Raw genomic sequence first — 47,962 nt, 5'->3', positions numbered from 1 at the left:
CACTCACGATTCGGTCAACACGCTAATTTCAAAAAAACTTCATATTCGAACCAAACCGCGCATTGCTGCCGTTTTTAGCGCCATTCCGGCCGTAACTGTGCGCGCCTGCGCCCTGTCGCCGGGAGAATCGCTTCGATCCGATCCGCCGCCCCCTCTCTCGATTGTAGAAGGCATGTTCCTTCCATGCCGAAAGGCGATAAGGCTCTCCCGAAGCAGGAGGTAGCGCCATGGATATGGAAGGTGAGGACATCAGTGGAGAGGATATCCTGCCCTTGCTCCATAAGCCCGGCGGACAGCAGCTTCACGACGGGTTGATCGGCGCGAGCTTCTACAGGGACGATCCCGATGACCTGGCGAAGATCGCCACCCTCGATCTTCGCAGCCGCGCCGTGCGTCTTCAATTCGTCGACGGGCGATCGCGGAGCGTGCCCTTTACCTCGGGATATGTGCTGCTCACGCCCCTTCTGGTTTCCCTCATATCATCGCTGCACACTCCTGAAGACGAAACCCGCGACAGGATGCGGCAGAGGATCGCGGCATTCGGTTTCCGCTCGAAGATCGAGGATGACGATCTACCGGGCCTGCTCGCTGCCGTCGAAGCGGCGCAGGCCTATCGTCTTCCATGGCGGGAGGAGCGGTTCGAAGGCCTGCGCCTTACCCGCAAATACGGCACGCAGCGTGAGGAAGCGAAACTGCTGACTGCCTGGCTGGAGGGAGCTGGCGATCCGCCGCCCGGCGATCTCATGATTGCACTCGTTTCCGCGCTGCGGGAATCCGGGCGCCCGGTCGAGGCGCTTGCCCTCACCGACCTCGTCACGCGCAAGGCCAATGGTCTCGACCGCAAGGAAACGCGCATCCTGTTGACGCAACGCGGTTCGCTCTGGCTCGATCGTTATGAGCTGGATCACAATCCCGAATGCCTTGATCGCGCCCGCCAATGCGCAAAGCGAAGCTGGGCGATTCAGCCGAGCGAGGAATGCAGCATGGTCTACAGGCGCATCGACAAGCTCGAAAACTGAGAGCCGCGTTGCTCAGATCGGCAGTTCCGTCGTCGCCTTGATTTCGGAGAGAGCGACGATCGAGTTGAGTTCCTGCACGCCGGGAAGCTGCGAGAGCTTCTCGAAGAAGAACTTCTCGTAAGCCTCGATATCGGCGGCGACCACGCGGATCAGGAAGTCGATCGAACCCATCAGCACGTAGCAGTCGAGCACCTCCGGGAACTCCCGGATCTTGGCGGAGAACTCGTCGAGATTGGCGCGGCCGTGGGCATTGAGCTTCACTTGCGCGAAGACATGGGCGTCGAGGCCCACTTTCTTGCGATCGACCAGCGCCACCCGCCGCTTGATGAAACCCTCCCTCTCCAGTCGGTCGATGCGCCGCCAGCAAGGGGAGGAAGACAGCCCGACCCGCTCCGCGATCTGTGCCGTGGTCTGGCTCGCGTCGCGCTGAAGTTCGCGAAGAATCTTCCGCTCGTAGGGATCAAGATCGGTCATTTTATCCTCATATCAGCGTTTATGAGACCAGTCTTCTTGAAAAGGACGCGAGAAAACGGAAAATGAGGTGAGAATGCCCTCTCCGGACCTGCCATAAGGCCGGCGGCAATCTCGCCACCCAGACTGGGAGTTCAAGAATGGTCGCCCGCGCCAGCCGCATGACGCCGCCGATGGAATATGTCCGTCTCTACGACGAAGCAGCCGGCCTAGACGGCGTGATCGCCATTCACTCGACCGCACGCGGCCCCGCCGCCGGCGGCTGCCGCTTCTGGACTTACGCGGACGAAAGCGCCGCCATGGCCGATGCCGTGCGCCTGGCCGAAGGCATGAGCTACAAGAACGCCATGGCCGAACTGCCCTTCGGCGGCGGCAAGGCCGTGCTGCGCCGCCCGGCCGGTGCGTTCGACCGCGCCGCTCTGTTCGAAGCCTTCGGTGAGGCCGTCGAACGCCTCGCAGGTCGCTACGTCACCGCCGAGGACGTGGGCACCACCGTTGCCGACATGGAAGCGATCGCCCGCCGGACCAGCCATGTCGCCGGGCGCACCGCTCTGCCCGGCCGCGCCGGTGGCGACCCCTCGCCCTGGACCGCGCTCGGCGTGTTCGAGGCGATGCGCGCCGCCGTCGCCTTCCAGTCCGGCAGCACGCTGTCCGGCAAGGTCGTCTCGGTGCTCGGCGTCGGCAATGTCGGCGCGCACTTGTGCGAATTGCTGGCCGAAGCAGGCGCCGAACTCGTCGTGGCCGACATCGATCCGACCCGCTGTGCGCAGATGGCCGAGCGCCATGCCGCCCGCGTGGTCTCCATCGACGAAATCGCCGGTGTCGCCGCCGACGTCTTCGCGCCCTGTGCGCTGGGCGGCGCGCTCGATGCCGCCACTGTCTCCGCGCTCCAGGCCCGCCTGGTCTGCGGCGCCGCCAATAACCAGCTCGCCAGCGAAGACATGGCCGACGTACTGCTCGCTCGCGGCGTGACGTACGTGCCCGACTATGTCGCCAATGCCGGCGGCATCATCAACGTCGCCGCCGAATATCTGCGCGAAAGCGCCGACGAAGTGCGCCAGCGCGTTGTCCGCATCGGCCCGCGCGTCGCCGCCGTTCTGGAAGAGGCTGCGCGCGATGGTCTCGCACCCTCTACGGTTGCCGACCGCACGGCTGAGCGCCTGATGCAGGAATGCGTCGCCGAACCGGCCTGACTCGCGCAACGAGCATGAATGAGGCCGTCCCGGACTTCGATCCGGGGCGGCCTCTTTTATTTCAGACGACGCAGTTGGCCTCGAATTCGGTCGCGACGATCCGGTCGCGACCGCCGACCTTGCTCAGGTAGAGCTGCTTGTCGGCCTCGGCAATCCAGCGTTCCGGCGCGGTCTCGCCGGTGCAGCGCGCGCTGGCCACGCCGATGCTGACGGTGACGCACGGCCCCGCGCCCGAAGTCTCGTGCGGAATCTGGAGTGCATTGACCTGACGGCGGATTTCCTCAGCCACGATCCGCGCGGTAGCCGGATCGGCGCCCGGCAGGATGCAGACGAACTCCTCCCCGCCGTAGCGCGCCGTCACCGCCGTCATCCGCCGCAGCGCCCGATTGAGCGAGGCGGCGATCATGACGATGCAGCGATCGCCCGCGACATGGCCGTACGTGTCGTTGAACTGCTTGAAGAAATCGATGTCGAGCATGACCACCGAGAGCCAGTCTCCGGTCCGGCACAGGCGCACCCATTCGCCTTCCAGCGTGCGTTCCAGCTGGCGGCGGTTGCTGAGCCCGGTCAGGGCATCGGTCACCGCCAGTTCGGCCAGCTTGTCGCGCAGGCGCTTGAGTTCGACATGGTTGCCTACCCGCGCGCGCAGGATCGCGGGCTGGATCGGCTTGGCGACATAGTCGATCGCGCCGAGCGACAGCCCGCGCATCTCGTCCTCGGTATCACCCAGTCCGGTCATGAAGATCACCGGCACATCGGCCAGGACCGGATCGACCTTGAGCTGGCGGCAGACCTCGAAACCGTCGACCCCCGGCAACATCACGTCGAGCAGGATCAGGTCGGGATCGACGCTACGCGCCGTATCCATCGCCTCTTCGCCGGACATCGCAAAGCAGACGTCGTAATCGTCCTCCAGAACGGCATTCATGATCTCGATATTGGCCACATCGTCATCGACGACGAGGATGGTCGCTTTGGTCACGAAGGGATTCCTTGCGGGAGGGATTGTCTTGTGGAACTGCCCGGCAGCTCGTCGAGCAGCACGAGCGCACGCGCGTAATCGAGCCTTTGCAGAGCCTCATAAAGCGGATGCGCGGCATGTTCGGACTCGGTGAGGCCCATGCTCCGCGCCATCCGGTCAAAAGCGCCGCGCGCGCCGAGACTCCGCCGCAGGAGCAAGCCCCGCAGCGCTTCCCGCGCCTCCTCGACGCTCGCCCCGCCATCGGCATCCGCCCTCGGCATTTCCGGCTCGATCTCCGGCACTTCGGCAAGGCTCCGCGCGGCCGCGGCGGCGGCAGCCAGCGCCAATTCGAGCGCGGAAAGTCCTGCCTCCAACTGGCCCGTATCTTCCTGTGCCAGGCACGCTTCGACCTCACCGGCACTGGCCTGCAACTCGTGAAGCTCCAGAGAACCCGCCACGCCCTTGAGGCTGTGTGCCAGCCGCCGGGCCTCGGCGATCTCCCCGGCGGCGAGGCGCACGCGGATATCCTGCGCGGCAGAGGCATAAGTGCGGGCAAAGCTGATGATGAGCTTGCGCAGCAGCGGCGCCTTGCCGTTCACTCGCCTAAGCGCGGCGGCGACATCGAAGGGGCCGAGGCGATCCGGCAGTTGGCCATCCGGCAGCACCGGCTCGATGGCGGATGGAGAGGTCGCTTCACGATCCGCCATGATGCCCTCCCGCCCCGGTTTGAGCCAGCGATTGAGCGTCCGGATCAACTGCTCCGGATCGACCGGCTTGGAAACGTGGTCGTTCATTCCGACTTCGAGGCATCGCTGCTGCTCCGCCGCGAAGGCATGCGCGGTGATCGCGATCACCGGCAGCTCCTCGGCAGGCCAGGTCCGGCGGATGATCGCGGTCGCCTCGATCCCGTCCATCTCCGGCATCTGGACGTCCATGAGGACGGCGGCATAGCCACGCCCGTTCAAGGCCACCTTGTCGCAGGCGACCCGCCCGTTCTCCGCACAATCGACGACGAGTCCGGCGTGGGTGAGCAGTTCCGTGGCGATCTCGCGGTTGATCTCGTTGTCCTCGACCAGCAGGACGTGCAATCCACGCAGTGCCGGATCGACGCGGCCTTCCTCCGTGGGCAGGGGCGCGGACGGGGGCAGAGACGGCGTGGCATCCGCCTGCGCCTCGGCGAACAGGGAGGTGATCGTTTCCAGCAGGACGTGCGGCTCGATCGGCTTGGTGAGGAAAGCAGATACGCCCGCCGCACCGGCCTCCGCCGCCATTTCATCGACCGCATAGGCGGTGACGATCAGCGTCACCGGCGAGGGTGCGCCGTGCTGCATGCGGCGCAGTTCGCGCACCGCCTCCATGCCATCCATTCCCGGCATCTTCCAGTCGAGCAGGACGAGATCGTAAGTCTCGTCACGCCCCGCCGCGCCGCCGAATGCCGACACGGCCTCGTCACCCGAGGAGACCAGGTCCACCGCCATGTTCCAGCCTGCGAAGATTTCCTCGACGAGCTGGCGCGCTGCCGCGTTGTCGTCGGCGGCGAGAACCCGCAGCGCCTGGATATGCGGCGCGGGCATCGCTTCCGGTCCGCCCTCCCGGATCGCGGTGAAATGCATACCGCATGTGAAAGTGCTGCCCTTGCCCCTAGCGCTTTCCACGCGGATTTCCCCACCCATCTGCTCGACGATCTGACGGCAGATCGCCAGCCCCAGGCCGGTGCCGCCGAAGCGGCGGGTGGTGGAATTGTCCCCTTGCGTGAAAGAGCGGAACAGCCCGGCCTGTTGCTCGGCGGTCATGCCGATGCCGTGGTCGCGTACCGCAATCGCGATCTCCACCATGCCGTCCCCGGCGACGACAAGGTCCACGGCAACCGTCACCGCCCCGCGATCGGAGAACTTCACCGCATTGCTGAGCAGGTTGAGCACGACTTGCGAAAACCGCAGTTCGTCCCCGACCACGGCGGCGGGAAGCGCATGGTCGATATGCGAGACGATCCGGACGCCCTTGGCCGCCGCTTCGACCGAAAGCAGCTGGACCTGCCCGGCCACCGCCGCGCGCAGATCGAATGGCCGTGCTTCGAGCGTGAGCTTGCCCGCCTCGTTCTTCGAATAGTCGAGAATGTCGTTGATGAGGCGCAGCAGCGAAGTGCCCGCACTGCCGATCCGCTCGACATAACCGCGCTGGCGCTCATCGAGATCGGTGCGCGAGACGAGGTGACAGAACCCCAGGATCGCGTTCATCGGCGTGCGGATCTCGTGGCTCATATTGGCCAGGAACATGCTCTTCGCCCGCGTCGCCTCCTCAGCTTCGCGCGTGCGTTGCTCCAGCGCGGCGTTCTTGGCGACGATCTCCTCGCTCATCCGCGCGCTGCGCTCGAAACTGGCCAGCAGCATATTGCTCAGCCAGACCAGCACCCCGGTCTGGAAAGCGACGATCGTGGCATGGAGCAGCACCCGCTCCAGATTGCCCGCGCCGGGAAACACCGCGTAAGGCAGCAGGTACAGCAACAGCAGGTGATGCGCGGCGATGGCGGTGGCGGCGACGAGGATCGCGGTCCGGTCCAGCCAGGCGATCGTCAGCGCCAGCATCGCGAAGAAGTACATGTGCATGTCCATCTGCCACGGATGCCCGCGCAGCAGGAACAGCAGCATGGCAGGCTCCGCCATCAGCGCCACTGCCGACAGATAGCGCGTGGCCGGGGCCGTGCCGAAGCGTCGCCAGGTCAGATGATAGGCCCCGGCCACGGCGGCCGCGGCCAGCCCCGCCTTCAGCGCCGAAAGCCCCATGGCCTGGGCCGCCACCGCCTGGATCAGGACATGCCCCCAGAGCAGCGGGACCAGAAGATGGCCGAACTGCTTGCGCAATCTGTCGAGCACGACGTTCACTGTTCAGAATCTTTCGAAGCGGAGCAACCCGGCGCCAGCGGCACGGATTCGACCAGCCAGGCACCGGCGGCGCGCAAGTGGGCCGCGAAATGCGGATCGCTGGAGGATGCGAAGACGACGTTGGCGAAGTTTCCGGTGCGAACCAGGCGGCCATCCCCGGAACGGACGAGAGCGATGGTGCGGCCCAGCGACCAGCCCGGCGGTGCCACCACCACGAACTTGTCCTCGTTTGCTTCGCTCCAGAGCGAAGCGACCGAAAGCGCTATGAGTCCGCAAGCGAGCAGGAGGGCCGCAGGCACGAGATCGCGCAGCCGAAAAACCTGGCTTTTCGCGCCGAACGGCTTTGCCGTGTCCTGGAATTCCCGACTTCGCAATTCACGGTAGCTCGATCGCAAGTTTGTCCCCCCCGGTCCAAAGCGATAGCCTATGTCGTTCAGGTATTGTTTTCGTAAACTTTTCTCAAGCGACCTTTGCGTATTCGCGTTCAATCGAGAGGCCGTTTCGACATAGGCGCGACTGCAATCGAATGAATTGGCAGCAGGGGGCTTAACGCCCCGGTATCGCCTCGCGTGTCTTTTCTCCATCCGCCCCTGCGGATACCAACGGAAAGACCGCGCAGGACGGCGATTCTGCCTCTTGCTGCGGAGGCAGATTCAAAGCCTCGCGCCCGACTTCACGATGACTCGACCGATTGCGCCCCTGCCGTTTGGCGTCATAGAGCGCGCGATCGGCTACGGCAGCCAGGACTTCGAGATCGATCGGTCCCGCCGCATGAGTCGCGCAACCGATGCTCAAGGTTCCGCCATTGCCGCGGCCGCCGCCGACGCGTGCGAAGCCCCGGCACAGGGCCTTGGCCAGAGTCAGCGCCGCAAAGGCATCGGTATCGGGCAGGAAGATGGCGAATTCGTCCCCGCCCAGCCGCGCCGAAATGGCCCGTGCCGGCAGGGTCGAGTTCAGGAAGACGCCGAGGGCCACCAGCAGCCGATCGCCTTCGGGATGGCCATAGCCGTCATTGATCGACTTGAAATGGTCGATATCCAGCAGAAGCAGCGCCACCGCTCCGCGCTCGTCGGCCGCCACGACGTCCGCACGCGCATCGAAGCCCCGGCGGTTGAGCAGGCCCGTCAGCGGATCCTGCTCGGCCAGCCGGACGATACTGCGCTCTCGTCGCCGCCGCAGCGCCCCGACGATGGACAGCGCCAGGGCCACTTCCATCATGATCCCCTCGAACAGCGAAACCGAGATCATGATGCCGGTATAGTGCGAAAGATTGACGAAGGCGCCGGGCAGGAAGGCGGTAAGCGTCTTGATCAGATAGAAGCCGCCATGTGCGGCAAAGGCGAAAGCCAGCAGCGCCGAATCGGGATTGCGACGCTGCCGGAACCCGCCCAGCAAATGGGCGGATTTCAGGGACAGCACCGCGACCAGCAGCGCGTTCATCATCGAGAGAATCTGCGTGCGCGATCCACCATCCGGCACGGCCAGCATCAGTGTCCAGGCCGCCAGGGCCGCGCTCCATGCGGGAGAAACCTTGCGGCCTACAAAACAGGCGGTACCGAACAGGAAAGCGATATGCGCCGTGACCAGCAAACCGTTGGCCATCCACACGCCGACGATGAAGTATCCCTCCTCGCGCAGCGGCGTGATCGCGCAACCCAGCACGATCGCGGAAAATCCCGCGCTCCAATAGGCCAGCGACCGTTCGCGCAGCAGGTGCCATTCGAACAGCAGGAATGCCGAAGCCACGAAGGCGACGGCATTCGTCATGAACAGCATTGTGCGGGGATCTATGGTCATCGTCGGTTCACGTCGGGAAGGATGACGCTTGGTTAACCGCCGTATGTAAACAAAGCGTTCAATCGAAGCGCGGGGCGCTCACTTTCCGCCCGGTTTTCCGCCTGAATTCCCGCCCTGCCGCAATTGCTCGGTCAGATAATCGAGCAAGGGTCCTTCGAACTTCGGATTGATGACCAGGAAGTGACGCCGCCGGTCATGCTCGTCCGGAAGACGGCACAGGACATTCTCGCCCACGAGTCGCCGTACCAGCCGCAACGCCGTGCTCATCGGCGCGCCGGAGGCGATGCAGGCACTGGATACCGAAACCCGCCGCCCTTCGATCTTGGCGAGCAGGAGATCGAGCAGCATCTCCCAGGCCGGATCGCCGAACAGTTCCCCGCCGCCGATCTCCCGCCGCTTCATCTCCTTGCGCAGGAGTTCGCGGATATAGCAGGTCAGTTGCCCAGCCTCGGGAATTGCGGGAATTTCGGACAACGGCGCCCGAACGATCGCTTCAGGTTCGGCATCGAGATCGCCCGCGCGGAACTTTGGCTGTGCGGCGGGATCGTCCATCAACATGGCAAGGCGCTGCAGTTCGCTGCTGAGGCTGGACATCTTTCCGAGGAGGGATTCGCGCGCGTCGGGCGTCTGCCGCAACCCCTTGATGCGCTGCAGGGCCTGCCGGAGATCGGACTGCCCAATCGGCTTTTCAAGGAAATCCACGGCCGAAGCCCGCATCGCGTCGATGGCCACGTCCTTGCTGGCATAGCCGGTGGCCATGATGAACTGGAGCCGCAGCCCGCGCGCCTCGGCGCTCTGGCCCAGCGTGTGGATCAGCGTGATCCCGTCCTGGCCGGGCATGTTGTAATCGACGATGGCGATCGAGATCTCGTTGACCTCGAACAGCGCCATGGCTTCCTCGACGCTCGTCGCCACGAGCGGTTCGTAGCCCATGAGGTTCAGGCTGAAGGCGCATTCGCTGGCGAAGTCCTCATCATCATCGACGATGAGGACCGGTTCGGGCGGCGTAGTGTCGTCCATGGCCGCATCGCAGCCTGCATCGCCATGAGGCTGGCCCGGGTTCACGCCGGTGTTCAGGATCGCGCCGAGACGCGAACGCCAACTGGGGTTCATCACATTCATCAGCAATCGACCTCGTCTCTTCCGGAGGTTTCCTCAGATTCTCGACTTACGCGCTAGTTTCCGGGCAGGACCTGTTGCAGCCCCACGCAAAAGATGGCGACGGCCACGATCGCCCCCGAATCAGGGCGGCGTGCGATCGGGCGGAACTGTCGGACCGTTGCCACGAGAAGCAGGGTCAGGGCCGTGATCGAGATCATGGCCAGCGCACCGAACGGTCCGAGCCATGTCGCCCCGGAGACCATAAGCTTTATCTGGCTGCCGGTCAGGAGTTGCAGGCCGGTAACCGTGCGCAGGCCCGTGACCCCACCGGCGACGAGGGCCAGGCACCCCAGCCCGGCCGCAACCGACCAGCCGAGCGCAACGATCCCGCCGCCCAAGGCCGCAAAAGCCAGACCGCCGACAGCGATCGCGACATAGAGAAGGTCGGGTGGACGACGTCCTTCCCACGGCAATATGACCGCCGGAAGGAGAAGAACGATCATCATGGCCAAGTTGAAATAACTCAGACCAGCCATTCAGTATCCCCCATTGGTTACGACCACACTTGCTTCCAAGTCCGGCGACGGCAGGGGAACGAATTTCCCATATTTCATTATTGGACTGCCGCCCATGTCATAACTGACTTTTACCTTGAACACACCCACGCCATCGGACGAAGCGGTTACTACCGGGGTTGTACCGCCGCCAAGGATGCCGCCATAGCCCGCGACAACCTCTTTCGCCCGCGTTTCCGCCAGTTCGATCCGCTCGCTGGTGGAAAGCCCGGCGACGGCGGCCCGCGCGCCTTCGGCCGCCGCCTGCCGCACGCCGATCAGCGCGCTGAAATAGATCGAGTAGATGATGATCCCGAAGGCCAGGGCCAGCAGCGCCGGAGCCAGAATGACAAACTCCAGCGCCGCCAAACCGCGCTTGCATTTCAACAGAGATAATTTGTTGAGTGCGTTACGCATCATCTCTTCCATCTGAAGATCAAGGCGTCTTAATCAAGCTATTGAAAGCACCTTGGAGATCTTCGCCGAATGTGCTCCCAACACCACCAATGGCTCCTACAACAATTGCTCCCAACACCGCGTATTCTACAGCCGTAAGACCACGCTTATCGCCAAGAAGACGCGTAAAAAGCTTACGAATGGTAATCATGACTCAATACTCCCCATTTCCTCCGATTAAATTTCCGTAACCGGTTGGAGGTCCCCGGAGACGGTCTTCACAAAAACTAAATCAGGACAGGCACCCCGCACCGCGCGCCGGTCGTCAGCACTGTGGCGCTGCCAACCTGGACGCCGAGCGCCGCCAGCAGATTCGTCACCAATGGATCGACCGTGTTGGCGAGTACATTCGTGACCGGCCCCACGACGGCGGGCAGCACCGTGCCGGTCACGGTTGCCAGTCCGGTGGACTTGAGAAGGTCGCAGGCGATCAGACAGGTCCCGAGGAGCTTCACCTCCACGTCGAGGCCGTTGGACCCAAGCAGGCTTGCAGTAACACTGCTCAAAGTCTGGCCGAGCTGCACGGAATTGCCGATCGTCTGCGGGGTCGCCGGCGTGGTCGCGCCCTCCGCTCCCGTACCGAACGTCATGGCCTCTTCGCTGGCGCCGGTTCCCGTGACCGGCTGAACGACGGCCTTGCCTTTCACATCGGCCGAAACCAAGCCGCCCAGCAGTTGCACACTCGCGATTTTCGCCTGTTGAATGTCGCTCGCCCCCATCACCGGCAGCGATTTCGCCATAGGGTCAAGGCCGGGTGTGTCGCCGATATAGGCATTGACGGTGCCCGATTTCACACGAACGGCAACGGTCGTATCGCGTGCCTGCTCGGTAGAGCCAGTACAGTTTATCGCGCTGACTTCGGCCTGTGCGGCGCCTACATCGACAATCACCGGCAGGTGTACATTCACCGAAGCTATGCCGATCACATTGACGGGCAGATCAATCAGGATTCCGATCCGCAAGGCCGACGTGCCGACCTTGGCTTCCCCGACCGGCCCGAAGGCGAAGCGCGGTCGGTCGCCCAGACCGCTGGAAACCAGACCGATCTTGACCGTACTGCCGGTCGCCAGCAGCCCCACCGCCTTGGACAAATCGATGGCGGTCGGCCCCGACTGGACCGCGTAGGTAACGAGTGAGTAGGCGTTCATGCCCGCCCGCAGCCCCGGCTTCTCGTCAGCCTCGCCCACCGGCATGTTCTGCCAGACGCCCAGGCTGTAGAGGCCCTTGAACGGCACGCTGTAACCGCTGGTGCCGAGTTGCCGCGAGAACTCGCGCAGGGCGGCGGCGGTTTCGGGTGTCTCGGCAGCGTCTGCGGCGGCCTCGGCCACATCCTTCAGCTTGTGCGACTGGCTCACCAGTTCGCCGTAAGTCCCCTTGAAGCCTTCCCTGTCGGCCAGATTGTCGAAGAAATCGCCCGCATCGACATTGCCCTTCATCAGGTTGCGGACATCGTTCCGGCCGAGCGCGATCGGAATGCCCAAGAGCGAACCCAGCAGATTGTTCACCACGCTGACCAGCGGCTCGGTGACCGGATCGAGCAGCGGCGAAACGACCTTGGTCAGGACATCGGAAGTCACGCTGACGCCCGCCTCGTCGATCCGCGCCGCGGAAGCCGTGGCGCCGAGATCGGGGATCAGGCTGGCATCGCCGAGAATGCCGGTCAGGAAACGGCGGCTGGGCTTGTCGGTGGTCAGGCGCACGGCGTTGCGCAGGCCGTTGCCGGGGCAGCGCGCCATTGTCGGGTCGAAGCGCTGGCCTGCGGCGGTGTTGACGTCGGCGCAGTAGCGGCCGGTCTCTACCGTCTTTAGTACGGCGGCGTCATAGCCGTTGCGCTTCAGGTAGTCCTCGGCGCGGGTTTTCGCGTTGTAGGGATCCATCGCCGCGGCCAGTGCCGCCGCTTCGGTCGCCGCGCGCAGATCGCGGTTGCCCTGATAGTAGAGGCCCACGTCGAGCGCGAGTCCGGCGGCACCAAGCAGCGAGACGCCGAGCACGGCCACCATCGGCGCGATGACCCCGCTCTCGTCGCCGCCCAGTTGCCGGAGCGGACGCAGTTTCAAGCGATTGCGACGCCGCGCCATATCAGTTCTCCCGAGAGGCGGTTGCAGGCGGCGCGAGGAGCTGGGCGGCCTGGTCGGCGACTTGCGCGCGCAGCGCCGCCCTGGCCGAGGCGTCGCGGACACTCGCCAGCAAGGCGTCAGCCTCGCCGCGCCGTCCGGCGATGGTCAGCGCCAGCGCGAGGTTGTTGCGCACGACTTCGTTGCCCGGCGCCAGATCGCGTGCGGCCTTGAGCGCTTCCACCGCCTGTGCCGTTTCGCCGCCGCGCAGCAGCGCATAGCCGAGCGCATTGCTGGCCAGCGCATCGGCCGGACTGACGCGCTGGGCCGCTCGGTACTGCTCCGATGCCGCCAGCCAGTTTCCCTGCGCCGCAAGGACATGGCCGCGCACCGAGAAAGCCTCCGCGCTGCGGTCCGAGGCGGAAACCTGCGCCAGAGCGGCCTCGGCCCGGTCGGTCTGGCCGAGATCGAGCAGGCAGTTGATCCTCAGGAACCGCGATTCCCGGTCTCCGGGATATTGCCGGTCGAAATCGTCGAGGAAGGCGAGCGCGGCGCGCTGGCGGCCGTCCTTGCGCGCCTGCTGGATCAGCACGAGATAGAGCTGGCGGGTCGAACCGGAGCTTTCCGCGCCGGAGGCTTCCGCAGCGATGGCCCGGCCCGCCAGCGGGGGCGACACTGCGACGCCCCCGACCAGTGCGAAAGCGGCGAGAAAAGCGGGAAACAGGCGGCGATCGGTCATCCCTTGACGCTCCCCAAAGTGTCGAGAATGGCGGCGACCGGCGGGCCTGCGAGCACGATGAACAGCGCCGGCATGAAGAACACGAGCATCAGGATCACCATGCGCACGGTGATCGCGCCGATCGCCTCCCGGGCGCGGGCGACGCGGCGCTGGGAGAACTCCCGCACGAATTCGCGCAGGGCCGGAACCAGCTCCATCCCGTGGAACAGCGATTGGCGGAACACCGTGGCCAGTTCCCGCGAACCGGTGACCGCGACGCGCGAGGCCCAGCGGTCGAAGGCGAGTTGGTAGTCCTGTCCGCGATCGAGATCCTCGACCAGCATGGCCACCAGCCGGGCGTGGTTCGGCACGGCCACGCGCTCCTCGCGGGCGATACCCCGGAAGCACTGATCGAGCGAGACGCCGCTTTCCAGCATCATCAGCATGAGATCGAGCAGGAACGGGAATTCGGCCGTCAGGATCCGCTCGCGCGAGGCGGCGCGCATGCGCAAGGCGTATTTGGCGCCGATGTAGGTCAGGCCGGAGAGCGCCAGCGTCGGGAACATCGGGCGCAGCGGATTGCCATTCAGCGCGAAGCAGGTCAGCATCGAGGCGAGTGCCACAAGAACGGTCGCGGCGAGGCGCAGCCAGGCGAAAGCCTCCAGCGCGCCGGGTTCGAAGTAACCGGCCTTGCGCAGCTTCTGTTCGACTTCCTCGCGGTCGCGACCACGCACCACGAACAGACGCGGCAAGGGGAAACGCAGCGCGGCGGAGGCGCCGCCGGGCAGCCCCGCGCGTCCGTCCACCCGCTGGCGCAGGCGGGCGTCGGCATCGAGCATCCGCACGCCGTAGACGACGACGACCAGACTGCCCGCCGCCAGCGCGAAGAGCAGGAAAGGCGCGAGCGCGGGCATCAGAAGTCCAGCCTCAGCATGCGGCGGATGATGAGGATGCCGATCGCCTCCAGCCCTAGCGCCAGCATCGACAGCCACTGCCCGCGCGGGTCCTTGATGAAGAAATCGAGGTAGGCCGGGTTCATCATGACGAGGCCGATCATCGCCAGCAGCGGCATCGCGATCAGCACGCGGGAACTGACTTTGGCCTCGGAAGTCGCCGCCACGAGTTCGCGGCGGATGCGCAGGCGCTCGCGCAGGATATGGGCGAGATTGGTGAAGACCGCGCCGATCGAGCCGCCGTAGCGCAAGTTGGTGCGAATGGCGGCGGCGATCATCGATACTTCGGGAACCTGGATGCGATCGGCCAGCTGCTGCATCGTCTCGGCCACGGGCGCGCCCATCTCCAGCCGCCGCGCGGCGGTATCGAAGTAGGAGCGCACCACCGGCGAGGCGTCGGCGAGCGCCCGGGCCAGCGCCTGCGAGAGCGAATTGCCCACCGCCTGAAGTTGTCGCACCCCGTCGAGATAGAGCGGCAGCGCCTCGGTCAGGGCATCGATACGCTTGCGGGCACGGCTGCGCAGCCACGACAGCGCCGCCATCGGCAGCCCCAGCAGCACGGCGAGCGCAAAAGCCGGTCCGGCTACGAGCAGGACGACGCCGACCAGCCCCAGCCCGGCAACAGCCGGGGTACGGACGGTCTGCACGGTCACTTCGAGTTGAGCCTGCGCCAGCAGCGGCGCGATCCGCTCCGGCACCGAGATCACCGCCGAGGCGCGCACCGGCGTGGTACCGGCCGAGGCCAGGCCCGCCAGCCGCCGGTCGATCGCCGCAAGGCCGCGCGCCCGCTCGCTCACGAGAGCGAAGAGCACCGCGCCCAGGATCAGCAGGGCCAGGACCAGATAGGCGCCGCCTCTCACCATCCGGCTGCGCCTCCCCTGTTTCCGGCCAGATTTCCGGCAAGACCGCCGCCCTGCCCGATCGCCTGCCCGATCGGCTGTACAACGCCGGACACCCCTCCGGGCATCGGATAGTCCTTCAGCCGCGCGGCATGGTAGGGCCGCGGCGAAAGCGTCTGGAACGTGCCTTCACCGGACATCGGCGGCTGCTCGTCGAAGCGGAACAGTTCGTTCAGCGTGAAGGCATCGCCCTCGGTGCCGGTCACTTCACTGATCGAGGTGACACGGCGCACGCCGCTGGAAAGCCGCTGGATATTGACGATGACGTGGACGCTGTTCGCCACGAAGCGCCGCACCGCCCGCACGTCGTTCTGCTGCCCCGCGAAACCGAGCAGCATTTCGAGGCGGGCCAGCGCATCGCGCGGCGAATTGCCATGGAGCGTCGCCATCGAGCCGTCGTGGCCGGTGGACATGGCCTGGAGCATCTCCACCGCCTCCACCCCGCGCACTTCGCCCAGGATGATGCGGTCGGGCCGCATGCGCAGGGCATTGCGCACGAGATCCCGGGCGCTGACCTCGCGGCTGCCGTCGACGCTGGGCGGGCGGGTTTCCAGCCGCACGACATGGTCCTGGCAGAGTTGCAGCTCGGCCGCGTCCTCGATGGTGACGAGGCGCTCGCGGTTGCTGATGCAGCCGGAGAGTACGTTGAGCAGCGTCGACTTGCCCGCGCCGGTGCCGCCGCAGATCAGCACGTTGAGCCGCGAATGCACGGCGGCGGCCAGATAGGTCGCCATGGCCGCGCTCATGACGCCGCCCGCCACGCAGTCGTCCAGCGTCAGGGCCTGGAGGCGGAACTTGCGGATCGAGACCAACGGCCCGTCGAGCGCGATCGGCGGGATGACGATGTTGACGCGCGATCCGTCCGCAAGGCGGGCGTCGCAGAACGGCGTCGCCTCGTCCACGCGGCGGCCGATCGGGCCGACGATGCGCTGGATGATGTTCATCAGGTGCGCATCGTCGCGGAAGCGCGTCTCCACGCGTTCCAGCAACCCGCCGCGCTCGGCGTAGATCGTATGGGCGCCGTTGACGATGATGTCGTCGATGGTTCCGTCGCGCAGCAGCGGCGCCAGCGGGCCGAGGCCGACCACTTCGTCTTCCACGTCCTCGATCAGCAGCAACCGCTCGGCGCTGTTGAGGGCAAGCTGGCCCCGGCGGCTGCGGCTGTTGATGACCTGCTCGATTTCCAGCCGCAAAGTGCGCTGGTCGAGCGATTCCGCCGTGATACCCTGGGCCTCGAGCTGCTCGATGACCTGCTGGCAGGTGACCGACTTGACCGCCTGATAGCTGTCGCTCATCCGCTGGGCCGAAGGCTGGGCCACCGCAGGCTTGCGGCGATCGGCGGCGAAGCCTTCCTGCAGTCCCTCGGCGGTCAGGAGGCTCATGCGCTGCGCTCCACCGACCGCAGGATCGCGCGCCGCATGCGCTCGATGCTGCTGCCGGACCGGGCCGGAGCGGCGATGTTGCAGGCGCGGCGCACGGCTTGGAGGTAAGGGCCGCTCTCGCGGTCGAAGCTCAGCGGGCGCCCGGCGTTGAGGGCGTTGGCCGCCCTCACCCGGTCGACCGGCACGCCCATGACCGCCTCGACCCCCAGCACATCGGCCATGCGGCGGCCGTCGAGCAGCACGCGCGGCTCGAAGTCCCAGACCAGCAGACGCATGCGGGCCGCGCTGGCGGTATCGAGCGCGATCTTGTCGAGCAGGCGGCGGCAGGCCTCCAGTTCGCGGATCGACTGGCTGCACACGATCTCGATCGCCTGCGCCTGCGAGGCCAGTTCGCGCAGCAGTCCGCCATGGCGCAGGCTGCCTGCCGAGACCACGACTTGCGCGAAGTTGGCCCGCAGCAACTGGATCAGGCCGACCACGTCGTTGGGGCCGACGCCAGCCGGTTCGGAGCCGGTGCCGCCGTCGAAAGTCAGCAGCGAAAGCCCGCTCCCCTCGTGCCGCGCCAGCGCATCGGAGAGCAGGCTGGTGTCCATGCGGTCGAGATCGGCCACGGCCGAGGCGATGCCGTAGTCCACCTTGAGGTCGAGATAGGCCTCGGCAGTGCTGGTGGGCAGGGTGAAATCGACCAGCAACGTCGGCGTCTGGTCGAGGCTGTAGGCCAGCGCCATGTCGGTCGCCAGCATCGGCAGGGCCTCGCGGTCGTTGCCGAGCACGATGGTCAGGCGTCCCAGCCGCCCCTGGGTGGCGAGCGCGCTGTTCATCACCCGCGTCAGGATTTCGGAGACTTCCGCGCCCCCGGCCCCGCGCGGCAGGACATCGGCGGCACCGGCGCGGATCGCCTGGAGCACTTGCCCGGCATACATGTCCTCGGTGGCGACAACGACTGCGCGGCCCGGCGCCATCTGCGCGACTTCGCCGATCGAGGAGGACAGCGAGCGCTCGGCCGGGACCGAGGCATGGTCGATCACGACGATGCCCGGCGCGCCCAGATCGCTGTGCTCCAGCGACTGGACCATCTCGACCGCAACGTGCTCGCCCATGGCATCGGCCAGGCGCTGCGCCAGGGTGCGGTCTACCGAGAGAAGGTGGATCTTGGGCATGTCAGGGCCTCACGACGCCGAAGGTTTTCACGGATTGCTCGACACCGTCGTTGCCGACGATCATCTGGCCGATGCTGGGGTCTGGATTGCCGGGAACGCTGGGCAGCGCGATCGGCGTCGTACCGGGCTCGACCAGCCGCGGCGTCGCGACGATGATGAGCTCCTGACGCTCCTTCTGGTTCTGCTGCCGCTTGAAGAAGGCGCCGAGCACCGGCACGTCGCCCAGCAGCGGCACCTTCTCCTTGGTGATCGCGCTGTTCGTGTAGTTCAGTCCGGCGATCACGAAACTCTGCCCGCTGCCGAGTTCCACCGTAGTCTCCGCCGAGCGGCGGCGAATGCCGGGCACCGTATAGCCCTGAAGCTGGACGCCGTTGTTGTAGTCCAGTTCGCTGACCTCGGGCGCCAGCTTGAGCACGATGTGATCGGATGACAGGACATAGGGCGTGACCGAAAGGCGGACACCGAATTCCTTGTATTCGATCGAGATCGAATTGCCCGTTCCCGAGTTCTGCGGCACCGGCACCGGAAACTCGCCGCCCGCCAGGAAGCTGGCCTGCTCGCCCGAACGGACCAGCAGGGTGGGCTGCGCCAGAAGCTGCGACAGCCCGTTGGACGACAATGCGCTCAGCACCGCGCCGATGCCGTGGCTGCGCGAGGACAGGAACAAGTTGAACGCGCTCTGGAGCGGGGCGGCGGCATCGATGCCCAGCCCGCCGCTGCCCATGCTGTAGCTGTTGAGCGTGCTCGGTGCGATCACCGCGCCTTGCAGGTCCCCGGCCAGCTTCGAGAAGCTGAAGCCGAGCGCCTTGAGCGTCGAACTCGATACCGCCGCGAACTGCACGTCCACCGCGACGACTTTCTCGCCGGGACGATAGGCGGCCCCCTGCCCGGTCAGGCCCGACCCGCCGATCCGCACCGTGCGTTCGGACATGACCGTGCCGTCCTTGGCAAACACGGTCAGCACGGCATCGCCCACGGCCAGTGCCTTGATACGGATCGACTGCGCGGTCGGTGCCGAGATGCCGATCACGTTCTCCCGGCTGACTTCCACCCGGCCGACCCTCCTGTCGAAGGACAGCGTGCGCTGGTCGTCGATCTGGAGCAGTTCCTGCTGCTCGTCTCCCCGGCCTTGCGCCTGCGCCGGAACGGCAAGCAGCGATGAACCGGCCAGGAGACAGGAGGCGATCAGGGCTTTCACTGCGATGCACTCCCGGAATAGATGACCTGGCGATTGCCGCCGACGACGAGTTCGATGGCCTGCGGGCCGCTCGGCTCGCCTGGGGGTTTGGAGGCGGGTTTACGTGCGGGACCCTCGACCCGGTGCGGCGGCGCGGCGATCGGCTGCGGCGCCGCGAAGACGGGGGCGGCGGAATAAGCCGAAGCTGCGCGCGGCAGCGGCGTCGAGGCGACCGGCGCCACGGTCACTTCGACGCTGTCTCCCGGATTGCGCAGCGAGAGCGTGAGCGCCCCCGTGCTCTTCGCCAGCGAAAGCTGCGAGACCTGCTCGGGCGAAAGCGCCAGCGTGACCGTGCGCGCCGGTGGCGGCGGGGCGGTAACCGCCCCTTCCACACCGCCCGACACGCCGGCGGCGGGCTGGGTGCCGACGACGACCTCGCCGACCGCGAGTACCGGCACCATCTGGAGCAGCGTGCGCGCGCGGCTCGCACCACTGGCCCGCGCGCCGCTCAGGGCATCCTCGCCGGGATAGACGACTTGTACATCCACACGGTCCCCCGGCCGGACCAGACCGGCGACGGCGATCTCTGCCGTCGTGTCGATGCTGATCGCGCGCATGCCCATCGGCACGCGGATCGCCAGCTTGGTCTCCTGGCCGATGGCGGTGCGCGGGATCAGCGAATTGGCCTTGATATCGCTCGTCGCCACTTTGCCGATGATCTCGGCAGGCGTGACCGCCGTGGGAAATTGCGCCGGATCGGACCGAGCGTTGCGGATCATGTCGGCGGTGATGGTCTCGCCCACCTTGATGTCGCGCGTGGTCGCGGCGAGGACCGTGAACGAGGGCTCCGCCCGGGCGAGCGGGATACGCGCCGCTGCATCGGCCACCGGCCTGACGGCGCGGCCCAATTCGCGCACCCCCAGAAAGGCAAAGCTGCTCGCTGCAACCAGCCCGACACCGATCGTCAGCTTCGCCTTCGAACCGAGCCGCATGCTCATTTCCCCCCAGGCTCCTTGCGCCTACGCAAATCGGACCGAGTGCCCCCAAGGTCCGAATTGCCTATCCAAACGGCTGAACAGCCATGTTGCGTAAGTATGATAGCCCTTCTCGAAATTGATCCGAGATGGAGAAATAGCCGATGCGACGGCAATCGATCCGAGTCTTTCGGATGAGTTAAAGCCTCGGAAAGTATACTGCTGCTCTATCGCTCCGAAGCAGCGGCATTCCTTGTCTTGGGCAACTTGGCGCTCGACGAAAAAGTTAAGCAAACACGTTCGAATCGGTTCTTTCAGGACGATCGAAATTCGGCAAAATCGATAGTTTCCGGATGTAAACGGACTTCCAGATGGATTGGCCAACCCATGATTGCGCACATGGCCGTCGTCGCCGAAAGCGCCTCGGCCGTTCCGTTCCCGCAGTTATCGATGGATTAACGTTTTGAAAGCAGCTTGAACGATCATGGAAGAGCCGCTGTGTTAGTCGATTTACTTACGACACAGGATAGGTTCTATCAGGTTTATTTCGCGGTTGCGAAACGGAGGCCCCTTCGCAATCATCGACATCGGTCCGGAATCGGGAGGCGGGTATCTCTCGTCCAGGCGGGCCGGGGCAAAACGAATATGCAGGTGTCCAACAATAACGTCGTCGACTTCGTCCCATCGCCGGTCGCCACGGCAGAGACCGAACCGACACTCCATCAGGATGCACCGACGAGCAAGGCCGTCGCATCCCGCCATCCCGCCCTGCCCGCCGGACTCGCCATGCGGCTGCGTGCCTGGGAAGACGGCACCCGTTTCTATCCCGGCGCCATTGCCTTGAGCGCGCTGGCGCTGGGCCTGACATCGGCGCAGGCACCGGCTGCCGGAGTGATCGGCGCCGCCGCGGCCGGTGCGCTGTTCGTCCTCCACAAGACGCTGAAGGCCGCTCTGGTCACCGCCGCGCTGGCGCTCGGCCTGTATTTCCTGCCGCAAGCCGCCGCGTCTCCCGCCTACTGGACCCTGCTGTTGCTGGTCGGCGGTGCCGGTTTTCTTCCACGCAGCCTTGTCACGATACTGCTCCGCGCTCCGCGATGGACCTGGGTCATCGCCCTGCTCGCGGCAACCGCCAGCCTGATCGGCGTATTCCTGCTGAAAGGCGCGCCGCAGACGCTTGCGATCCTCACCAGCTCGCTCAGCGCCGCCTTTCTCGGTGCAGGGCTGGCCCGCCATCTGGCGATGGTCGATGCCCGCCTGCTGGCCTGGGGCGAGAACGGCCTGGTCCCGGTCACCCGCGATCTCCTGCTGGGCCGGGTCACCGCCGGCATGCTTCACGACCTCGCGCAGCCGCTGAACGTGATATCCATGGCCAACGGCAACATGCGCTACATCGTCGAGCAGCTCGACATCGGCGAGGAAAGTCGCAAGCAGTTGCTGGACCGGGTGACCCGGATAGCTTCGCATACCGAAGCGGCAGCCTTCATTCTCAGCCTGTTCCGCTGGTTCGGCCGCGACGGCGACAAGGAGCACGCCGCGCTGAGCGTGCGCAGCGCACTGGAACGCGCGGTGGCCGCCACCAAGTCCCATGTCCGGCATCACGGCGTCTCGGTGGAAATCGACGGCAACGCCCTCGAACATCTGCTGCCCGAGCACCACGGCGCGCTGGAGATGATGGCGGTAGCCGCCCTCCTCAACGCTTTCGGCAGTTTCATCGGTCCGGCTTACGACCCCGTCAAGGGACGCGCCAATGGGCATGGCGGTGAGCAGAAGTTGAAAGGTACGGTCCTGCTTCGCGCGGCGATGAGCCCGGCCCATGTCGTCGTGACCGTACAGTGCATCGACGAGAACGGTGCCCCCGCCCCCGGCCGCAAGCTCGACCATGCCACACTCTGGCTGGTCGAGCAGGTCGCCATCGAGGCAGGCGGCGATTTCCGCTCGCTTCAGCGCACCTGGCAGCCGACCCGCTTCGTCATCCGTCTAGGCCGCGACGACATCTGAAGCCGCACAGCCGCCTGCGGCCGCAGGCAGGCAGATCTCCACCCTCGCACCTTCGCCGTGGTTGGAAACGAGCCGGATCCCCCCTTGCGCCTTCTCCATGATCTGGCGGCAGATATGGAGTCCGAGGCCGGTGCCGTCCTGCCCTTTGGTGGTGAAGAACGGCTCGAACGCGAGCCGTTCGAGATCGGCGGCAAGCCCCGCGCCATTATCCGTCACCACGCAGCGCGCGCCGCCGGGCGCGCGTTCGAGCGAGATCGTGATCAGCCCCTCCCCCTGCCATCCCGTCGCCCGGCGAGACTGGATGCTGTCGGCCGCATTGCGCAGGACATTGACGAAGACCTGCTCCATTTCCAGCCGCGCCAAAGGCACGCAGGCAGACAGCCCCGCGGCATCGAGCTGCACGGCGATCTCCGCCCGCTCGAACAGGACTTCGAGAAACTCCACCGCACTCGCGGCCACTTCCATCACGTCGGAGCGACGGCTGACGATCTTCTCATCCGCCGCCTGGCCGAGCGTGCGCTTGATGATCGCCTGTGCCCGCAGGACCTGCTCGGCGATCCGCGAGGCCGTCGTCTGAAGCCGCGAGCGCGTGGTGTCGGGCCGGTCGAGCATCAACCGCAGGCTCTCGTTCGCCATCGAGATCGTGAACAACGGCTGCCGCAGTTCATGGGCCAGGGTCAGCGCCCGTTCGCCAAGGTCCGCCATGCGGGCGCGCTCGGCCAATTCATGGTGCTCGAGGCGCGGCAGCGGCGCATTCAGCAGCACCGCGCTGCTCCAATGCGTACCACCGCGATTGCCCTGCAGGATCAGGCTGAGCGTGGCGCCGTCGTCGGTGCGCAAGTCCGTGGCCACGTCCGACCGGCCGGTCAGCGCGGCAAGGCGCCGGATATCCTCGGAATGGATGGGCACCGCCTGGGGCTGCTCGTCGTCCTGCGCGTTCTCGCTACGGAACAGGATCGTCTTCGCTGCCGCGTCCAGCCTCAGATCGCTGACCACCCGCAGGCCGACATGCCTGCGAAGCATTTCGACCAGACCGGCCGTTCCGGTCGCTTCGGCAAGATCCCCGCTCACGCACCTACACCGTTCGCAAGCATCTGCCTGATCGTACCGATCAACGTCTGCGGCTGAACGGGCTTGGTCAGGAACGTGTAGCGCGCGGTATCGGCCACCAGATCTTCGCGCATCTGGTCGCCGGTGATGAACACATATTCGAACGGGCGCTTTGCCAGTTCCGGATGGTGGCGGATGCGCGAAACGATATCGAGGCCCGATTCCCGGTCGAGCCGCAGATCGCAGGCCACCACGCTGACGGCAGCATGCTTCTCCAGCATATCCACGGCCTCGGCCAGGTTGGCGGCGCCGACCCCCGGAATGCCGTGAAGCGACATGAGCGTCAGCAACTCATCGACGATGGCCGAAAAATCATCGAGAACAAGTACCCTGGCCTGATCGTCTCGCATCCTTTGCCGTTCCTCCGTGTGACGCCCGCCCCCAGCCGCCACTGGATCTCGTTACTCCTATAACGAGACGACATTATCAATAAATGAATGTCCGGTGTAATTAGAATTGGGGCAAGCCGTTCCGGATGCAAGAAAAAATCGGATAGCGTATAAAATCAGAATTCGATGACGATCTTCACTTTCGCAGGCGTGACGTGGAAATGCGCCGCGATCTGGTCGCGATATTGGGCCATGAGGAACGCCAGATTGTCTGTGCGCGGCAGCCCGTCCAGTTGCTCGATTGTGGTCCCCAAAGCATCGGCAATGACTTTCAGTCGCGCGTCCTGCGGACGGGCGCGGCCATGCTCCCAGGCCCAGACCGTCGGCTTGCTGACACCGATGCGATCGGCCAGTTCGCCCTGGCTGAAACCGTTTTCCTTGCGCAGCCGCCGCAAGCGTCGCGCCAGCGATTCCTGCGCTTCCGCATCGGTGGCGCTTCCGGCGTCCACCGGTCCGGAGGGAGCATCGTCTGCCTCCGGCACATCACGGCTTAGCGGCGCCGCGCGCAATCGGGCCGCACCGAGCAAGGCTGCGGAGATCGGCGTCTCGAAGCGGCAACCGTAGAAACCCTCGTTATGCCACATGACCCGCGCTCGTACCGGGTGCTCTGCCGAGAGGTCGACCTCGATCGGGTCGCCGATGCCGAGATCGATGTCGCATTCGACGAGCAGTCCCTCCTGCGAAAGGTTATGAACCACCGTATCCGCTTCCTTGCCCTCGACATTGACCTGGGTTCCCAGCATCAGGCTGAAACGCGGAAGGCTCGATCGCGCATCGCGTTCGAAGCGGGCGGCAAAGCCCTGGCTACCCCCGTTCATCGCGCCGTTCACGCACAGCTGCGCACGGCGGCAAACGCCGGACGTCCGCGTTCGATCGCCAGAGCCATGGCCTCGACGCGCGGCGCTTCTCCCAGCGAATCCAGCGCCCCCGCCACGAGCGCACCGCTCATGAAAGCTTCGCTTTCGTCGAGCATGTCCAAAGCGATGCGCAGGAGTTCACGGGCGTGCTGAACCTTGTCGTTCGTCATCTTGGCTTCCTTTCCTTCTTTTGGCTTTTCATTGTGGTAGGCCCGGCGCTTCGCCGGTGCCGTGTCGATCGAGGCATTCAGAAGACGGGGCTCTGCCACGCCCGCACCGGTGTGAAAGCAACCGGTGCGGTGGATGCGGGCGCCTCCACAGACGTTCGAAGAGCCGGGGCACGGTCGCTTGCCGATGCCTGTAGATGTGTCCAGGCTCGCCGCGTGCTGGCCCGGTCCAGCCGCGCGCCGGTGACCCATTCGGCCCCCTCCTCGACCGCAAGGCGGATCTGCGCCGGCGTTTCGATGCCGGTCAGGACGATCCTGTCGCAAAGGCTTTGCGCTTGCGCAAAAAGCTGCCCGATCCGGGCGCGGTTACGCTCGGACAGGAAGGCCGTGCGCACGAAGGCACTGTCCAGCTTGATGAAATTCGGCCGTAATACCGCAAGCTGCCGCACGGAAGCATGGCCCGAACCGAAGCCGTAAAGCCCCAGGCCGACCCCCAACTCGCGCAAGGTCTCGAGAAACGTGAGCGTGTCCGGCCAGAATCGGCAGGCGGCCGCCGCATGGAATTCGAGGGTCAGTCGTCCGGCAAGCGCCGGTTTACGTTCCAGCCTGGCGAGGAAATCCGTCCAGGCGGCACCGTGGCCGCCAAGATCGAACGATAGGCTCTGCGATGAAATGGCGATCGAAAGACGCGCGCGCGGATCGGCCTCCAGTTCGTCGAGCACGCGCAGCACCTGATGGCGATCGAGCAGATGGGCCAAGCCCAGCCGCTCCAGCGCTTCATAGGCGACGCAGCAGTCGAACTGCTCGCCCTGTTCTCCGGCATAGCGCAACAGGGCTTCGTGCTGAAGTACGCGCTCCGGGCTGCGCGGATCGAAGGTCGGGCGCCAGGCGAAGAACGTCTCGCCGTTCGCGATTTGCGCCAGCAGACGCACGGCGCGGGCCATATCGGCGCGGTAGCAGGCCTGCCCCTGCGCCGTCGCAGGTTCGGCCACGGCCGCAGGCGCCGCCACGCGCTCCAGCCGTGCACGGGCCTCGGCCAGTGCCGATGCATCGTTCAGATCGCCGGGAACGGGATCGCTGTGCCCGACCGAGACCGAAAGCATGATCGCACCGGACTGGCTCGGCATCGGACTCAGGCAGACCCGGGCGCAGAGGGCCTCGATCCGCGCGCAGACGAAATCGGTCTCCAGCATGGCCGCATGGCCAAGCAAGATCATCTCGTCGCCGTGGACCTCGCGAACTTCCACCGGATCGAGGCTCGCAGCGGCAGCACACAAATGTGCCATCGCCGCATGCACCGCCTCTTCGCCATATGCCGCAGCAATGGCGCGGGCATTGTCGAGCCGCACGACGAGCAGATAATTGTGGCAACGGTTCGGAGGACTGATCCGGGCGAGGTCGATCATCGGTGACATCCGGGGAAAAAGGAGAAGGGAAGGTCCGGTGCGGACAGGATCGCCGCACCGGCCTGTAAAGAATCAGCTGCCGGCTTTGCCGCCGAGCAAGCCTCCAAGCAGTCCCCCTTCCGCGGAAGTACCCCCGGCAACGCCGCCGGTCAGACCGCCCACCAGCGAGCTGACGACACCCGTCACCGGCGCCAGCACCGAACCCGCGGCGCCGCTGCCGACGGTTCCTCCGGCACCTCCGGACGTCAGGCCTCCGACCACGCCCTCGACAAGGCCGGTCACCGGCGCCAGTGCGGAACCGGCACCGGTTCCCGCCCCCAGACTGCCGGTCACCTGCCCCAGCGCGCCGTTCACGGTATCGAGCAAAGGCGTGGTCACGGCCGCAACCGTCGCCGTGACCGGTGCCACAACAGGAGCCACGCCCCCCGTCACCTGATCGACCACACCGCCGACCTGCTCACCCAGCAGCGCCCCGGCAAGGTTACCCACCGGCGCCAGTCCGGCCGCAACGCCTTCCGTCGTGGTCGGCAAGGCGACATCGATCACCTTGCCGTCGGACAGGACGTTGGCCGTCACCAGTTGCCCGGTGGCCAGGCCCGGATTTTCGGCCAGCACGTTGAGACCGATCACGGTGTCGCCGTTGCTCGGGCCGGTCACGGCGTTGTTGCCGAGATCGACGCCCAGCAGCGGGCCTTCATACGTGCGGGCCGGTCCGCCCCCCTCGCTGCCCAAGGCGCCGGTCAGCCCTTCCACCAGTCCGCCGAGCTGGCCGGTGACGGGCGCGAGCACTCCGTTTTCGCCCGCAATCGGCGAGAGCACGCCATTGACCGTATCGAGCAGCGGCGAAGTCACACTGCCGACCGTCGAGGTAACCGTGGCGACCGTGGGCGCGAGACCGTCGGTCAATTGCGTCACCGTACCGCCAGCCTGCTCGCCGAGCAGCGCACCGGTGAGAGCGCCGACCGGCGCCAGCGCCTGCTTGGTCTGCTCCGCGGTGGTCGGCAGCGTGACCTGCACGACCTTGCCGTCGCCGGTCAGGACATCGACGGTAATGCCGCCGGCATCGGTCGTGGCCTGCTCCGGCGTCACGTTGACGTTCACCAGCGTACCGGAACCGCTCTGGCCGAGAAGGTCGGTACCGCCGACCGAGATGCCTGCAGCCGGTCCCGTGAAACTGGTGGTCGCGCCGCTCGGATCGGAAGGACCGCTGGGACCAGGGCCGCTCGGTTCGCTCGGCCCGGGACCGCTGGGGCTGGGACCGCTCGGCTCGGAAGGAGTCGGACCGCTGGGTCCCGAGGGGCTGGGTCCGCTCGGACTCGGACTGTTCGGCCCCGCGGGATTGCTTGCCTGAAAGCCGGAGCCGCCCGAGCAGGCCGCAACCAGCAGCAAGGGGATCGTGGTCGTTGCCAGGAGGGTGTGCCGCTTGAACCGGGAATAGCGAAAGATCGGCATTGGGTTTTCTCCAACGTGGTGTCGCCGCGAACGGCCCGTTGAAGAAATGATAGGACGAGCCGCGCCCCGCGCCGCGTGCAGAAGGAGCCGCCCCGGCCATGTCGGATCGCGGTGCGGGTACAAGTGCGGGTAGACGCCGGGCCATAACCCGGAAGAAACCCGAACAAGGCCGCAGGGAATACGCAAAAGGCCGGAATGCCTTGCAAAACCGCCGATCTTCACCCCCTCGATGCCGGTGAAGCCCTGGGAACGGCGCAGAAAAGTAAGGCCTTGGTTAAATACTCGTTCCGGCTCATTCTTGAGGAGCGACGAGGCCTCCGGCGCCCCTCCTTGTCCCCTGCCTCCGGCCGCTGCCCCCGAAAACGAAGAGGCAGCCCCGTCTCCGGGACTGCCTCTTCTCCCCCACCCCCCTGGCTCAGGAGGTCTTCGTTCAGGAGATGGGGGACTGCCGCGTGCCCGGCCATGGGGTTGTGGGGCGCCGGGCACGCATGACGATCAGTTGGTGCGTCCGCCCAGTCCCCCGAGCAGTCCCCCGACAAGGCCGGTCACCGGCGCGAGCACGGAACCGACAGCGCTTGTCGCGCCGCTGCCCGCGCCAGCTTCCGTCCCGGGCGCAGTGCCCGTTCCAGTGCCGGTAGCCGCGCCGGTCACGCCGCCTAACAGCGAGTTGACGGCATTGGTCACCGGGGCGAAGACACCGCCCTCGCCGGTGCTGCCGGTCGCGCCACCGACGACACCCTGGACGACTTCCGTAACCGGCGCGAGAGCACCGCCTTGGTTGGCGCCGCTCAGCAGCGTATCGACCGCGCCGGTCACCGGCGCGAGGATCGAGCCTGCTCCGGTCCCCGTGCCGCCGGTAACGCCGCCCACGACACCTTCGACAAGTCCGGTCACCGGCGCCAGGAGGCCCCCCGCGCTGGTATCGCCGGTCAGGCCGCCGACGACGCCTTGCACGAGACCGGTGACCGGCGCGAGAACACCGCCCTCTGGAGTTCCGCCCGTGAGTCCCCCGGTCAGACCGCCGACCAGCGATTCAACCGCACCGGTGACGGGGGCAAGAACCGATCCGGCCCCTCCCGTACCCGCGCCGAGGCCGCCGGTGACATTGCCGACGATGTTGCCCAGCGTCCCGTTGACCGTTTCGAGCACCGGCGAGGCGACGCTGTCCACGACTGCCGTGACCGGCGCGACGACCGGTGCGAGACCGCCCGTCAACTGGTCCACAACCGCGCCGGCCTGCTCGCCCAGCAGCGCACCGGCGAGATTGCCCACCGGTGCGAGACCGGCGGCGACAGCTTCCGTCGTCGTCGGCAAGGCAACGTCGATGATATTGCCGCCAGACAGGACGCTCGCCGTCACGAGCTGGCCGGTGGTGCCTGCGCCATCTGAAAGGACGTTGAGGCCGATCGCCGTGTCGCCCGTGCTGGCCCCGGTCAGGACATTGTTGCCGAGGTCGAGGCCCAGCAGCGGTCCGTCGTAGGTTCGCGCCGGATCGCCGCTGCCGCCGCCGAGACCGCCGGTCAGCCCTTCGACAAGCCCGCCGAGCTGGCCCGTGATGGGCGCCAGCAATCCGGTTTCGCCGAGCACCGGCGAAAGCACGCCGTTCACCGTGTCGAGCAAAGGCGAAGTCACGCCATCCACCGTCGAGGTGAGCGTCGCCACGGTCGGGGCAAGGCCATTGGTCAGCTGCGTCACCGTGCCCCCGACCTGATCGCCGAGCAGCGCGCCCGTAAGCGCCCCGACCGGCGCCAGCGCCTGCTGCGTCTGCTGGGTCGTCGTCGGGAGAGTGACCTGAATGGCCTTCCCGTCCCCGGTCAGCAAATCGACGGCGATGCCGGTGCTACCGGTCGAAGCCGTATCAGGGGCAACGTTGACATCGATCAGGGTGCCCGATCCGCTTTGCCCGAGAAGACTGCCGTTGCCGACATTCACACCGGCGAGGGGACCCGTGAAATCGCCCGAACCGCTCGGATCGGTGGGATTTGTCGGTCCCGTAGGGCCGCTAGGACCGGTCGGGCCGGTCGGACCGCTCGGACCTGTCGGGCCGGTGGGGCCAGTGGGACCTGTCGGCCCCGTTGGACCGGTTGGACCGGTTGGACCGGTTGGGCCGCTTGGATCGCTCGGGCCGGTCGGGCCTGTCGGGCCTGTCGGACCTGTGGGTCCCGTCGGTCCTTCCGGTCCAGTGGGGCCTGTGGGGCCAGTCGGCCCGGTAGGGCCCGTCGGTCCACTGGGATTTGTCGGGCCGGTCGGCCCGCTGGGATCTGTCGGACCCGTCGGCCCACTGGGATCGGAAGGCCCGGATGGGCCGCTTGGGCCGCTTGGGCCGCTTGGGTCGCTGGGACCGCTCGGGCCGCTCGGCCCGCTCGGCCCGCTAGGATCGCTCGGCCCGCTAGGATCGCTCGGCCCCGACGGACCACTCGGCCCGGAAGGACCTGTCGGGCCGGAAGGCGAACCGCCGCCGCCCGCACCGACCCTGAAACCGACACCGTCGGCGCAAGCTCCCAGCAGGAGCAACGGAATGGCTGTCGCGCAGAGCAGCAAGTGCCTGGTCGATCGACGGGTTTGTTGACGCAGCATCGTGGCAACCTCCATGAAAATGCCCACTGGCTGGAAGCCTAGGCACTCCTCGGAGACACTTCGCGGCGAGAAGGAACCGACCGGACGCAGCCGGATCGCTCACCATGTCTTTGCCTTATCGGGATTGCGGAAAAGCCGGAAACGGCAAGGCACGAAGTTCACTTCTGAGCCGAGTTATCGCGCAAACCGCGTTCACGCCGGAAGCGTTACGCAGATAATCGAGGAATTTCGCGCAAGCCGGCAGCAAGGCGCAACAGGCGCTTTAGAACCGGAGCGAGGATGATTGGACAGCTCAAGAAGCACACGATTGCCGATTGCGATCCCCTGCGAGAATCGCATGACGGAAACCAGGCTGTCCTTGATGGGCAAAGTTCAGGGAAACACGATCGACAGGCCGTGCCGTGATCAGATCAGCGCCTCGCTCTCGATCGCGATCTGACGGCGACTATCGATCAACGCTGTACGCAAGGTGCCCAGGAGAGCGTCGATATCCATATCCTCGGTCACGAGAAGATCGACCGCCAGCCCGTCGCGCCCGGTTCGGATACGGCCGAAACGCGTCTCGCCCAGGACCAGAGGCGTTTCGTTGCCCCGCCGGGGGTCGTTGTCCCTGGTCGCTTCCTTTAGCCTCGCAAGGACCGTTGCCGCAGGAATCATGCGCTCGCCCTGGGCCGCAAGCCGCTGTTGCTCTTCTCCGACTTCCCGCGCCGCCGCGAGCAGGCGTTCGCGCTGCTCGGGGCGGCGCAGCAACGGTGTCAGGACTTCGGAATGGCGCACGCGCAGTTCGTCGCGCGTGGCGAAGGCATTGACGACCTCATCGGGCATCTGCGCCAAAGCGAGCAGACGGCTCAACTGGCTGTTGGACAAGTTCAGAGCCTCGGCCATGCGCGACTGGACGCCGCCGTAGAAACGATCGACGGCGTTCTGATAACTGCGTGCGCGATCGAGTTCGGTAATATCCTCTCGCTCGCGGTTCTCGATATCCGCGAGGCGGAAGGCTTCCTCATCGGTAAGATCGACGATCAGCGCCGTCAGCCGGATTTCGGGGCGGCCGTTGTGGTTCAACCAATCGACCGAGAAGCGGCGCCGACTGCCGACCAGAAGCTGATAGGGATAGTCGGCTCCGGGAGGATTGCGACGGACGAGCACGGGAATGCGATTCCCATCCTCCTGCGCAATGGATTCGATGAGCGACCGGCAGCTTTCCGCCGAAAGCCCCGGCACATCACGCGGATTTCCGTCCCATACGCTGCAATCCGAAGGGCGGATCGAGATTGCCGTGCGCGCCTGTGCACTACCTTGCGTGAATCCGGCGAGGCGCTGATCGAGCCGCGTCAGTGCTTCGCCGTCGACACCCAGAGGTTCGGTAGCATGCGGTTCGTAGGAGAGCGTCGTCAGAATGTCTCTTACAAACCCGGCCATCTATCCCTCCACCGCGTGCTATCGAGCAACCTTCATACCGCCCCTTCGCGTCGGCGCCGCGTTAAACTATGTTCGTTTTGAATGCCTGATGTCGCCATTCCGGCGGCATTTTCGTCCCGTCAGAAACGCCGGCTTGCGGTAATCGAAAACCCATGAACCCGGCCGGTCATTGGGCAGTTCGCAGCACCGCTCACCGGCAAGAGACGGTTTCAGGCAGATCCGGCTGCGGCTGTCCGTCCGGGGTCACCGCCAGTTCGGGCCTTCCACCCAGGTCACCAGACTGCGCCGCGTGCCATCGAGAACCGGAAGAACGCGGTGCTGAAGGAAGGACGGAAAGATCAGGACGCTGCCACGCGGCGCGAACTTTTCTGCCGGATGGGCGATGCCGAAGAATTCGAACTCTCCGCCCTTGTAGTCCTCCGCGTGCGAGAGCTGGACCACGACGGACAGCTTGCGCGCATAAGGCCGCATCGATTCCAGCCAGACATCCTGATGCCAGTCGTAATGCCCTTTGTTGGTTGCGCGATATTCCGTGAACTGAAGCTCAAACGGCGCTTCGATCTCGACGCCGAAGTTGTTCCGGTTGGAGGGCCGCACGAAATCCATGATGCGCGAAACGATATCCTTTTCGCGCGCGGCATCGAGCCAGCGCACGGTCGAGGTCCGATAGCCGAGATCGCTGCGCAAGTTGCCGGAAAAGCCGATCGTCGCATCTTGCTCCGCATAACCTTCGGCGCGCTTCACGATCGCATCGCACTCGACATCGGTGAATGCATTTGTCCATACTTCCCAAACGTTCTTCATCGCCCGCCCCTTCGACGTGAGATTTTCATAAATTCGAAAGAAGAGCTGGCAACTTCGACTAAGCTCGCAAACCGTCTTTTTTGCGTACACGCAAAACGCAATCAGACTGCTCTGCTCAGGCTGAAGAAAAAGCGCGCTTTCTTGCTATAATACTCAGTCGGAGACTTGACGGGGATGGCAATTTGTGCATGTGCCGTCCAGCCTTTAATCGGCGTCACGCGTACACCCGCCCCTGCCGTTGCCAGCGAGAAATCCTGTGCGGCAAGCCTGTAGGCCGGTCGTTCGGCGCTGTGGGCCAGTGCCGCGTCGGTATAGGCAAAGACGGTCAGGCCGCGCGTTCCGCCGGACGGTTTTCCCGCCACGCGCCACGACAGTTCGAGGCTGCCCGCCGCCGCCTTGTCCGCGGTGATGATGCCCACGCGATAGGCCATGCCTGCCCCCTCACCGCCAAGCGCGAAGCGTTCGGTGGTCGGCAGCTTGTCGCCCGTATACTGGCCGCGCACCGTCGCTTTCACCGATATCGCCTTGGTCAGTTCCTTCACGGCGGTAAGCTGCGCGTTGACCTTGCGGAACGCGGCTTCCGAGTAACCCTCGATCGGGCGGGCGCCCAGAGCATCGAAACCCTGACTGAAACTGGTCGAAACGGCATAGCCGCCGGTCTTGTCAATCGACGACCAGACCGTGCCGAGACGAACCGCCCGGGTCTTGAAACCGCCGAACGCCGTATCGAGGAAGTAGTTGTTGCTGTTCGTCCCGTCGAGCGAGAGGCTGAGCGAGAGATTGCGGCGATAGGAGCGGATCAGCGGATGCGAGATCGCGATGCCGCCCTGCTTGGCCTCCCCTATGATATCGAGGTCGCGCGTCTTGGTGCGGACATAGGCACCGCTGACACCCAGCGTCGTGCCGCTCGAACCGATCGGCGTCGCGTGGCTGAGCGAATAGAACTGGTAGCGGTCCGGATTGAACGGCAGGTTGCCCGAGAAGTGGGTGGTGTCGCCTTCGCGCAGCACACCGTTTACCGCCACCGAGAGCTGGGTCTGCACGCCGGTCGTGACGTTGACGATGCCGTTGTTGTTGACGTTCAGCGTCACGTCGACCTGCTTGCGCTCGATCTTGAGGGCCAGCGCCAGTTCACCGGGGGTGCGGGTTTGCTTCAGGCTGGCCTGCACGGTCTGTCCGGGAATGTCGCGCAGGAGCGAGATCGTGCGTTCGATAGTGGACTTGTGCGCCGGTGTCTCGCGCATCAGGCGCTTCACTTGTGCATCGATCAGGCGCGTTGGCGTGCTGCGGGTCTTGCCGTCGAGCATGTACTGGGTGATGCGACCTTCGAGGACCTGGACGGTCAGCACCCCGCCGGTCGGCACCTGCTGCGGGATCGATACGGCGAAGAAGGCCACATCGCTCTGCGCATAAGTGGTGCTGACGACATTGGCGATCTTCTGGAGATTGTCCCGATTGAGCGGTGCGCCGATGAACGGGGCGACGGCCTTGTCGAGCAATGCGGGCGAAAGCGTCGAACCCTGATAGCGCACTTTGGTCAGCGCGACTCCCGGCCCGCCCGACGGCGCGGCAGGAGTCGTCGCCACGACCGGGGCCTGCGCCTGCGGAACTTGTGCGGGCGCCGGTTCGCGGGGGACGCTGGGATCCTGCCGGTCGATGCGATCCCGGTCGATGATCGGTGCGAGCGGCGACGAAATGCCCACTTGCGCCTGGGCCGAATGGAACGGCGCCGATTGCAGGAGGAGCCCGGCCAGCAGGAAGCCCCAGCGCCGGAACAAGCCCTTACGCAACGAAATACGCGAAGAAGAGGAAGGAAAAGCCGAAGCCGTCATGGTTCGAGATTCGCCTGATGAATGTTTTTGAGGTGGGGTATCGGAAGATCTTTCCCCGCAAGATGAAGAACATGGCCTCGTCGGGCATCCCGAACTGGAGCCGGAGCGGCTGCTTAAGAAGAATACGGGCCGGGTTGCAGGCATGGCCAAGCCGCATTGCCGCCCCGAACATACGCAAAAGGCAGTTTCCCGATCGGGAAACGATGGACGGAGCAGGAAATCGGTGCTCCGCCGTTATTGCGTCGAAATTCGGATCGGTGCAGCGCATTTGATGCGCAGTTTCGCGTTATAACATTGATTATATTATCTTATCGTCCGCTTCAGTGCGTCGAGAACTTCGGCCTGTTCGAACGGATAGCCGACACGCAAAACGGTTCCTGATCCGGCAGAGAGCGACCGAATGGACGGAAATGCTCGGAAAAACGCATATAGGTCGTTTCGGCTACAAATTAGTCGCTCGACTCAGACACGCCGCATTCGGAGCATGTATCGCTTCTTGGCCTCCAACCTTGCTGCTGATGGCAGGGAGAGTTCCACTGCTCCTACATGATCCAGGATATCGGGGCCGACGTCGGCTTCACCGGAATCAGGCCGTTCGCATGCGCTGGGTTCGCTATCGTCCCAACAGATTTTGCAGACAGCAAACGGATCATCCATGATGAAAACCGAATCGTTACCGCCGGTCATGAGCGGTAATTGAATCAACTCGATGCAATCGCCGGTTCGCCCAAGAAGATCGGTCATGGCCGCGCTCGATCTGGCGCAACCGGCCAGTAACCCACAGCTTGAAATCCCTTTATTCGCACGGGCACTCGACTGAACATCGCCAAATGCATATACCTGCAAAATCGTTCAAAATATTTGCGCAGGCGAGACATGCATTCACAAGTCGACCGTATCTCGGAAATGGCCCAGGCCGGCGAGAAAATGATCGAACGGCTGCGCCGTAAGGCGTTCCTGCCGGAAACCCGCAAGGGCCTGAACGTCCGCTTCGGTATCGCCGAAGCCGCAACCTTGCTCGGATGTTCGACGAATCGCATCCGCATGGCCGAGGACGACGGGCGCCTGCCCCCTCCCCCCGCCGCCGGCAACGGCCGCAGGCTCGGCTATACGGTCGAGGAGATGCTGAACATGCGCGAAGTGCTGGGCGCCTCTCCCGTCCGCGCACCGCTGGACGTTCCGGCGATGATCGCGGTGCAGAACTTCAAGGGCGGCGTCGGCAAGTCGACCGTCACCACCCACCTCGCCCACTATTTCGCGGTTCAGGGCTACCGCGTGCTGGTGGTGGATTGCGACAGCCAGGCGACGACGACGACGCTGTTCGGCTTCAACCCGCACTTCAACATCACCCGCGAAGAAACGCTCTACCCCTATCTCTCGATCGACCCGACCCAGGCCGACCTGCTCTATGCGGTCAAGCGCACGCCCTGGCCGAATGTCGATCTCATTCCGTCGAATCTCGAACTCTTCGACGTCGAGTACGAACTCGCCGCGGCCGGTGCCGATGGCCAGTCGGTGCTCGCCGCGCGCTTCCGCAAGCTGAAGCAGGGCCTGATGGACCTCGCCCGCGACTATGACGTGGTGATCCTCGATCCGCCGCCAGCGCTGGGCACGATCAGCCTTGCGGTCATGCAGGCGGCCAATGCCCTCCTGGTGCCACTGGCAGCGACGACGCCGGACTTCTGCTCGACCGTGCAGTTCCTCTCGATGATGGACCAGGTGCTCGAACAGCTGGTGGGCGCGGGGATCTCCGTAGACTATTCCTTCGTCCGCCTGATCTGCTCGAAGTTCGACGGCAACGACCCGAGCCACGAGATGGTCCGCACCATCATGGAGCAGACGTTCGGCCCGGCACTGCTGCCCGTGCCGATCCTGGAAAGCGCCGAGATCAGCCATGCCGCACTGCGCATGATGACGGTCTACGAACTGGAAAAGCCGATCGGCACCCCGCGCACGCACAAGCGCTGCAAGGCCAATCTCGACGAGGCGATGGGCCAGATCGAACAGCTCGTCCGCACCGGATGGGGCCGTTCGCAGCGCGTGGACGAGGACTTGCTGGTCAATGGCTAAGCCCCTTCAAGGACGCGGATTTCCGTTTTCCTACACGAACATTGTTCGTCATATGTTCTCGCCCGATTCTCGCCCCGAAAATCGCCAGCTTTCTTCGAGGTAAGCCATGGCCCGCAAGCAATCAGACTATCTCGCCGCGCTGCTTTCCGACGACGATATCAATCTCGACGACGACATCGCGCCTGCCGCCGATGCCGCGAGCGAGGAAAGCGCATCGCCGCCTCCAGCGCCCGAACCCAGGCTGCGCACCGAGCGGACGCGCGGCACCACCCTGCTGGGACGAGAGAGCGCCCTCGCCCGTGTCGCCAGCGGCGAAGTGCGGCAGGTAACGCAGCTCCTGCTCGACCCGACCCGTGTAAAGGTCTGGCCGGGCAATGCCCGTTCCTATGCCCACCTCTCGGAAGAGTCCTGCCGGGAACTGATCGATTCGATCGTCGCCGAAGGCGGCCAGAAGGTTCCCGCCGTGGTGCGCCGGCTCGAAGGCGATCCGGACTACGACTACGAAGTCATCGCCGGTACCCGCCGCCACTGGTCGATCTCCTGGCTGCGTCGTCACTCCTATCCCGATCTGCAGTTCGTCGCGCAAGTTGCGCAGCTCGATGACGAGGCTGCGTTCCGCCTCGCCGATCTGGAGAACCGCGCGCGCAAGGACGTGTCCGACCTCGAACGCGCGCGCAACTATGCCCAGGCCCTTCGCGACCATTACGGCAACCACATGACCCGCATGGCCGAGCGGCTGAAGCTTTCCAAGGGCTGGCTCTCGAAGATGCTGAAGGTGGCAGCCATTCCGGATGCCGTGCTGTCGGCCTTCGCGTCTCCCGCCGATGTGCAGCTGAAGCCCGCCTATCCGCTCGCCCAGCTTCTCGACGACCGCGACAAGGCTGCCGCCATCCGCAAGGAGGCAAGCCGCCTCGCCCGGGAACAGGTCAATCGCCGCACCGACGGCCGCCCGTCGATCCCGGCGCCGGATGTGCTCAAGGCTCTCCTCGCCGCGCCCGATGCGGAACGCGCTGCCCCGGTGCCGATGTTCATTCCTTCACGCCACGGAAGACCGATGGCTTCGGTTCAGTCGAGCAACCGCCAGGGCGTGACCTTGCGGCTGCATTCGGGATCGGGTGCGAACCGGGAGGAAGTGCTGAATGCCGTTCGCAACCTCCTCATCCAGCTCGACGAGGAAGGGCGCGGGCTGCAGACCTGATCATAAGGAGAAGGTCAGCTCCCTTCTTCGATCCATGTTGGAAATCGCGAAATGCAGGGGTCCCCTCCCCTGCATTTTTCGTATCGGCAACCCGTTTGCCATCCCGTTTCCCCTCGGTTGTTTCCCCGGGGAAACGCTTCGTTTTCCCTCCTTGGCCGACCTTCCTGAAATCGCGGTCCCGATTCAGCCTTCAAACTGCCGAAAACCACGCACAAGTTCTGCACAAGCAAGGTTCCCGGCGGTTTGCCCTGCCTCCGCCGCCCGGCCATGATGGCAAGAATCACCCGAATCCGTCGATTCTCGTTTCCCCGGGGAAACAGCGAAGCGCCGTGTCCGGGCCGTCCTGTCCACCGTCCTGAATTCGGAACGCAAGAATGAGTCGCCCACGCAAAGAGACAGGTTCCGAACAGTTCGACCTGTTCCTTCCGTATATCGCGGACCTGCCGCTGCGCGATCAGCGCGAGATGATGGAGCGCCCTTTCTTCAGCCTAGCCAAGTCCAAGCGCGTGAAGCCGATCGACTATACCAGCCCGGACAACAAGCTCTGGGTCCATGTCTCGGCCAACCCGGATTACGGCATGGCCACGATCTGGGACGCCGACATCCTGATCTACTGCGCCAGCATGCTCGCCGACATGGCGCGGCGCGGCGTCAACGACGTGCCGCGCAAGCTGCATCTCATGCCCTACGACCTGCTCCGCGCTATCGGCCGCCCCACCACGGGCCGCGCCTACGAACTGCTGGGCCAAGCCCTCGACCGGCTCGTCGCAACGACGATCAAGACCAATATCCGCGCCGAAAACCGCCGCGAAGCCACCTTTTCCTGGCTCGATGGCTGGACCCAGCTGGTCGACGAACGCACCGAACGCTCGCGCGGGATGACGATCGAGCTGTCAAACTGGTTCTGGGAAGGCGTGATGATGAAGGGCGGCGTGCTCTCGATCGACCGCGCCTATTTCAACATCACCGGCGGACGCGAGCGCTGGCTCTACAAAGTCGCGCGCAAGCATGCAGGCGGGGCAGGGGAGGGCGGTTTCGCGATCTCCATGCCCGTGCTCTTCGAGAAATCCGGCGCGGAGGGGCAATATCGCCGCTTCAAGTTCGAAATGCTCAAGCTCGTCGAGAAGGACGAGTTGCCGGGCTACACGCTCTCGCTCGAAACTGCGCGCGACGGCGAACCGATGATCCGCATGCGCCGCATCGACGGCAAGGGAGGAGCCGAAAAGGGCCTTCCGGCTGCGCTGCCGACGAGCGCGGACGATGCCGAAGAGACGGTCGAACGCGCCTTCTCGTCTACGCGAACCGCTGCCAAGGAACCCGCGCGCAAGCCTGCCCGTTCCCGTCCGGTGGCCCGAAAGGTCTCACCCGCCGATCCGGGTGCCTCCACCGTTTCCCCAGGGAAACCGGGAGCGTCCCCAGCGATGGAAGAGACGGCCGGCCGGCCGATGGTCGATGCCAGCCAGCTCATCCGCCGGACCGTCATCGGCCTCTCGGAAGCCGCCACCCGCGGTTTCATGACCGATGATACCATGGACTACCTGCGCCGGACCTGCCCGGGCTGGGATCTCCATGCCCTTCATGCCGAGTTCGAGAGATGGATCCATGCCGCCCCGGAACGCACTCCGGCGGACTGGCAACGTGCCTTCATCGGATGGGTCAAGCGCCACCACGAGAAGCACGGCCGCAACTTGCGCGGCTGATCTCCGCCCCGAACTGACCACCCGCTAAACGAAGGCCCCGCAGCTCCCACGCTACGGGGCCTTTTCCTTTGCGCATTGCCCGTCCGAGACGAAGCCGATCATCCGACCATTGCCCCTGGCGCATCGGCGCTCGCCCAGGGAAACGCGGGGTCGCCGATGCGATCCGGCCATGATGATCTGAAGTGGCTTCCGCCCGCTCCTGCTTCGCAGAGCCTGCGGATCGTTCCCTGGCTTGCTGGCTTGCCGGCTTCCCCCCCTTGCCAGGCCTGCCCCGCCTTCGGGAACGTCACTCTTTTCTCCGCCTCGATCGCTTAATTCCCATCGGCGTTCTTTTCCGGTCGCCTGCGAGAAGCGCGGGCCTTTTCCTCATCGCCCCCCTTTCTCGTCCCCCCTTTTTCATCATTGCCGCGAAACGGCATCGGGAAGCCGAAACCAAAGGGGTCGCGTCCAGAAATGGCCGGAAGAGGGCGCCATTGTCCAAAGCTTGGAAGGCATACGCAAAGCCCGTTCCCGAAGTGTCGCGTCTGACGTCGAATGGAAATGCGAGCGCGACCGTGCAAGCGATCGGGAAAGGCGGATTGAACCTTTCCACACGGACCCCCAGAAAAAGTGATTCAAAAAATCGACGGATTTTCAGGCCTTCGACACACCAGGAACGCCCAAATTGCATGTTTCGACCCTTCGGGAACATCCTTTCGATCCTTTGGGAACAGCCCTTCGACCCTTCAGGAACGGCACCGCCGACACTTCGGGAACGTATCGACGACACTTCAGGAATGGCCCGAATTTGCGAATCGTGAGATTCCGCGAGAAGCCCGCGCGAAACCGGCCGCGTAACTTTTCTAACGGATTCCTTCTAAAGAGCCTTCTAACCCGAACTGAAGCTTTTTTAGGGGGGAGAAAGCCTGAAAAGGGCTGCGCGATCTTTCACCGCCGCGCCTCGCACGCGGTCGCTCAGGGCGCGTCACCTCAATCATCCGCCAACGGTGGAACCTGAGCACCTGCGTTCGTCGCCCTTCCCACTTTGAATCATTTCTTACGCCCGGCGAGAGCAAATGATTCAACGGAACACCGGTGCGCGGCAGGGGAACAGATTCAGTTGCGAAAATTTGCCCTCAGAAGCCCGTACAGCGCTTTTAAACCTCTTCCGCACCCTACCCCTCGCCGATGCCGTTTTCGGCGTTCTACGCGGCTCGACGATTGGCAGCTGAAAACCCTAGGTTTTCCGCCATTTCCAGCAATCGGGCCACGGAATCGGGCAATTGGGGATCTCAAACGGGTGTCATCGCGGCACCATCATTGTCGCTCAGCCCTGATCTTTAACCCGATACCCATCGCTTCTCGGAGGAGTGGGAAATCGACTGCGCGATCGCCGGTGGCAAGATGCGGATTATGCTGTGGAGCCACGGCAAGTCGGACGAGCGAAAATCGACGCCGCCAAATCAGTCTCTCCTCGCCGAGCGATCAAGCAGTTGAGGGATCGCCCGCATGCCCGTTCGTATTCGGTCACCGCTCCGACGCCATCTTCTGTCGGCGGTGAGGGCAGGGGAACGTAACCGCGCAGCGGCAAACGCAGAGGCAACTAGCGCGGCTTTCGATGCCGCGAATTTTCGGGTGCCGCTCGCGAGACAACGCGCAAAGCCGAAAGGGTCCGGTTATCGGCGAACCAAACTGCCGGAGACGGCGTATCTGCTACATCAAATCGATGGATCTAACCTGGTGTCCTCGACCTTAGATCGTGGCTTGATATCGCCGGAATGACGCTCCCTTGGTGATTTCCCGGAGGAGACCGGCGGCGACGGCTTCATCGAGCAGGTCTGCGGCGCCCTGTCGAGACAGGGAAAGATCCCGGGCGGCTAGAGTACCACCGCATGAGGGACGCAGTGCCGCGTACTCGACAAGCTTGCCGAGTTGCGATGTGCGCCTCTTTGTTTGCATGGTTTCGTCCAGACGACGCTCCCATAGCCGCAGCCGGGTGTCGAGGCGTACAAGCGCCATTGCGCCGCCAGCCAGTGCCTGGAGCCAGGCAACTCGGCACCGCTCCAGTTTCGCCTGGCTCGAGAGGTCGTCGTAATCGTCATCGATGCTGCCTAGAGCGATTTTCGCCCAACTCTGTCTTTGCTCCATCAGCCCGATTGCGACGGTTCCGCCGGCGGAAAATCCAGCCTCGCCCATGCTGTAATAATCGCCGAGCATGATTCCGATAGGCAGATTGCCTTGAAGCAAAGGCCCGACGGTCAACCAAGCCGCGGCGAGGTCGGCGCCTGCAATTGCTGCGGGCATGGCATGGGCATGGGCTACGGCTCTGGCCCACAATTCGATTTTGTTCTCGTTCATTCCTATGGGCCGGCGTATGATCTCGCCAATGTCGTCGGCGTTCCCGAGGGTCTCAAGCCACTGAACAACACTCGCCGCAGTCGGAAATTGCCGAGACGAGGGAGGCATATCGAAGGCCTGCACGAAAGCGTAAGGCCAACGCCTGTAGGAGTGAGGCGAGTACCCGTAGTCCATTGCAAGGTCGCTGGGGGCGACAAGCTCTCCCTCGACATGCCCCAACGCTTCCTGCTGCAGAAAGCGATATTGGGCCTTTAGGATCGCTGGTTTCGGGGATAAGATCACTCGTTCATGAGCGCGCGCGATAGCGGCCTGAGCAGCTCCGAAGGCTATCAGCACGGTTTCGCTAGAATTTGACATAGGAATAAACTCATACCGTTATGAGGCTATTGTCAAGTTTAAGCCCCATTAGCTTGACGCCTGACGATTGAATTTACGCGCACTACTGATAATCCATCTTTATCGATAGTTGAGTTGTGCCGGTTTTGGATCGATGCTAAAATATCGGTGCTACGGGGCGGGGCTTTTGCCGCGCCAAGGTCAACGATCCCGGTTCAAACGAAGGGTGGAATGCGATGGGGAAATCGCCGCCTTCGCCTGTTTCAAGCGCCGCCGGGGATGAGATCGTCATCGCCGTTTGTTGCCCTGGCGAACAGACACTGCCGAAACGCGGCTCGGGCGGGGCGATCGACAGGGTTGCGCAGCTCACAGCGCAAATCGGCGCTCTGCTTGTTGCGGACGGCTCCATCGACGAAGCTTCCTTCCGCAAGGCGATCGAAGCGCGAGCCCCTGCCAGCGTAAAGGCCCTGGCCAACGATCTGGAGGACTATGCTGCCTACTGTCGCAGCAGGCGGCTGGCTGGTCTTCCTGCCACCGAGGCGCGGATTGTCCATTACATCGAAGATTGCGAGGCGCGGAGCCTCAAGCCGGCAACGGTCGCCCGACGTCTCGCTTCCCTTGCCGTGATTCACAGTTTCATCGCCAGTACCAGCCCGACCAAGGGCGAAGTCGTGCGCGATGCCATGCGTGGACTGCGTCGCAGACGCGGTGTCGCTCAGCGGCAGGCTGGCCCCATTCGGCTCGGCGACGACGAACCGGCAACGGCGCCTGCCAAGGGTATCACCCTCAAAGCGCTGCTCGAAGCCTGCGAAGCGACCCCGACGGGTCTTCGAGATGCCGCGCTTCTCTCCCTGGGGTATGACACGGGCCTGCGCGTCTCCGAACTCGTTGCGGTCCGTCATGCCGATATCACATTGCAGGATGACGGCTCTGCCCACCTGCTGGTTCCTCGCTCCAAGGCCGATCAAACGGGGCAGGGGGGCTACGCGTGGGTCTCGCCGGAAACGGTGCGGCGGATCGTGGCCTGGACCAAAGCAGCCGGCATCGGCCAAGGCGCGCTGTTTCGGAGAGTGGCTGTTCGCCGTTTCAAGGCGCATGAAGGCACAACAGCCGCGCCGATCCGCGAATTGGCGTGGAATCATCGGAGCGGCGCAGAGCGTCTCGGCGTCAGTCCTCCACGATCTGCGCGGATAGAATATGCAATCGGGGAGCACGCGCTGACACCGGCCGCCGTGCGGCTGATTATCAAGCGCAATGCGCAGCGGGCAGCCGATCTTGGCCATGTTTCCCTCCAGGGCAGGGCGCTGGAGGTTGCGATCGCGACGCTCAGCTCCCATTCCTTGCGCGTCGGCCTCACCCAAGATCTGTTCGCAGCCGGAGAGGATGCGGGGCCTATCGCCCAAGCGTTGCGCTGGTCGTCCCCCACGACGGCACTGCGTTACGGGCGCCAACTGGTACCGGCATCCGATGCAACGGCCCGTCATCTGCGCGGTCGACGCAGTTAAACCCCGCTCTTAAAGGCGAACTTGAACGCGCAATTGCTCATGGGCGCGACGGTGATCCACGCCGTAGCTGAGGCTCGGACCGATGGGGTTGCGAACGACTGCTCTCGTGAAGGACCGAAGAAACGGCCCGCCTCCATTCCGAGACAGGCCGACGAGGTGTTCCTTTGCAGGAGTCCCAATCAGGTGAAACCACCTGATGACTCGGAAAATGCGGTAAAACAAAAGCCTGGAGCACTTGATCCGATGGAATCGGATCGGAAGCTGGTCCAAGCCGATCAGCTGTCGGCGGCCGCGCGACGCGGGAACGTCACGGTCGCCTCCAGGCCGCCGCCTTCCCGGTTCCGCAGCCAGAGCGCGCCGCCGTGCGCCACGGCGATGTCGCGGGCGATGCTGAGGCCGAGGCCCACGCCGCCCGAGGCCACGTTGCGCGAATCCTCCTGCCGGTAGAACGGCTCGAACACCATTTCCAGCCTGTCCTCGGGAATGCCCGGCCCGCGATCGGCGACGACGATGGTGACAGTGCTTCCGTCTCCGCGCAGCACGAGTTCGGCGCTGCCGCCATAGCGCAGCGCATTCTCGACGAGATTCTGGATGCAGCGCCGCATTCCTTGCGGGAACCCTGCCAGAGGCGCTCCGGTTGTGCCCGAAAGCGACACCCGCGCGCCCTGTTCGGCCTGGGCTGCGCGTATTTCCATGACGATTTGGTCCAGGTCGACCTCCGCGCAGAGGTCCTCGTCCGTGCCGCCGCGCATGAAGGAGAGCGTGGCGTCGACCATCTCTTCCATCTCGCCCAGGTTCTTGCGGAAACCGGCCTTCAGCTGCTCGTCGGGAAGCAGCTCGGTGCGCAGCCGCAACCGGGTGATGGGAGAACGCAAGTCGTGCGAGACCGCTGCGAGGAAGCGGGTGCGTTCCTCGATATGGCCGAGCAGCCGTTCCTGCATCGCATTGAAGGCCTCCGCCGCGCGCCGTACTTCGGGCGGGCCGCCGGTTTCCAGCGGCGCGCTGCGGATATCCCGTCCGAGCGCTTCGGCGGCGTCGGCCATGCGCTTGAGCGGCGCCATCGCCAGCCTCACCGCGAACCAGGTCAGCGCCGCCACCATCAGGATGCGCAGAAGATAGATGCGCAGGACATAGTCGGCGATCGTCCCGATGCGGTCGAAATCGGCGCCGTTCTCGTCCTCGCGCCCGGTGGCGACGAGCCAGGGCTGGTCGGGGCGAAGGCGCACGGCGACTTCGAATTCGGCCAACGGGTCGCGCGCGGACATCATGCTCCAGCTGGTGGCGGCGCGGCCCCGGTCGTCGAGCAGGCGAGCGCCGATGGTGCGGACTTCGACCGGGCGGCCCATGTGCACGGCGATCACCTGGGCCAGCAGCAGCGATGAGCGCTTGAGGTCCGGCGCGGGCTGGCCTGCCTCCGGCAATTGCCGCGAGAGGTGCAGCGAGAATCCCGGGGCCTGCAATTCCCGCGCAAGGGCAGGGCGCTCCTGCGGGGGGCGGGCGTCGAGCAGCCGCAGCGCGTCAGCCACCCGGGTCGCGAAGACGCGGGTGGGGATCTCCAGCATCTGGCGGCGGCGGCTTTCGAACCAGATCGTGCTGGTCAGCAACTGGGCAAGGATCACCCCCGCCACGAGGATACAGGCGATCCGCGCCGAGAGCGAAGTGCGCCGGAAGGTGCGCAGGCAGAATCCGGCTGCCGTCTGCAAAAGGCTCTTCATGTTAGGCGGCGTCGACCACATCCACCGAGAGCACGTATCCGCCGTTGCGCACGGTGCGGATCAGGTGCGGGTTGCGGGCATCGTCGCCCAGCAACTGGCGCAGGCGGCTGATGCTCATGTCGATGGCGCGGTCGGTCGGGTCGCGCTCGCGGCCATAGACCTGCCGGGCGAGGAAGTCGCGGCTGAGGGTTTGGTAGGGATGGCGCAGCAGCGTGCGCAAGGCGAGAAAGTCCGACCCGCCGACGGGGAACGTCTCCTCGCTCGCCGCTCGCCGGAGCAGGGTGCGCTTCACGTCGAGCTGCCAGCCCGCAAAGGCGATGACGTCCGGCTCGGCGGGGGCAGGCGGCGGCGCGCTGCGTTCGGTGCGGCGCAGGACGACGCGGATGCGGGCGAGCAGTTCGCGGGGGTCGAACGGTTTGGGCAGATAATCGTCCGCGCCCATTTCCAGGCCGACGATCCGGTCGATCAGCGCGCCTCGCGCCGTCAGCATGATGATCGGGATGTCATGCCGCTCGGTAAGCGAGCGGCAGAGCGAAAGGCCGTCGGTGCCCGGCAGCATCAGGTCGAGGATGATGAGGTCTGGCGTTCCGGTTTCCAGATGGCGCCACATCGCCTCGCCGTCCGCGACGCCCTCGGCGTCCAGTCCGGCCTCCCTGAGGTAGGTGCAGAGCAGGGTGCGAATATCGGCATCGTCGTCGACGACGAGAATGGCGCTCATCGGCCCTGTTCCTGCAAACTCTGCCCCATGGGACAGATCCGCTCCGTTACATACGGTGACAAAGCGCTTCGGCTCCTGACAAAAAAGCACAAATCCACGGATTTACCCTGCTGCGCCCGCTGATAGGGCGCCTCCTTATTATGCGAATGATTTGCATTATTAAGGGGGTTTTACCGTGAGACAAACGATTTTCGGCCAGCCCATGCTGCGTGGCTCGCTTGCGGCGCTCGCCGTCGGTCTGTGCTTCGCGCAGCCCGCCTTCGCCGATGACGCCGATGAGGATTCCATCGTCGTGACCGGCCTGCGGACCGAGGATACCAAGTCCTACACCGGCCAGGAGGCGAGCATCGCCATCGGCCTGCCGTTGAGCCTGCGCGAAACGCCGCAGACCGTCACCGTCGTCACACGCCAGTTGCTCGACGACCAGCAGATCGAGACCATCGACGACGTTCTGGGCACGACGCCGGGCGTCACCTCCTACGCCAACGACAACGCGGGCCGCACGACTTATCGCGCGCGCGGCTTCGACATCACCAACTACCGCATCGACGGCATGCAGGTGGACGGCCAGACAAACTTCAGCGGCGGCGGCGCCTCCACCAACCTGGACCTTTACGACAGCGTCCAGATCGTGCGCGGCGCCAACGGGTTGCTCGGCGGCACCGGCGATCCTTCCGCGACGATCTATCTTCAGCGCAAGCAGCCCGCGACCACGCTCGGCGCCAGCGGCATGCTGACGCTCGGCAACTGGAACAAGCGCCGCGTGATGGGCGATCTCAATGTGCCTGTGACGACGGACGGCGGGGTACGTGCGCGCCTGGTCTTCTCCGACGAGAGCACCGATACGTTCCGCGAGCGCGAGCACATCGACCGGCGCGGCATTCTCGCCAACGTCGCTGCCAATCTCGGCCCGCAGACGGTGCTGAATGGCGGCATCCAATATGAGCGCACCCGCAACGACGGCGCTTCCTGGGGCAGCAACGTCTCGATCTGGTTCGCGGACGGCACTTTGGCCAACCTTCCGCGCAAGACCAACCCGGTCACCGACTGGAGCGTCGCCAAGCGCGAATCCACCACCGCTTTCGTCAATCTCGACCATCGCTGGGACAATGGCTGGCATCTCAAGCTCGGCTATGCGCGCACCGACGGCGAGACCTACAACAATATCGGCGTCGCCAAGGTCAACAATGCCGCACGCAGCGTGGGCGGCTTCGCGGGCTTCTGGAACCAGGACGGCACCGGCGGCTACCTCAACGGCATCCACTCGGAATACGAGAGCAGCCGCGACAATGTGGACGTCACCCTGAGCGGTCCGATCCACCTCTTCGGGCGTGAGCACCAGTTGATGTTCGGCGTCAACGGCTACCGCGACAAGGTGACCGAATATGCCTTCAGCGCGGCGCTGGGCAATTGCAGCATCGCCGGCGTCGCCCCCTGGAGCGGCTGCCAGTATCGCGCCGCGGGCCTGCCGATCGACGACTGGCGGACCTGGGACGGCTCCTATGCGAACTACGAAACCTTCCGCACCGACGCCCGCGCCGTGGACAGGACGCGCAACATCGGCGGCTATGCGGCGGGCCGTTTCAGCCTGATGGACGGCCTGACCGCCATCGTCGGCGGCCGCATCAGCGACTACAAGGCCCATGGCGGCGACTATAACATCTCGAATGTCTGGAAGGCGGATGCCGCCACGACGCGCCAGAAGGGCGTGTTCACGCCTTACGCCGGGCTGGTCTATGATGTGACGCGCGAAGTCTCGCTCTATGCCAGCTATACGGACATGTTCACGCCGCAGGGCAGCTTGCGCGACGAGAACGACAACCTGCTCGATCCGGTGACCGGCTCCAGCTACGAGGCGGGCGTGAAGGGCGCTTTCTATGACGGCAAGCTCAATGCCTCGCTCGCCTTCTTCCGCAACAAGCAGAGCAACGTCGCGGAGAGCACCGGCCTCCTTAACGACGTGACCGGCGAGACGATCTATCGCACGGTCGACGGCGTGATCTCGAAGGGCATCGATCTCGATGCCTCGGGCGAAGTGCTGCCGGGCTGGAACCTGTTCTTCGGCTACAGCTATCTCGACGTGAAGGGGCTGAGCTACCAGCGCGATCCGCATCATGTCGTGCGTCTCTCGACCAGCTATACATTGCCGGGGGCGTGGAACCGCCTGACGATCGGTGGCGGCATTTCCAGCCAGAGCAAGACCGAGTGGTCCACCAATCCCGGCCGTCCGCTGGGCAACGGGCAGTATGATGCGACGAATCTGACGGTCGGCGGCTACACGCTCGTGAACCTGATGGCGCGCTATCAGGTGACGGAGAACATCCAGCTCTCGGCCAATGTCACCAACCTGACGGATAAGACCTATTACCGCCAATATGGTTTCTATGACGGCCTGATCTACGGCGAGCCGCGCAGCTACAGCGTCACCCTGCGGGCGCGAATCTAGCACTGCGGAGCGGCATGGGCCGGACCGAAAGGTCCGGCCCTTCTGTTTCCGGGCGATTCGATCGGCAAAAGCGGTGAGAGCAAGCGATAGAGCCGCCGAAACGGCGGTTTTCCTGGGTTCTGGTTCAATATGAAGTTTTTTTGAAATTAGGTTGTTGACCGAATCATTGGGC

The 47,962-nt window shown here is 64.9% G+C and carries 41 protein-coding genes; 9 read left to right on the top strand and 32 right to left on the bottom strand.

The features are described 5' to 3' along the window. On the top strand, positions 1 to 223 hold a 223-nt coding region (locus V7066_RS24695; protein ID WP_334185617.1), incomplete at its 5' end, for a hypothetical protein. Between the two features lie 4 nt (positions 224 to 227). Continuing rightward, complete coding sequence (locus V7066_RS24690; protein WP_334185616.1) at positions 228 to 1,019, top strand: hypothetical protein; 792 nt, start codon at positions 228 to 230, stop codon at positions 1,017 to 1,019. 12 nt (positions 1,020 to 1,031) lie between these two features. Here V7066_RS24690 and V7066_RS24685 read toward each other — a convergent pair whose 3' ends face one another. Beyond that, on the bottom strand, positions 1,032 to 1,493 hold the full coding sequence (locus tag V7066_RS24685; RefSeq protein ID WP_132267842.1) for an Lrp/AsnC family transcriptional regulator: 462 nt from the start codon (positions 1,491 to 1,493) through the stop codon (positions 1,032 to 1,034). 137 nt (positions 1,494 to 1,630) lie between these two features. Here V7066_RS24685 and V7066_RS24680 point away from each other — a divergent pair, with 137 nt between their 5' ends. Continuing rightward, positions 1,631 to 2,683: a Leu/Phe/Val dehydrogenase gene (locus V7066_RS24680; protein ID WP_334185615.1), complete on the top strand. Its 1,053-nt coding sequence runs from the start codon at positions 1,631 to 1,633 to the stop codon at positions 2,681 to 2,683. Positions 2,684 to 2,744: 61 nt separating this feature from the next. Here V7066_RS24680 and V7066_RS24675 read toward each other — a convergent pair whose 3' ends face one another. From V7066_RS24675 to cpaB, 16 genes are all read right to left on the bottom strand, one after another. Then, positions 2,745 to 3,665, bottom strand: coding sequence for a diguanylate cyclase (locus V7066_RS24675; protein ID WP_334185614.1), 921 nt, complete (start codon positions 3,663 to 3,665; stop codon positions 2,745 to 2,747). Next, the gene (locus tag V7066_RS24670) at positions 3,662 to 6,526 is read right to left on the bottom strand and encodes a response regulator (RefSeq protein WP_334185613.1); all 2,865 of its coding nucleotides are present in this window, start codon (positions 6,524 to 6,526) and stop codon (positions 3,662 to 3,664) included. Before V7066_RS24670 ends, V7066_RS24675 begins: the two co-directional genes overlap by 4 nt. Further along, positions 6,523 to 6,900 (bottom strand): hypothetical protein, encoded by a 378-nt coding sequence (locus V7066_RS24665; RefSeq protein ID WP_334185612.1) that lies wholly within the window; start codon positions 6,898 to 6,900, stop codon positions 6,523 to 6,525. Before V7066_RS24665 ends, V7066_RS24670 begins: the two co-directional genes overlap by 4 nt. A gap of 172 nt (positions 6,901 to 7,072) precedes the next feature. After that, on the bottom strand, positions 7,073 to 8,323 hold the full coding sequence (locus V7066_RS24660; RefSeq protein WP_334185611.1) for a GGDEF domain-containing protein: 1,251 nt from the start codon (positions 8,321 to 8,323) through the stop codon (positions 7,073 to 7,075). 78 nt (positions 8,324 to 8,401) lie between these two features. Beyond that, positions 8,402 to 9,445, bottom strand: a complete 1,044-nt coding sequence (locus V7066_RS24655) for a response regulator (RefSeq protein ID WP_334185610.1) — start codon at positions 9,443 to 9,445, stop codon at positions 8,402 to 8,404. 53 nt (positions 9,446 to 9,498) lie between these two features. Beyond that, positions 9,499 to 9,960, bottom strand: a complete 462-nt coding sequence (locus V7066_RS24650) for a hypothetical protein (RefSeq protein ID WP_334185609.1) — start codon at positions 9,958 to 9,960, stop codon at positions 9,499 to 9,501. Continuing rightward, positions 9,961 to 10,398, bottom strand: a complete 438-nt coding sequence (locus V7066_RS24645; protein WP_442947373.1) for a TadE/TadG family type IV pilus assembly protein — start codon at positions 10,396 to 10,398, stop codon at positions 9,961 to 9,963. It lies immediately after the preceding gene. A gap of 16 nt (positions 10,399 to 10,414) precedes the next feature. Further along, positions 10,415 to 10,585, bottom strand: coding sequence for a Flp family type IVb pilin (locus V7066_RS24640; protein WP_334185607.1), 171 nt, complete (start codon positions 10,583 to 10,585; stop codon positions 10,415 to 10,417). 76 nt (positions 10,586 to 10,661) lie between these two features. Next, entirely contained in the window at positions 10,662 to 12,512 is a 1,851-nt protein-coding gene (locus V7066_RS24635; RefSeq protein WP_334185606.1) for a pilus assembly protein TadG-related protein, read from the bottom strand. Between the two features lies 1 nt (position 12,513). Then, positions 12,514 to 13,227 (bottom strand): tetratricopeptide repeat protein, encoded by a 714-nt coding sequence (locus V7066_RS24630; protein WP_334185605.1) that lies wholly within the window; start codon positions 13,225 to 13,227, stop codon positions 12,514 to 12,516. Continuing rightward, the gene (locus V7066_RS24625; RefSeq protein ID WP_334185604.1) at positions 13,224 to 14,120 is read right to left on the bottom strand and encodes a type II secretion system F family protein; all 897 of its coding nucleotides are present in this window, start codon (positions 14,118 to 14,120) and stop codon (positions 13,224 to 13,226) included. The genes V7066_RS24630 and V7066_RS24625 overlap by 4 nt, the downstream gene beginning before the upstream one ends. Further along, positions 14,120 to 15,022, bottom strand: a complete 903-nt coding sequence (locus V7066_RS24620) for a type II secretion system F family protein (RefSeq protein WP_334185603.1) — start codon at positions 15,020 to 15,022, stop codon at positions 14,120 to 14,122. The genes V7066_RS24625 and V7066_RS24620 overlap by 1 nt, the downstream gene beginning before the upstream one ends. Further along, complete coding sequence (locus V7066_RS24615; protein WP_334185602.1) at positions 15,016 to 16,440, bottom strand: CpaF family protein; 1,425 nt, start codon at positions 16,438 to 16,440, stop codon at positions 15,016 to 15,018. The genes V7066_RS24620 and V7066_RS24615 overlap by 7 nt, the downstream gene beginning before the upstream one ends. Beyond that, positions 16,437 to 17,600, bottom strand: coding sequence for an AAA family ATPase (locus tag V7066_RS24610; protein ID WP_334185601.1), 1,164 nt, complete (start codon positions 17,598 to 17,600; stop codon positions 16,437 to 16,439). The genes V7066_RS24615 and V7066_RS24610 overlap by 4 nt, the downstream gene beginning before the upstream one ends. A 1-nt stretch (position 17,601) precedes the next feature. After that, entirely contained in the window at positions 17,602 to 18,798 is a 1,197-nt protein-coding gene (locus V7066_RS24605; RefSeq protein ID WP_334185600.1) for a type II and III secretion system protein family protein, read from the bottom strand. Beyond that, the gene (gene cpaB / locus V7066_RS24600; protein WP_334185599.1) at positions 18,795 to 19,775 is read right to left on the bottom strand and encodes a Flp pilus assembly protein CpaB; all 981 of its coding nucleotides are present in this window, start codon (positions 19,773 to 19,775) and stop codon (positions 18,795 to 18,797) included. Before cpaB ends, V7066_RS24605 begins: the two co-directional genes overlap by 4 nt. Positions 19,776 to 20,402: 627 nt before the next feature. On the opposite strand from cpaB, the gene V7066_RS24595 reads away from it, so the two are divergent. After that, positions 20,403 to 21,749 (top strand): hypothetical protein, encoded by a 1,347-nt coding sequence (locus V7066_RS24595; RefSeq protein WP_334185598.1) that lies wholly within the window; start codon positions 20,403 to 20,405, stop codon positions 21,747 to 21,749. Here the strand turns inward: V7066_RS24595 and V7066_RS24590 are convergent. From V7066_RS24590 to V7066_RS24535, 12 genes are all read right to left on the bottom strand, one after another. Then, a complete protein-coding gene (locus V7066_RS24590; protein ID WP_334185597.1) occupies positions 21,729 to 22,820 on the bottom strand; it encodes a sensor histidine kinase in 1,092 nt (363 codons plus the stop codon). The genes V7066_RS24595 and V7066_RS24590 overlap by 21 nt on opposite strands. After that, positions 22,817 to 23,209 (bottom strand): response regulator, encoded by a 393-nt coding sequence (locus V7066_RS24585; RefSeq protein ID WP_334185596.1) that lies wholly within the window; start codon positions 23,207 to 23,209, stop codon positions 22,817 to 22,819. Before V7066_RS24585 ends, V7066_RS24590 begins: the two co-directional genes overlap by 4 nt. A gap of 155 nt (positions 23,210 to 23,364) precedes the next feature. Next, complete coding sequence (locus V7066_RS24580) at positions 23,365 to 24,066, bottom strand: helix-turn-helix domain-containing protein (protein WP_334185595.1); 702 nt, start codon at positions 24,064 to 24,066, stop codon at positions 23,365 to 23,367. An 8-nt stretch (positions 24,067 to 24,074) separates the two neighbouring features. After that, entirely contained in the window at positions 24,075 to 24,275 is a 201-nt protein-coding gene (locus V7066_RS24575) for a hypothetical protein (protein ID WP_334185594.1), read from the bottom strand. Between the two features lie 77 nt (positions 24,276 to 24,352). Beyond that, positions 24,353 to 25,678, bottom strand: a complete 1,326-nt coding sequence (locus V7066_RS24570; protein WP_334185593.1) for an EAL domain-containing protein — start codon at positions 25,676 to 25,678, stop codon at positions 24,353 to 24,355. A gap of 72 nt (positions 25,679 to 25,750) precedes the next feature. Next, the gene (locus V7066_RS24565; protein ID WP_334185592.1) at positions 25,751 to 27,130 is read right to left on the bottom strand and encodes a hypothetical protein; all 1,380 of its coding nucleotides are present in this window, start codon (positions 27,128 to 27,130) and stop codon (positions 25,751 to 25,753) included. A gap of 495 nt (positions 27,131 to 27,625) precedes the next feature. Then, positions 27,626 to 29,062 carry a hypothetical protein gene (locus V7066_RS24560; RefSeq protein WP_334185591.1) on the bottom strand — a complete coding sequence of 479 codons (1,437 nt, stop codon included), beginning with the start codon at positions 29,060 to 29,062 and terminating at the stop codon, positions 27,626 to 27,628. A gap of 1,050 nt (positions 29,063 to 30,112) precedes the next feature. After that, positions 30,113 to 31,129, bottom strand: a complete 1,017-nt coding sequence (locus tag V7066_RS24555; protein WP_334185590.1) for a ParB/RepB/Spo0J family partition protein — start codon at positions 31,127 to 31,129, stop codon at positions 30,113 to 30,115. 243 nt (positions 31,130 to 31,372) lie between these two features. Further along, on the bottom strand, positions 31,373 to 31,933 hold the full coding sequence (locus V7066_RS24550) for a 2OG-Fe(II) oxygenase (protein ID WP_334185589.1): 561 nt from the start codon (positions 31,931 to 31,933) through the stop codon (positions 31,373 to 31,375). Between the two features lie 101 nt (positions 31,934 to 32,034). Further along, positions 32,035 to 33,723: a ShlB/FhaC/HecB family hemolysin secretion/activation protein gene (locus V7066_RS24545; protein ID WP_334185588.1), complete on the bottom strand. Its 1,689-nt coding sequence runs from the start codon at positions 33,721 to 33,723 to the stop codon at positions 32,035 to 32,037. Next, a complete protein-coding gene (locus tag V7066_RS24540) occupies positions 33,716 to 34,033 on the bottom strand; it encodes a hypothetical protein (protein ID WP_334185587.1) in 318 nt (105 codons plus the stop codon). The genes V7066_RS24545 and V7066_RS24540 overlap by 8 nt, the downstream gene beginning before the upstream one ends. Before the next feature lie 194 nt (positions 34,034 to 34,227). After that, positions 34,228 to 34,509, bottom strand: coding sequence for a hypothetical protein (locus V7066_RS24535; protein ID WP_334185586.1), 282 nt, complete (start codon positions 34,507 to 34,509; stop codon positions 34,228 to 34,230). A 132-nt stretch (positions 34,510 to 34,641) separates the two neighbouring features. Between V7066_RS24535 and V7066_RS24530 the strand changes: the two genes are divergently transcribed. The 3 genes from V7066_RS24530 (at position 34,642) to V7066_RS24520 (ending at position 38,733) form a co-directional block, all read left to right on the top strand. Further along, a complete protein-coding gene (locus V7066_RS24530) occupies positions 34,642 to 35,835 on the top strand; it encodes an AAA family ATPase (protein ID WP_147221790.1) in 1,194 nt (397 codons plus the stop codon). 106 nt (positions 35,836 to 35,941) lie between these two features. Then, on the top strand, positions 35,942 to 37,033 hold the full coding sequence (locus tag V7066_RS24525) for a ParB/RepB/Spo0J family partition protein (RefSeq protein ID WP_334185585.1): 1,092 nt from the start codon (positions 35,942 to 35,944) through the stop codon (positions 37,031 to 37,033). A 374-nt stretch (positions 37,034 to 37,407) separates the two neighbouring features. Beyond that, positions 37,408 to 38,733 (top strand): replication initiator protein A, encoded by a 1,326-nt coding sequence (locus V7066_RS24520; RefSeq protein ID WP_334185584.1) that lies wholly within the window; start codon positions 37,408 to 37,410, stop codon positions 38,731 to 38,733. Positions 38,734 to 40,464: 1,731 nt separating this feature from the next. Here the strand turns inward: V7066_RS24520 and V7066_RS24515 are convergent. Continuing rightward, positions 40,465 to 41,070 carry a hypothetical protein gene (locus tag V7066_RS24515; RefSeq protein WP_334185583.1) on the bottom strand — a complete coding sequence of 202 codons (606 nt, stop codon included), beginning with the start codon at positions 41,068 to 41,070 and terminating at the stop codon, positions 40,465 to 40,467. Between the two features lie 572 nt (positions 41,071 to 41,642). Between V7066_RS24515 and V7066_RS24510 the strand changes: the two genes are divergently transcribed. After that, entirely contained in the window at positions 41,643 to 42,911 is a 1,269-nt protein-coding gene (locus V7066_RS24510; protein WP_334185582.1) for a tyrosine-type recombinase/integrase, read from the top strand. 275 nt (positions 42,912 to 43,186) lie between these two features. On the opposite strand, the gene V7066_RS24505 is transcribed toward V7066_RS24510, so the two are convergent. Continuing rightward, the gene (locus tag V7066_RS24505) at positions 43,187 to 44,626 is read right to left on the bottom strand and encodes an ATP-binding protein (RefSeq protein ID WP_334185581.1); all 1,440 of its coding nucleotides are present in this window, start codon (positions 44,624 to 44,626) and stop codon (positions 43,187 to 43,189) included. Between the two features lies 1 nt (position 44,627). After that, positions 44,628 to 45,344, bottom strand: coding sequence for a response regulator (locus tag V7066_RS24500; RefSeq protein WP_334185580.1), 717 nt, complete (start codon positions 45,342 to 45,344; stop codon positions 44,628 to 44,630). A 175-nt stretch (positions 45,345 to 45,519) separates the two neighbouring features. Here V7066_RS24500 and V7066_RS24495 point away from each other — a divergent pair, with 175 nt between their 5' ends. Next, a complete protein-coding gene (locus V7066_RS24495) occupies positions 45,520 to 47,790 on the top strand; it encodes a TonB-dependent siderophore receptor (protein ID WP_334185579.1) in 2,271 nt (756 codons plus the stop codon). Positions 47,791 to 47,962 lie beyond the last annotated feature (172 nt).

Origin of the sequence: Novosphingobium sp., assembly GCF_036820275.1 — a bacterium.
Classification (GTDB): domain Bacteria; phylum Pseudomonadota; class Alphaproteobacteria; order Sphingomonadales; family Sphingomonadaceae; genus Novosphingobium.
This window is presented reverse-complemented; position numbering and strand designations above follow the sequence as displayed.

What these genes read in the sequence shown, in the direction of transcription:
- V7066_RS24690 (WP_334185616.1), top strand. Translation starts at nt 228, where the DNA reads ATGGATATGGAAGGTGAGGACATCAGTGGAGAGGATATCCTGCCCTTG.
- V7066_RS24685 (WP_132267842.1), bottom strand. Translation starts at nt 1,493, where the DNA reads ATGACCGATCTTGATCCCTACGAGCGGAAGATTCTTCGCGAACTTCAG.
- V7066_RS24680 (WP_334185615.1), top strand. Translation starts at nt 1,631, where the DNA reads ATGGTCGCCCGCGCCAGCCGCATGACGCCGCCGATGGAATATGTCCGT.
- V7066_RS24660 (WP_334185611.1), bottom strand. Translation starts at nt 8,323, where the DNA reads ATGACCATAGATCCCCGCACAATGCTGTTCATGACGAATGCCGTCGCC.
- V7066_RS24655 (WP_334185610.1), bottom strand. Translation starts at nt 9,445, where the DNA reads ATGAATGTGATGAACCCCAGTTGGCGTTCGCGTCTCGGCGCGATCCTG.
- V7066_RS24650 (WP_334185609.1), bottom strand. Translation starts at nt 9,960, where the DNA reads ATGGCTGGTCTGAGTTATTTCAACTTGGCCATGATGATCGTTCTTCTC.
- V7066_RS24645 (WP_442947373.1), bottom strand. Translation starts at nt 10,398, where the DNA reads ATGATGCGTAACGCACTCAACAAATTATCTCTGTTGAAATGCAAGCGC.
- V7066_RS24640 (WP_334185607.1), bottom strand. Translation starts at nt 10,585, where the DNA reads ATGATTACCATTCGTAAGCTTTTTACGCGTCTTCTTGGCGATAAGCGT.
- V7066_RS24635 (WP_334185606.1), bottom strand. Translation starts at nt 12,512, where the DNA reads ATGGCGCGGCGTCGCAATCGCTTGAAACTGCGTCCGCTCCGGCAACTG.
- V7066_RS24630 (WP_334185605.1), bottom strand. Translation starts at nt 13,227, where the DNA reads ATGACCGATCGCCGCCTGTTTCCCGCTTTTCTCGCCGCTTTCGCACTG.
- V7066_RS24625 (WP_334185604.1), bottom strand. Translation starts at nt 14,120, where the DNA reads ATGCCCGCGCTCGCGCCTTTCCTGCTCTTCGCGCTGGCGGCGGGCAGT.
- V7066_RS24620 (WP_334185603.1), bottom strand. Translation starts at nt 15,022, where the DNA reads ATGGTGAGAGGCGGCGCCTATCTGGTCCTGGCCCTGCTGATCCTGGGC.
- V7066_RS24615 (WP_334185602.1), bottom strand. Translation starts at nt 16,440, where the DNA reads ATGAGCCTCCTGACCGCCGAGGGACTGCAGGAAGGCTTCGCCGCCGAT.
- V7066_RS24610 (WP_334185601.1), bottom strand. Translation starts at nt 17,600, where the DNA reads ATGCCCAAGATCCACCTTCTCTCGGTAGACCGCACCCTGGCGCAGCGC.
- cpaB (WP_334185599.1), bottom strand. Translation starts at nt 19,775, where the DNA reads ATGAGCATGCGGCTCGGTTCGAAGGCGAAGCTGACGATCGGTGTCGGG.
- V7066_RS24585 (WP_334185596.1), bottom strand. Translation starts at nt 23,209, where the DNA reads ATGCGAGACGATCAGGCCAGGGTACTTGTTCTCGATGATTTTTCGGCC.
- V7066_RS24580 (WP_334185595.1), bottom strand. Translation starts at nt 24,066, where the DNA reads ATGAACGGGGGTAGCCAGGGCTTTGCCGCCCGCTTCGAACGCGATGCG.
- V7066_RS24575 (WP_334185594.1), bottom strand. Translation starts at nt 24,275, where the DNA reads ATGACGAACGACAAGGTTCAGCACGCCCGTGAACTCCTGCGCATCGCT.
- V7066_RS24570 (WP_334185593.1), bottom strand. Translation starts at nt 25,678, where the DNA reads ATGATCGACCTCGCCCGGATCAGTCCTCCGAACCGTTGCCACAATTAT.
- V7066_RS24565 (WP_334185592.1), bottom strand. Translation starts at nt 27,130, where the DNA reads ATGCCGATCTTTCGCTATTCCCGGTTCAAGCGGCACACCCTCCTGGCA.
- V7066_RS24555 (WP_334185590.1), bottom strand. Translation starts at nt 31,129, where the DNA reads ATGGCCGGGTTTGTAAGAGACATTCTGACGACGCTCTCCTACGAACCG.
- V7066_RS24550 (WP_334185589.1), bottom strand. Translation starts at nt 31,933, where the DNA reads ATGAAGAACGTTTGGGAAGTATGGACAAATGCATTCACCGATGTCGAG.
- V7066_RS24540 (WP_334185587.1), bottom strand. Translation starts at nt 34,033, where the DNA reads ATGCGCTGCACCGATCCGAATTTCGACGCAATAACGGCGGAGCACCGA.
- V7066_RS24535 (WP_334185586.1), bottom strand. Translation starts at nt 34,509, where the DNA reads ATGACCGATCTTCTTGGGCGAACCGGCGATTGCATCGAGTTGATTCAA.
- V7066_RS24530 (WP_147221790.1), top strand. Translation starts at nt 34,642, where the DNA reads ATGCATTCACAAGTCGACCGTATCTCGGAAATGGCCCAGGCCGGCGAG.
- V7066_RS24525 (WP_334185585.1), top strand. Translation starts at nt 35,942, where the DNA reads ATGGCCCGCAAGCAATCAGACTATCTCGCCGCGCTGCTTTCCGACGAC.
- V7066_RS24520 (WP_334185584.1), top strand. Translation starts at nt 37,408, where the DNA reads ATGAGTCGCCCACGCAAAGAGACAGGTTCCGAACAGTTCGACCTGTTC.
- V7066_RS24515 (WP_334185583.1), bottom strand. Translation starts at nt 41,070, where the DNA reads ATGAACGAGAACAAAATCGAATTGTGGGCCAGAGCCGTAGCCCATGCC.
- V7066_RS24510 (WP_334185582.1), top strand. Translation starts at nt 41,643, where the DNA reads ATGGGGAAATCGCCGCCTTCGCCTGTTTCAAGCGCCGCCGGGGATGAG.
- V7066_RS24505 (WP_334185581.1), bottom strand. Translation starts at nt 44,626, where the DNA reads ATGAAGAGCCTTTTGCAGACGGCAGCCGGATTCTGCCTGCGCACCTTC.
- V7066_RS24500 (WP_334185580.1), bottom strand. Translation starts at nt 45,344, where the DNA reads ATGAGCGCCATTCTCGTCGTCGACGACGATGCCGATATTCGCACCCTG.